The 53,959-nt window shown below is 73.0% G+C and carries 60 protein-coding genes and 1 pseudogene; 38 read left to right on the plus strand and 23 right to left on the minus strand.

What is annotated here, in order from left to right; translation table 11 throughout:
- Nucleotides 1-54 precede the first annotated feature (54 nt).
- Nucleotides 55-840: a class I SAM-dependent methyltransferase gene (locus ACNAW0_RS19145; RefSeq protein WP_416289279.1), complete on the plus strand. Its 786-nt coding sequence runs from the start codon at nt 55-57 to the stop codon at nt 838-840.
- A 124-nt stretch (nt 841-964) separates the two neighbouring features.
- Here ACNAW0_RS19145 and ACNAW0_RS19150 read toward each other — a convergent pair whose 3' ends face one another.
- Nucleotides 965-2,056 (minus strand): UDP-N-acetylmuramate dehydrogenase, encoded by a 1,092-nt coding sequence (locus ACNAW0_RS19150; RefSeq protein ID WP_416289280.1) that lies wholly within the window; start codon nt 2,054-2,056, stop codon nt 965-967.
- 69 nt (nt 2,057-2,125) lie between these two features.
- On the opposite strand from ACNAW0_RS19150, the gene ACNAW0_RS19155 reads away from it, so the two are divergent.
- The 3 genes from ACNAW0_RS19155 (at nt 2,126) to ACNAW0_RS19165 (ending at nt 5,011) form a co-directional block, all read left to right on the plus strand.
- The gene (locus tag ACNAW0_RS19155) at nt 2,126-2,881 is read left to right on the plus strand and encodes a maleylpyruvate isomerase family mycothiol-dependent enzyme (RefSeq protein ID WP_416289281.1); all 756 of its coding nucleotides are present in this window, start codon (nt 2,126-2,128) and stop codon (nt 2,879-2,881) included.
- 115 nt (nt 2,882-2,996) lie between these two features.
- Nucleotides 2,997-4,004, plus strand: coding sequence for a LacI family DNA-binding transcriptional regulator (locus tag ACNAW0_RS19160; protein WP_416289283.1), 1,008 nt, complete (start codon nt 2,997-2,999; stop codon nt 4,002-4,004).
- 95 nt (nt 4,005-4,099) lie between these two features.
- On the plus strand, nt 4,100-5,011 hold the full coding sequence (locus ACNAW0_RS19165) for a GNAT family N-acetyltransferase (protein ID WP_416289285.1): 912 nt from the start codon (nt 4,100-4,102) through the stop codon (nt 5,009-5,011).
- Here the strand turns inward: ACNAW0_RS19165 and ACNAW0_RS19170 are convergent.
- Nucleotides 5,004-5,522: an O-acetyl-ADP-ribose deacetylase gene (locus ACNAW0_RS19170; RefSeq protein ID WP_416289286.1), complete on the minus strand. Its 519-nt coding sequence runs from the start codon at nt 5,520-5,522 to the stop codon at nt 5,004-5,006. The two genes, ACNAW0_RS19165 and ACNAW0_RS19170, sit on opposite strands and share 8 nt — an antisense overlap.
- A 1-nt stretch (nt 5,523) precedes the next feature.
- Nucleotides 5,524-6,315 carry an EI24 domain-containing protein gene (locus tag ACNAW0_RS19175; protein WP_416289287.1) on the minus strand — a complete coding sequence of 264 codons (792 nt, stop codon included), beginning with the start codon at nt 6,313-6,315 and terminating at the stop codon, nt 5,524-5,526.
- 154 nt (nt 6,316-6,469) lie between these two features.
- Between ACNAW0_RS19175 and ACNAW0_RS19180 the strand changes: the two genes are divergently transcribed.
- Genes ACNAW0_RS19180 through ACNAW0_RS19200 form a run of 5 tightly spaced genes read left to right on the plus strand, consistent with a single transcriptional unit; the run spans nt 6,470 to nt 11,090 of the window.
- On the plus strand, nt 6,470-7,378 hold the full coding sequence (locus ACNAW0_RS19180; RefSeq protein WP_416289288.1) for an ABC transporter ATP-binding protein: 909 nt from the start codon (nt 6,470-6,472) through the stop codon (nt 7,376-7,378).
- A gap of 13 nt (nt 7,379-7,391) precedes the next feature.
- Nucleotides 7,392-8,126, plus strand: a complete 735-nt coding sequence (locus ACNAW0_RS19185) for an ABC transporter permease (RefSeq protein WP_416289289.1) — start codon at nt 7,392-7,394, stop codon at nt 8,124-8,126.
- 10 nt (nt 8,127-8,136) lie between these two features.
- Nucleotides 8,137-9,402: a sensor histidine kinase gene (locus ACNAW0_RS19190; RefSeq protein WP_416289290.1), complete on the plus strand. Its 1,266-nt coding sequence runs from the start codon at nt 8,137-8,139 to the stop codon at nt 9,400-9,402.
- Nucleotides 9,399-10,040, plus strand: a complete 642-nt coding sequence (locus tag ACNAW0_RS19195; RefSeq protein WP_416289291.1) for a response regulator — start codon at nt 9,399-9,401, stop codon at nt 10,038-10,040. The genes ACNAW0_RS19190 and ACNAW0_RS19195 overlap by 4 nt, the downstream gene beginning before the upstream one ends.
- Before the next feature lie 24 nt (nt 10,041-10,064).
- Nucleotides 10,065-11,090, plus strand: a complete 1,026-nt coding sequence (locus ACNAW0_RS19200) for a helix-turn-helix transcriptional regulator (protein ID WP_416289292.1) — start codon at nt 10,065-10,067, stop codon at nt 11,088-11,090.
- Here the strand turns inward: ACNAW0_RS19200 and ACNAW0_RS19205 are convergent.
- The gene (locus ACNAW0_RS19205) at nt 11,081-11,995 is read right to left on the minus strand and encodes an SDR family oxidoreductase (protein WP_416289293.1); all 915 of its coding nucleotides are present in this window, start codon (nt 11,993-11,995) and stop codon (nt 11,081-11,083) included. The two genes, ACNAW0_RS19200 and ACNAW0_RS19205, sit on opposite strands and share 10 nt — an antisense overlap.
- A 76-nt stretch (nt 11,996-12,071) precedes the next feature.
- On the opposite strand from ACNAW0_RS19205, the gene ACNAW0_RS19210 reads away from it, so the two are divergent.
- Nucleotides 12,072-12,758 carry a DNA polymerase beta superfamily protein gene (locus tag ACNAW0_RS19210; protein WP_416289294.1) on the plus strand — a complete coding sequence of 229 codons (687 nt, stop codon included), beginning with the start codon at nt 12,072-12,074 and terminating at the stop codon, nt 12,756-12,758.
- A gap of 44 nt (nt 12,759-12,802) precedes the next feature.
- Here the strand turns inward: ACNAW0_RS19210 and ACNAW0_RS19215 are convergent, their stop codons facing one another.
- The 5 genes from ACNAW0_RS19215 to ACNAW0_RS19235 form a co-directional block, all read right to left on the minus strand.
- Nucleotides 12,803-13,540, minus strand: a complete 738-nt coding sequence (locus tag ACNAW0_RS19215) for an alanyl-tRNA editing protein (RefSeq protein WP_416289295.1) — start codon at nt 13,538-13,540, stop codon at nt 12,803-12,805.
- A gap of 11 nt (nt 13,541-13,551) precedes the next feature.
- Entirely contained in the window at nt 13,552-14,439 is an 888-nt protein-coding gene (locus ACNAW0_RS19220; protein WP_416289296.1) for an alpha/beta fold hydrolase, read from the minus strand.
- A complete protein-coding gene (locus ACNAW0_RS19225) occupies nt 14,436-14,762 on the minus strand; it encodes a DUF2516 family protein (RefSeq protein ID WP_416289297.1) in 327 nt (108 codons plus the stop codon). The genes ACNAW0_RS19220 and ACNAW0_RS19225 overlap by 4 nt, the downstream gene beginning before the upstream one ends.
- Before the next feature lie 72 nt (nt 14,763-14,834).
- On the minus strand, nt 14,835-15,686 hold the full coding sequence (locus ACNAW0_RS19230; RefSeq protein ID WP_416289298.1) for a hypothetical protein: 852 nt from the start codon (nt 15,684-15,686) through the stop codon (nt 14,835-14,837).
- Nucleotides 15,683-16,333, minus strand: coding sequence for a helix-turn-helix domain-containing protein (locus ACNAW0_RS19235; protein ID WP_416289299.1), 651 nt, complete (start codon nt 16,331-16,333; stop codon nt 15,683-15,685). The genes ACNAW0_RS19230 and ACNAW0_RS19235 overlap by 4 nt, the downstream gene beginning before the upstream one ends.
- Before the next feature lie 111 nt (nt 16,334-16,444).
- Between ACNAW0_RS19235 and ACNAW0_RS19240 the strand changes: the two genes are divergently transcribed.
- The gene (locus ACNAW0_RS19240; RefSeq protein ID WP_416289300.1) at nt 16,445-17,242 is read left to right on the plus strand and encodes an alpha/beta fold hydrolase; all 798 of its coding nucleotides are present in this window, start codon (nt 16,445-16,447) and stop codon (nt 17,240-17,242) included.
- 80 nt (nt 17,243-17,322) lie between these two features.
- Here the strand turns inward: ACNAW0_RS19240 and ACNAW0_RS19245 are convergent, their stop codons facing one another.
- The 4 genes from ACNAW0_RS19245 to ACNAW0_RS19260 all read right to left on the minus strand — a co-directional run bounded on the left by ACNAW0_RS19245 (nt 17,323) and on the right by ACNAW0_RS19260 (nt 20,888).
- Entirely contained in the window at nt 17,323-18,300 is a 978-nt protein-coding gene (locus ACNAW0_RS19245) for an asparaginase (RefSeq protein WP_416289301.1), read from the minus strand.
- Nucleotides 18,301-18,394: 94 nt separating this feature from the next.
- Nucleotides 18,395-19,222, minus strand: coding sequence for a 3-keto-5-aminohexanoate cleavage protein (locus ACNAW0_RS19250; protein ID WP_416289302.1), 828 nt, complete (start codon nt 19,220-19,222; stop codon nt 18,395-18,397).
- Nucleotides 19,223-19,347: 125 nt separating this feature from the next.
- Entirely contained in the window at nt 19,348-20,460 is a 1,113-nt protein-coding gene (locus ACNAW0_RS19255; protein ID WP_416289304.1) for a YgfZ/GcvT domain-containing protein, read from the minus strand.
- Nucleotides 20,457-20,888 (minus strand): Fur family transcriptional regulator, encoded by a 432-nt coding sequence (locus ACNAW0_RS19260; protein WP_416289306.1) that lies wholly within the window; start codon nt 20,886-20,888, stop codon nt 20,457-20,459. Before ACNAW0_RS19260 ends, ACNAW0_RS19255 begins: the two co-directional genes overlap by 4 nt.
- Before the next feature lie 67 nt (nt 20,889-20,955).
- Between ACNAW0_RS19260 and ACNAW0_RS19265 the strand changes: the two genes are divergently transcribed.
- Complete coding sequence (locus tag ACNAW0_RS19265) at nt 20,956-21,822, plus strand: aminotransferase class IV (protein ID WP_416289307.1); 867 nt, start codon at nt 20,956-20,958, stop codon at nt 21,820-21,822.
- A gap of 5 nt (nt 21,823-21,827) precedes the next feature.
- Here the strand turns inward: ACNAW0_RS19265 and ACNAW0_RS19270 are convergent, their stop codons facing one another.
- Together ACNAW0_RS19270 and mtfM are read right to left on the minus strand one after the other, a co-directional pair.
- Entirely contained in the window at nt 21,828-22,415 is a 588-nt protein-coding gene (locus ACNAW0_RS19270; protein ID WP_416289308.1) for an FABP family protein, read from the minus strand.
- A 115-nt stretch (nt 22,416-22,530) separates the two neighbouring features.
- On the minus strand, nt 22,531-22,635 hold the full coding sequence (gene mtfM, locus ACNAW0_RS19275) for a small membrane protein MtfM (RefSeq protein WP_416289309.1): 105 nt from the start codon (nt 22,633-22,635) through the stop codon (nt 22,531-22,533).
- A 23-nt stretch (nt 22,636-22,658) separates the two neighbouring features.
- On the opposite strand from mtfM, the gene ACNAW0_RS19280 reads away from it, so the two are divergent.
- Nucleotides 22,659-23,021 (plus strand): DsrE family protein, encoded by a 363-nt coding sequence (locus ACNAW0_RS19280; RefSeq protein WP_416289310.1) that lies wholly within the window; start codon nt 22,659-22,661, stop codon nt 23,019-23,021.
- 45 nt (nt 23,022-23,066) lie between these two features.
- Here ACNAW0_RS19280 and ACNAW0_RS19285 read toward each other — a convergent pair whose 3' ends face one another.
- From ACNAW0_RS19285 to ACNAW0_RS19310, 6 genes are all read right to left on the minus strand, one after another.
- Complete coding sequence (locus ACNAW0_RS19285) at nt 23,067-23,933, minus strand: hypothetical protein (RefSeq protein WP_416289311.1); 867 nt, start codon at nt 23,931-23,933, stop codon at nt 23,067-23,069.
- Between the two features lie 131 nt (nt 23,934-24,064).
- Entirely contained in the window at nt 24,065-24,388 is a 324-nt protein-coding gene (locus ACNAW0_RS19290) for a DUF1416 domain-containing protein (protein WP_416289312.1), read from the minus strand.
- Between the two features lie 5 nt (nt 24,389-24,393).
- On the minus strand, nt 24,394-25,242 hold the full coding sequence (locus ACNAW0_RS19295) for a sulfurtransferase (RefSeq protein ID WP_416289313.1): 849 nt from the start codon (nt 25,240-25,242) through the stop codon (nt 24,394-24,396).
- A gap of 206 nt (nt 25,243-25,448) precedes the next feature.
- On the minus strand, nt 25,449-25,526 hold the full coding sequence (locus ACNAW0_RS19300; protein WP_311202345.1) for an Ms5788A family Cys-rich leader peptide: 78 nt from the start codon (nt 25,524-25,526) through the stop codon (nt 25,449-25,451).
- A 149-nt stretch (nt 25,527-25,675) separates the two neighbouring features.
- Nucleotides 25,676-26,461 carry a DUF2993 domain-containing protein gene (locus ACNAW0_RS19305; protein ID WP_416289314.1) on the minus strand — a complete coding sequence of 262 codons (786 nt, stop codon included), beginning with the start codon at nt 26,459-26,461 and terminating at the stop codon, nt 25,676-25,678.
- A gap of 113 nt (nt 26,462-26,574) precedes the next feature.
- Complete coding sequence (locus ACNAW0_RS19310; RefSeq protein WP_416289315.1) at nt 26,575-27,630, minus strand: hypothetical protein; 1,056 nt, start codon at nt 27,628-27,630, stop codon at nt 26,575-26,577.
- 253 nt (nt 27,631-27,883) lie between these two features.
- Here ACNAW0_RS19310 and ACNAW0_RS19315 point away from each other — a divergent pair, with 253 nt between their 5' ends.
- The 8 genes from ACNAW0_RS19315 to ACNAW0_RS19350 all read left to right on the plus strand — a co-directional run bounded on the left by ACNAW0_RS19315 (nt 27,884) and on the right by ACNAW0_RS19350 (nt 36,271).
- Nucleotides 27,884-28,594, plus strand: a complete 711-nt coding sequence (locus ACNAW0_RS19315) for a winged helix-turn-helix transcriptional regulator (RefSeq protein WP_416289316.1) — start codon at nt 27,884-27,886, stop codon at nt 28,592-28,594.
- 162 nt (nt 28,595-28,756) lie between these two features.
- Entirely contained in the window at nt 28,757-29,608 is an 852-nt protein-coding gene (locus ACNAW0_RS19320) for a polysaccharide deacetylase family protein (protein ID WP_416289317.1), read from the plus strand.
- A gap of 146 nt (nt 29,609-29,754) precedes the next feature.
- Nucleotides 29,755-30,681 carry a mycothiol synthase gene (gene mshD / locus ACNAW0_RS19325; protein WP_416289318.1) on the plus strand — a complete coding sequence of 309 codons (927 nt, stop codon included), beginning with the start codon at nt 29,755-29,757 and terminating at the stop codon, nt 30,679-30,681.
- A gap of 259 nt (nt 30,682-30,940) precedes the next feature.
- A complete protein-coding gene (gene pstS, locus ACNAW0_RS19330; RefSeq protein ID WP_416289319.1) occupies nt 30,941-32,044 on the plus strand; it encodes a phosphate ABC transporter substrate-binding protein PstS in 1,104 nt (367 codons plus the stop codon).
- 44 nt (nt 32,045-32,088) lie between these two features.
- Entirely contained in the window at nt 32,089-33,174 is a 1,086-nt protein-coding gene (gene pstC, locus ACNAW0_RS19335) for a phosphate ABC transporter permease subunit PstC (RefSeq protein WP_416289320.1), read from the plus strand.
- A complete protein-coding gene (pstA, locus tag ACNAW0_RS19340; RefSeq protein WP_416289321.1) occupies nt 33,171-34,259 on the plus strand; it encodes a phosphate ABC transporter permease PstA in 1,089 nt (362 codons plus the stop codon). Before pstC ends, pstA begins: the two co-directional genes overlap by 4 nt.
- Nucleotides 34,260-34,279: 20 nt before the next feature.
- Complete coding sequence (gene pstB, locus ACNAW0_RS19345; RefSeq protein ID WP_416289322.1) at nt 34,280-35,056, plus strand: phosphate ABC transporter ATP-binding protein PstB; 777 nt, start codon at nt 34,280-34,282, stop codon at nt 35,054-35,056.
- Between the two features lie 360 nt (nt 35,057-35,416).
- Entirely contained in the window at nt 35,417-36,271 is an 855-nt protein-coding gene (locus ACNAW0_RS19350) for a sulfotransferase family protein (RefSeq protein WP_416289323.1), read from the plus strand.
- Between the two features lie 49 nt (nt 36,272-36,320).
- Here the strand turns inward: ACNAW0_RS19350 and ACNAW0_RS19355 are convergent, their stop codons facing one another.
- On the minus strand, nt 36,321-37,142 hold the full coding sequence (locus ACNAW0_RS19355) for an NUDIX hydrolase (protein ID WP_416289324.1): 822 nt from the start codon (nt 37,140-37,142) through the stop codon (nt 36,321-36,323).
- Between the two features lie 172 nt (nt 37,143-37,314).
- Nucleotides 37,315-37,512: a helix-turn-helix transcriptional regulator gene (locus ACNAW0_RS19360; RefSeq protein WP_416289325.1), complete on the minus strand. Its 198-nt coding sequence runs from the start codon at nt 37,510-37,512 to the stop codon at nt 37,315-37,317.
- A gap of 896 nt (nt 37,513-38,408) precedes the next feature.
- Here ACNAW0_RS19360 and ACNAW0_RS19365 point away from each other — a divergent pair.
- From ACNAW0_RS19365 to ACNAW0_RS19445, 17 genes and pseudogenes are all read left to right on the plus strand, one after another.
- Nucleotides 38,409-39,815 carry an FtsW/RodA/SpoVE family cell cycle protein gene (locus ACNAW0_RS19365; RefSeq protein WP_416289340.1) on the plus strand — a complete coding sequence of 469 codons (1,407 nt, stop codon included), beginning with the start codon at nt 38,409-38,411 and terminating at the stop codon, nt 39,813-39,815.
- The gene (gene murG, locus ACNAW0_RS19370; protein ID WP_416289326.1) at nt 39,815-40,921 is read left to right on the plus strand and encodes an undecaprenyldiphospho-muramoylpentapeptide beta-N-acetylglucosaminyltransferase; all 1,107 of its coding nucleotides are present in this window, start codon (nt 39,815-39,817) and stop codon (nt 40,919-40,921) included. Before ACNAW0_RS19365 ends, murG begins: the two co-directional genes overlap by 1 nt.
- A 31-nt stretch (nt 40,922-40,952) precedes the next feature.
- Nucleotides 40,953-42,446 (plus strand): UDP-N-acetylmuramate--L-alanine ligase, encoded by a 1,494-nt coding sequence (gene murC / locus ACNAW0_RS19375; protein WP_416289327.1) that lies wholly within the window; start codon nt 40,953-40,955, stop codon nt 42,444-42,446.
- Nucleotides 42,443-43,261, plus strand: a complete 819-nt coding sequence (locus ACNAW0_RS19380; RefSeq protein ID WP_416289328.1) for a cell division protein FtsQ/DivIB — start codon at nt 42,443-42,445, stop codon at nt 43,259-43,261. Before murC ends, ACNAW0_RS19380 begins: the two co-directional genes overlap by 4 nt.
- A gap of 238 nt (nt 43,262-43,499) precedes the next feature.
- Nucleotides 43,500-44,615, plus strand: a complete 1,116-nt coding sequence (gene ftsZ, locus ACNAW0_RS19385) for a cell division protein FtsZ (protein WP_416289329.1) — start codon at nt 43,500-43,502, stop codon at nt 44,613-44,615.
- Between the two features lie 9 nt (nt 44,616-44,624).
- The gene (locus ACNAW0_RS19390) at nt 44,625-45,371 is read left to right on the plus strand and encodes a YggS family pyridoxal phosphate-dependent enzyme (protein ID WP_416289330.1); all 747 of its coding nucleotides are present in this window, start codon (nt 44,625-44,627) and stop codon (nt 45,369-45,371) included.
- 191 nt (nt 45,372-45,562) lie between these two features.
- Nucleotides 45,563-46,264 carry a cell division protein SepF gene (locus tag ACNAW0_RS19395; protein WP_416289331.1) on the plus strand — a complete coding sequence of 234 codons (702 nt, stop codon included), beginning with the start codon at nt 45,563-45,565 and terminating at the stop codon, nt 46,262-46,264.
- A gap of 28 nt (nt 46,265-46,292) precedes the next feature.
- Nucleotides 46,293-46,598, plus strand: a complete 306-nt coding sequence (locus ACNAW0_RS19400) for a YggT family protein (RefSeq protein ID WP_416289332.1) — start codon at nt 46,293-46,295, stop codon at nt 46,596-46,598.
- Nucleotides 46,599-46,640: 42 nt separating this feature from the next.
- The gene (locus ACNAW0_RS19405) at nt 46,641-47,450 is read left to right on the plus strand and encodes a DivIVA domain-containing protein (RefSeq protein ID WP_416289333.1); all 810 of its coding nucleotides are present in this window, start codon (nt 46,641-46,643) and stop codon (nt 47,448-47,450) included.
- 65 nt (nt 47,451-47,515) lie between these two features.
- Complete coding sequence (locus tag ACNAW0_RS19410; protein ID WP_416289334.1) at nt 47,516-48,214, plus strand: hypothetical protein; 699 nt, start codon at nt 47,516-47,518, stop codon at nt 48,212-48,214.
- Complete coding sequence (locus tag ACNAW0_RS19415) at nt 48,208-48,513, plus strand: DUF167 domain-containing protein (RefSeq protein ID WP_416289335.1); 306 nt, start codon at nt 48,208-48,210, stop codon at nt 48,511-48,513. The genes ACNAW0_RS19410 and ACNAW0_RS19415 overlap by 7 nt, the downstream gene beginning before the upstream one ends.
- Before the next feature lie 22 nt (nt 48,514-48,535).
- Nucleotides 48,536-50,035, plus strand: coding sequence for a potassium/proton antiporter (locus ACNAW0_RS19420; RefSeq protein ID WP_416289336.1), 1,500 nt, complete (start codon nt 48,536-48,538; stop codon nt 50,033-50,035).
- A 224-nt stretch (nt 50,036-50,259) separates the two neighbouring features.
- Complete coding sequence (locus ACNAW0_RS19425) at nt 50,260-50,679, plus strand: TraR/DksA family transcriptional regulator (RefSeq protein WP_091196111.1); 420 nt, start codon at nt 50,260-50,262, stop codon at nt 50,677-50,679.
- 69 nt (nt 50,680-50,748) lie between these two features.
- Entirely contained in the window at nt 50,749-51,375 is a 627-nt protein-coding gene (lspA, locus tag ACNAW0_RS19430; protein WP_416289337.1) for a signal peptidase II, read from the plus strand.
- Nucleotides 51,372-52,316 carry an RluA family pseudouridine synthase gene (locus tag ACNAW0_RS19435; protein ID WP_416289338.1) on the plus strand — a complete coding sequence of 315 codons (945 nt, stop codon included), beginning with the start codon at nt 51,372-51,374 and terminating at the stop codon, nt 52,314-52,316. Before lspA ends, ACNAW0_RS19435 begins: the two co-directional genes overlap by 4 nt.
- Nucleotides 52,317-52,325: 9 nt before the next feature.
- Complete coding sequence (locus tag ACNAW0_RS19440; protein ID WP_416289339.1) at nt 52,326-53,234, plus strand: hypothetical protein; 909 nt, start codon at nt 52,326-52,328, stop codon at nt 53,232-53,234.
- A gap of 141 nt (nt 53,235-53,375) precedes the next feature.
- Nucleotides 53,376-53,959, plus strand: a pseudogene (locus ACNAW0_RS19445) (ATPase); the annotation flags it as partial.

Raw genomic sequence — 53,959 nt, forward strand, 5'->3', positions numbered from 1 at the left:
TGGTGAAGCGCGAGGAGTGAGCCGGGTCCCCAGTCGCGAACGGAGGTGGCGCTGATGGGGCACCGGCCGCTGGGCGTGGTGACGCGGGGGACGACGAATCCCAACCGGCTCCGGCGGGTGGACAACTGGATCGTCGAGACCTGCGGCGACGCGCTGCGCGCCGCCGCCGACCCGCTGGTCGTCGACCTGGGCTACGGCGCCACCCCGGTGACCGCTGTCGAGCTGCGGGCCCGCCTCGCGGCCGGGGTCCGCGCGGACGTCCGGGTGGTCGGGTTGGAGATCGACCCGCTACGCGTGGCCGCCGCCCAGCCCGCCGCCGCGCCGCCCGGGTTGGTCTTCGCCCGGGGTGGCTTCGAACTGGCCGGGCTCCGGCCCGCCCTGGTCCGGGCGTTCAACGTGCTACGCCAGTACGACGAGAGCGAGGTGGCCGACGCCTGGCGTACGGTTACCGAGCGGCTGGCTCCGGGCGGGCTGCTGGTCGAGGGGACCTGCGACGAGCTGGGCCGGCTCGGCAGCTGGGTGCTGCTGGACGCGACCGGCCCGCGCACCCTGACCCTGGCCGCGAAGCTGACCACCCTGGAGCGGCCGGCCCAGCTCGCCGAGCGGCTGCCGAAGGCGCTGATCCACCGCAACGTGCCGGGCGAGCGGATCCACGACCTGGTCCGCGCCCTGAACGACGCCTGGCAGGCCGCCGCCGGCTACGCCCCCTTCGGTCCCCGCGAGCGCTGGACCCGCACCGTCGCGGCCGTGAAGGACGCCGGCTGGCCCGTCCTGCACCGCCCCCGCCGCTGGCGCCACGGCGAACTAACCGTCCCCTGGCCCGCGGTAACCCCCACCTGACCCACCCACCCCCACTGATCATTTGGAGTTGTGGCACCGGACAACAGGGGTAATCGCCATATTTCGGGCATCGGGGCTCTATGGTCGACGCGGAAGGGGGGGCGGGGCGGGGGGCGGAAAAGGGTCAGATGGTGCAGTTGATGAGGACGGGTTCAGGGTGGAGGGTTACGCCGAAGCGGTCGTGGACGCCGTCACGGATCTCCCGGGCCAGCGCCACCAGCGCCGCCGTGCTGGCGGTGCCGCCGCGGTTGGTGAGGGCGAGGGTGTGCTTGCTGGAGATGGCCACGCCCTCCGGGCCTGGGTGCCCCTTGCCGAAGCCGGCCTTGTCGATCAGCCAGGCGGCGCTGACCTTGGCCACGCCCCCCGCGCCCGGCCAGGACGGCGGCTCACCGAGGTCGGCGGCGCGCTCCCGGAGCAGCTCGTACGCCTCCTGCTCCAGCACCGGGTTGGTGAAGAAGGAACCCACCGACCAGGTGTCCGGATCGTCCGCGTCGAGCACCATTCCCTTCCCGGCGCGCAGCCGCAGCACGGTGGCCCGGGCGTCGGCCAGCGGCACCCGGTCGCCCACCTCGACGTCGAGCGCGCGGGCCAGCTCGGCGTAGCGCACCGGGCCGGAGAGCGGGGAGCGGGTCAGCCGGAAGTCGACCGAGAGCACCACCCAGCGGTCGCTGTACTTGAAGATGCTGCCCCGGTACGCGAACCCGCAGTCAGCCGCCGCGATCCGTACGACCTCGCCGTGGGTGCGGTCGTACGCCTGAACGGCGGTGATCGTCTCGGCCACCTCCTGGCCGTACGCGCCGACGTTCTGGATCGGCGTGGCGCCGGCCGAGCCCGGGACACCGGAAAGGCACTCCAGCCCCGACCAGCCCCGCTCGATCGTGGCGGCGACCAGGTCGTCCCAGGCCTCGCCGGCCTCGACCCGTACGGTGACCGTGTCGGCGTCCTCGGCGATCACCCGGAACCCCCGGGAGCGGATCAGGACGACGGTGCCGGGGAAGCCCTGGTCGCCGATCACCACATTGCTACCACCAGCCAGGACCAGGACCGGCTCGTCCCGCGCTTCCGCTTGCTGAACCTTTTGTACGATTTCCTCGGCGCTGGTGGCCGCGTCCAACCGGGCGGCGGGGCCACCGAGGCGGAGCGTGGTGTAGCGGGCCAGGGTGGCCGGACCGGTCAGGGCGGCTCCGGTCGTCGGTTCGGCGTAGACGTCTGACACGCCTCTCACCCTAGGCTGAGGGTAGCCGCGGCACCCACTGGTGGCCCGGTCGCCCCCGGGAGGATTGCGATGAGCAGACTGCACGGCACGAAGGATTTCTGGATCGGTGAGCTGCGGACGGAGGGCCCGACCTTCGCCGCCGCGGTCGCCGAGGCACCGCCCGAGACCCCGGTGCTCTCCTGCCCCGGCTGGACTGTCACCGACCTCGCCCACCACCTGACCGGGTTCTACATCTGGGCGCGCACCGTGGTGACCGCCGGGACCACCACCAGACCCGTACGCGAGGAGGTGACACCGCCCGCGGACCTCACCCCCGCCGAGTGGTACCGCCAGGAGTACGACCGGCTCATGGCGCTCTTCGAGGGGCTGGATCCGGAGGCACCGGCCTGGAACTTCGCGCCCCGGCCGAAGAAGGCGGGCTTCTGGCCGCGACGGGTGGCGCACGAGACCGCGGTGCACCGCTGGGACGCCCAGCTCGCCATCGGCGCGGGTGAGCCGATCGAGGCCAAGCTCGCGGCCGACGGGGTGAGCGAGGTGTTGGACACCTGGCTGCCGGCGGGGCGGCGGATCCAGCCGGGCCAGTGGCACGGGGTGGTGCAGCTGACCGCGTCCGACGCCGCGCAGGACTGGTATCTGCGGCTGCGCGGCGAAGGGGTGGCCCTGCTGGACACCGCGACCATCCTCGACCACGACGATCACCACGCCCGGGCACAGGTCGTCGGCACGGCGAGCGACCTGTTGCTGGCCCTCATGGGCCGGATCAGCTTCGACACGCTCGGGGTGGCCGGCGACCGCCAGCTGCTCGACGGGATGCGGGTGGGCTGACCCCCGACGGGTCCGAGGCGCCGATCGGGTTGCGCCCGGGGCCGGCGGGAAGCGCCCATCGACAGCGGGAGATGATCCCCAGGAGCGGGCCCGTGACGAGGTGGTGGTGACGCGGATGACGACGGCACAGCGACCGACCCTGGAAGCGGTGGCCCGGCGAGCGGGCGTGTCCCGGGCGACGGTCTCCCGGGTGGTCAACGGGTCCACCACGGTCGCCGAGGCGATCCAGCGGGCCGTCCGCCAGGCGGTCGAGGAGCTCGGATACGTCCCGAACCTCGCCGCCCGCAGCCTGGTCACCCAGCGCACCGACTCGATCGCGCTGGTGCTGCCGGAGGCGGCGATCCGGGTCTTCTCCGACGACCAGGTGTTCCCGGGAATCATCCGCGGGGTGGCTCAGGAGTTGGAGGCCGCGGACAAGCAACTCGTGCTGATGCTGGCCGGTTCGCCGGCCGGGCACGACCGGGTCGAGCGGTACACCACCGGCCGGCACGTGGACGGGGTGCTGTTCGCCTCGCTGCACGGCGAGGACCCGCTGCCCGGCGAGCTGGCCCGGCTCGGCATCCCCGTGGTGTGCAGCGGCCGGCCGCTGGACGGTGCCGAGGTGCCCTACGTCGACGTCGACCACGTCGGCGGCGTCACCCGGGCCGTACGGCACCTGATCGAGAACGGCCGGCGGCGGATCGCCACCATCGCCGGCCCGCAGGACATGGTCGCCGGCATCGAGCGGCTCATCGGTTACCGGGACACCATCGCCGCGGCCGGTCTCCCCGACCTGGTGGTGTACGGCGACTTCACCCGGGAGTCCGGTGCCGCGGCGATGCGGCAACTGCTCGCCACGTACCCGGACCTGGACGCGGTGTTCGCCGCGTCCGACCTGATGGCGCACGCCGCCCTGCGTACGCTGCGCGAGGCGGGGCGGCGGGTGCCGTCGGACGTCGCGGTGGTCGGGTTCGACGACATCGAGACGGCGGCGTACACCGAGCCGCCGCTGACCACGATCCGGCAACCGATCGTGGAACTGGGTCGGGCGATGACCCGGCAACTGCTGCGGATCGCCGCGGGCGAGCCGGTCGAGCAGGCCCTGCTGCTGCCCACCGAACTCGTCGTCCGCGCCTCCGCCTGAGGTGTAAGCAGGGGCCCCCTGTTAACGCCTCGCGTGGTACAGGGGCCCCCTGTTAACACGTCGCGGGTACGGCATTCCGCCGCTACGGTCAGCCGATGATCGATACCGCAGGTCTGGTCCGTCCCGCCCGCCCGGCTGACGCGCCCGGGGTCGTGGCGCTACGCACGGTCGTCCACCCGTACCTGGTACGCGGGGTCGAATCGACCCGTCGCATGATCGCCGAGCCGCCGCCGGAGGAGGACTGGGCCGCCTGGGTGGCCGAGGCGGACGGGCGGGTGGTCGGCTGGGTGTCGGCGTACCGGAACAGCCAGACCTCGGAGCCGGACGTGGGAGAGATCGCCAACCTGCACGTACACCCGGCGCACCGGGGCCACGGCGTCGGCACCGCACTCCTGGAGGCGGCGCTCGACCACCTGCGCACCCTCGGCGCGCGGCGGGTGCGCACCTGGGCCCAGCCCGGGTCCCTACCGTTCGCCCGCCGGCACGGCTTCACGCCCAGCCGGCAGGCGCGCTACTCCGCACTCGACCTCCGGCCCGCCCCGCCGATGCCCGAGCCCCCGCCGGGCGTACGGCTGCTCCCGGCCGCGGAGGTGGACCCGCGCCGGATCCACCGGGTGGACGCCGAGTCGTCGCTGGACGAACCGGGCGACGTCCCGACGGACGCCATGGGCTACGACATCTGGCACCACGAGGTCTGGGACAACCTGGGGCTGGACCGGGACGCCAGCACGGTGGCCGAGGTGGACGGCATGTTGACCGCGATCAGCCTGGTCATCCGGGACGGCGACCGGATGTGGTCGGGATTCACCGGCACGGTGCCCGGCCACCGGGGGCGCGGCCTGGCCCGCCTGGCGAAGCAGGCCGCGCTGCACCGGGCCGCCGAGTCGGGGGTGCGGATCGCGTACACCTCCAACGACGAGTCGAACGCGCCGATGCTGGCGGTCAACGCCCGGCTCGGCTACCGGCCGGTGGCCACCCAGTGGTCCTGCCTGCGCGAACTCACCTGAGCCCGGCGGCGACCCGCTCGGCGACCGCGTACGTGTCCGCGCCGAAAAGGACCAGGCGGGCCTCGGTGACGTGCTTTGGGGTGGCCGCGTGCAGCACGCTCAGCGCCTGGCGGACCGCGTCCTCGACCGGCCAGCCGTAGATGCCGGCCGAGATCAGCGGGAAGGCGACCGTCTGTGCGTCCAGCGCGTCGGCGACCGTGAGGCTGCTGGCGTAGCAGTCACGCAGCAGCACCGACCGGTCCTCGCGCGGGGAGAAGACAGGCCCGACGGTGTGGATCACCCAGCGGGCCGGCAGGTTGCCGCCGGTGGTGGCGACCGCCTGGCCGGTGGGTAGGCCGCGGCCGTACCGGGAGGCGCGCAGCGCGCGGCACTCCTCGAGGATGGCCGGGCCGCCCTTGCGGTGGATCGCACCGTCCACGCCACCGCCGCCGAGCAGGGAGGAGTTGGCGGCGTTGACGATCGCGTCGACGCGTTGGCCGGTGATGTCCCCCTCGACCAGGGTGATCTCCATGTCAGACCTCCTCGACGGACTGACCGAGCGACCGACGGGCGAGCAGGGTGGCCCCGGCGACGGCGGCCGGCATGATCAGCACCGCGCCGAGCGGAATCAGGAAGCAGACGAAGACGGCCACTCCGAAGCCGAGGGTAGTCGGCCGGTCGGCCTTGAGCAGCGTCCGGCGCTCCCGCAGGCCCATGCCCCGCCGGTAGAAGGGCGCGCCGACCAGCTCCAGGGCGAGGATCCAGCCGCCCACCGCCGCGCCGATCACGGGTACGACGGTCTGCCCGACCACCGGGATGAAGCCGGCCGCGAAGAGGGGTACGCCGACCAGCGCGGAGACGGCCACCAGCCGTAGCGAGTCGATGATGCTCCGCCGCAGCGAGGCCCAGAACGGCACCTCCACGGCGCCGGGGGTGCCGCCGAGCCGGTCCTCGACCTGCTCGGAGATCTTCTCGTAGAACGGGTCGCCGATGATCAGGGTGACCGCGGTGAAGGTGAGCACCCCGAGCAGGCCGCCCAGCCCCAGGAGGGCCAGCCCGGCAACCGCCCGGACCAGGCCCCGCCAGGTCGTCGGCCAGTCGTCGGCGAACGGGGTGACCAGCGCGGCAAGGTCGTCCACGAAGTACACCAGGGCGGCGAAGGCGGCGACGAAGAGGGCGCCGGAGATCAGCGCCGGCACGACGCCGAGCAGCATCAGGCCAGGGCTGCGCACGTACAGACCGATGCCGCGCAGCAGCAGCCCGACGCCGGAGAGGAATCGGCCGACCGCCCCGGTCACCGGACGCGCGATGTTGGTCACGTCCACGACCAATCAGCGTAGTCACCTCGGGCACATCAACCGGTTGGTGGATCGCCGGGTCAGCCCACGCCGGTCCCGATCATCTCCGGCCGGTCGATGTCCCGCCGGGCCGCCGCCGCGAACCTGGACAGGTACGAACGCGACAGCGAAGGGCGGCGCGATGCCGGTCATCGAGGTGACGAACCTGCACAAGCGGTACGGCGATCTGGTGGCCGTGGACGACGTGTCGTTCACGGTGGAGGCGGGGGAGATCTTCGGCGTGCTCGGCCCGAACGGCGCCGGCAAGACCACCACGGTGGAGTGCCTGGCCGGGCTGCGCGTCCCTGACGGGGGCGGGGTGTCGGTCCTCGGGCTCGACCCCCGCCGGGACGCGGCCCTGCTGCGGCAGCGGCTCGGCGTGCAGTTGCAGGAGAGCCAACTGCCGGACCGGCTCCGGGTGGCCGAGGCGCTGGAGCTCTACGCCTCGTTCTACCGGGAGCCGGCCGACCCGGCCCGGCTGCTCGACGAGCTGGGTCTCGGCGACAAGCGGAACACCCCGTACAAGAAGCTCTCCGGCGGCCAGAAGCAGCGACTGTCGATCGCGCTGGCGCTGGTCGGCAACCCGGAGATCGCCGTCCTGGACGAGCTCACCACCGGGCTCGACCCGCAGGCCCGCCGGGACGCGTGGGGGCTCATCGAACGAATCCGGGATCGCGGGGTGACGATTGTCCTGGTCACCCACTTCATGGAGGAGGCCGAACGGCTCTGCGACCGGCTGGCGGTGATCGACCAGGGTCGTATCGTGGCCCTGGACACCCCGGCCGGCCTGGTCTCACGGGTGGCACCCACGCAGCGGATCCGGTTCCGGCCCTCCGCGCCGGTGGACGACCGGCTCTTCACCGACCTGCCCGAGGTGACGGCGGTGACCCGCACTGGCAACCAGGTGGTGGTGACCGGCACCGGCGAGGTGCTGCTCGCGGTCACCGCGGTGCTCGCCCGCAACCAGATCGTCGCCGCCGACCTGCGACTGGAGCAGTCCACCCTCGACGACGCCTTCGTCGAGCTGACCGGGCACCGGCCCGCCGACTGAGGGAGGAAGACGGATGCACGCCTTCGGGCAGATCCTCAAGATCGAGGCGAGGCTGTACCTGCGGGACCTGCCGACCCTGCTGTCCACCATCGGGCTGCCGACCCTGATCCTGGTGGTGCTCGGGCTGATTCCCGCGCTGCGGAAGCCGGACCCGCACTTCGACGGGCAGTCCTTCGTCGCCTACTTCGCCCCGTCGCTGCTGGTGATCACGCTGGCGATGGCGGGGATGAACGCCCTGCCCACGGTGCTGGCCACCTACCGGGAGCGCGGGGTGCTGCGGCGGCTGGCCACCACCCCGGCCAGCCCGGCGGCGCTGCTCGCCGCCCAACTTGTCATCACCCTCAGCGCGATCCTGGCCAGCGCGGTGCTGCTCGTCCTGGTCGCCCGGCTCGCGTTCGGGGTGGCACTCCCCCGGCACCCGTTCGGCTTCGCGGCGGCTCTCCTCCTGGGCACGGCGGCGCTGCTCGCGCTGGGGCTGCTGGTGGCGGCGGTCGCCCGGACGACCAAAGCGGCGCAGGCCGTGGCCGTACCGATCTTCCTGCTGACCATGTTCTTCGGCGGGGTCTATCTGCCCCGGTTCCTGCTGCCGGACTTCCTGGTCCGGGTCGGGGACTACACGCCACCCGGCGTGCAGGCGCTGCTCGATGCCTGGACCGGCACCGCGCCGCAGCCGCTGCACCTGCTGGCGATGGTGGTGGTCGCCGTCGTCGCGGGTACCGTGGCAGCCAGACTGTTCCGTTGGGAGTAAGCCGACACCGATGAGCAGCATCTCCGAGCAGGTCGACCGACTGTCCGCCTGGGAGGCCCGCGAGGTGACCCTCCACCGGGTGCTGCCGTACTTCGGGCTGGCCGTCGGGACGTTGCTGGCCACGTTCGCGCCGGCACCCGGCGCCCCTCCCATCGCGCCCACCCTGGCCGTCACCGCCGCCGCCGGCTTCTGGGTCGCCTGGTTCATCAATCTGCACCCCGGCTGGATACGCCGCCGGCCGTTGATGGCGGTCTACTACGTCGGGCTGCTCGCATTCGCCGCCGTGCTGGTGCTCGCCAGCCCGTGGTACGCCTTCTTCGCCTGGGTCGGTTTCCTGCACGCGTTCCTCGTGCTGCACGGCGGGTGGCGGCTCGTCGGGGTGGCCGCCACCGCCCTGCTGGTCGCCACCGCGCAGGGCGGTGGCCCGCCCTCCTCGCCGGCGCACTGGCTGCTCTGGTCCGTGCTGGTGCTGTTCAACACGGGCCTGGCCAGCGGGGTGGGCTGGTTCAGCGAACGGCAGACCGCCAACCGCAAACAGCTCATCGCGGCACTCGCCGAGGCCAACCGCCGGCTGGCCGAGACGGCGCGGGAGAACAAGGGCCTGCACGCCCAACTGCTCACCCAGGCCCGGGAGGCCGGGACGCTGGACGAGCGGCAGCGGATGGCTCGGGAGATCCACGACACGCTCGCCCAGGGGCTGACCGGCATCATCACCCAACTGGAGGCGGCCGAGCAGAGCCGGGACCGGTCGGCCGACTGGCGACGGCACGTGGACAACGCGCTCGCCCTGGCCCGGGGGAGCCTCACCGAGGCCCGGCGCTCGGTGCGGGCGCTACGCCCAGAGCCGCTGGAGACGGCCCGGCTGCCCGACGCGCTCGCCGAGCTGACCGAACGGTGGTCGACGATCAACGGCGTACGGGGTGAGATGAGCACCACGGGCGACCCGCGCCCGCTGCACCCGGAGATCGAGGTGACCCTGCTGCGCGCGGCCCAGGAGGCGCTGGCCAACGTGGCCCGGCACGCCGGAGCGGCCCGGGTCGGACTGACCCTGTCGTACATGGCGGACGTGGTCACCCTCGACGTACGCGACGACGGGGTGGGCTTCGACGTCGTCGAGCAGTCCGGGACGCCGCGGCGGCCGGACGGAGGGTACGGGCTGACCGCGATGCGGCAGCGGATGGCCCGGGTCGGCGGCAAGGTGGCCGTAGAGTCCGAACCGGGCGGCGGCACCGCCCTGTCAGCGACCGTTCCCGCGCTCTACGGCGGTGCCGGTTGAGCACCCCGGTCCGGTTGCTGATCGTCGACGACCACCCGGTGGTCCGGGACGGGCTGCGCGGCATGTTCACCGGCGACCCCGGGTTCGAGGTGGTCGGCGAGGCCGCGGACGGGGCCGAGGCACTGGCCCAGGCCGCGACGCTGCACCCGGACGTGGTGCTGATGGACCTGCGGATGCCCGGCATGGACGGGGTGACCGCGATCGGCCGGCTGGCCCGCTCCGGCAGCACCTCCCGGGTGCTGGTGCTGACCACGTACGACACGGACGCGGACGTGTTGCCGGCGATCGAGGCCGGCGCCACCGGCTACCTGCTCAAGGACGCGCCCCGGGAGGAGCTGGTCCGGGCGGTGCGGGCAGCCGCCCGAGGTGAGGCCGTGCTCTCGCCCAGCGTCGCCGGCCGGCTGATGGGGCGGCTGCGCGCCCCCGCCGAGGAGCCGCTGAGCCAGCGGGAGCTGGAGGTGCTGACCCTGGTGGCGCGGGGGGCGTCCAACCGGGAGGCGGCCGCTCGGCTGTTCATCAGCGAGGCCACGGTCAAGACCCATCTGCTGCACGTCTACGCCAAGCTCGGCGTGAACGACCGGGCGGCCGCGGTCGCCGCCGCGTACGACCGGGGCCTGCTCACCCCCGGCGGGCGGTGACCGGGCCCGGGGCAGGATGGACGGGTGCGGGCGTCCCGGTTGATCTCGGTGGTGTTGCTGCTCCAGTCGCGGGGCACGATGACCGCGGCCGAGCTGGCCCGCGAGCTGGAGGTCTCCGAGCGGACCGTCTACCGGGATGTGTTGGCGCTCTCCGCCGCCGGGGTGCCGGTGTACGCCGACCGGGGCCGGGCCGGCGGCTACCGCCTGCTCGGCGGCTACCGGACCCGGCTGACCGGGCTGACCCGGGACGAGGCGGAGGCGCTCTTCCTGGCCGGGCTGCCCGGACCGGCCGGCGACATGGGACTCGCCGACGCGGTGGCCGCCGCCGAGCTGAAGGTGCTCGCCGCGCTCCCGCCGAGCCTGCGGGACGCGCCGGCCCGGACCGGGCAGCGGTTTCACCTCGACGTGCCGGGCTGGTTCGGCGAGTCCGCCCCGCCACCGTGGCTGGCCGAGCTGGCCCGCGCGGTCTGGCGGGACCGGATGATCGAGCTGCGCTACCGGCGGGGCGAGCGGGAGGTGACCCGCACGGTCCAGCCGTACGGGCTGGTGTTGAAGAGGGGTGTCTGGTATCTGGTCGGCCGGGTCGGCGACGGGTACCGCACCTACCGGGTGGACCGGGTGGTCGGCGTCGAGGTGGGCGAGGAGGTCTTCGACCGGGACGAGGGCTTCGACCTGGGCGCGTACTGGCGCCAGCAGGCCGAGGCGTTCCTGCGGGAGATGCTGCGGGCCGAGGTCACCATCCGGCTCAGCCCCGCCGGCCTGCGCGCCCTCCGGCACGCGGCGGAGACCCCCTTCGCGTACGAGCAGGCGGTGGCCGGGGCCGGCGAACCCGACGGGCAGGGGTGGGTGGTCACCCGCCTGCCCGTCGAGTCCGTGCCGGTGGCGTACGACGTGCTGCTCCGGCTGGGTCCGGAGGTGGAGGTGCTCGACCCTCCGGAGCTGCGGGCCCGCTTCGTCGAGGCGGCCCGCCGCTCGGCCGCCCTCTACGCCGGGCGGCCTGCGGTGGCGCCAGACGGACCCGACACCGCCGGGCCGGCGGGTCAGCGGTAGCCGGTGTCGTCCGCCGGCTTGCCCGGCCTGATCACCTCCTTCTCGTAACGCAGGAAGTGCGGGCGGGTGCCGTCGAGGTCGGTGAAGCCGTACACCTGGGCGAGCCCGCCGGCGTCGAGGGACTGGCCGTTCCAGCGGGCCCGGTCCGGGTCGGCGGCCAGGGCGGCCACCGCGCGCCCGACGAAGGCCGGCGTCTCCGACATGACGAAGTGCGGCTCCTTCGCCGCGCCGTCCCGCCAGTTGGCCTCGGTGACGCCGAAGTGCTCCAGCATCGCCTCGGACCGCAGCCAGCCGGGGGTGAGCGCCACCGCCGTGCAACCGTGCGGCTCCAGCTCGTGCGCCTGGCTGAAGCCGAGCCGGTTCACCGACACCTTGGCCAGGTCGTAGAAGACCGAGAGCCGGTACGTCGTGTCGTTGTAATCCTTGGTGCCGTCGCCGACCTCCACGACCAGGCCGCCCGGGTTCCGGATCAGCAGCGGCAGGGCGAAGTGGCTGGTGATGATATGCGTGTCCACGGCCAGCCGGAGGGTACGGAAGCCGGCGTCGAGGGGTTGCTGCCAGACCGGCTTCTCCCAGGTGACCAGCGGGTCGGCGCCCCAGATGTCGTTCACCAGCACGTCCAGCCGCCCCTGCTCGGCGTCGATCCGCTCGACCAGGCGGCGTACCTGGTCCGGGTCGAGGTGGTCGACCGGCACGGCGATGCCCGTACCGCCGGCCGCGGTGACCAGCTCGGCGGTCTCCTCGATGGTCTCCGGCCGGTCCATCTCGGACCGGCGCTCGCGGGTGGTTCGGCCGGTGGCGTAGACGGTGGCCCCGGCGGCACCGAGCTGGACGGCGATCTGCCGGCCGGCGCCCCGGGTCGCCCCGGCGACGAGCGCGATCTTCCCTGTCAGCGGTTGCGTCATACGGACGACGATGGCAGCGATACCTGACAGCGGAAGTCCGGTTTTCCGGCCGATCGGGATCCGCCATCATGGCCGCATGCACCTGCTGCTCTCCGGGATCGTCGGCTCGGTCGCGTACGGGCTGGCCGGCCCCGGCTCGGACGTGGACCGGATCGGCGTGTTCGCCGCGCAGACGATCGCCTTCCACGGCCTGCACCCGCCGCGGGAGTCGGTGGTCACCACCGACCCGGACGTGACTTTCCACGAGGCCGGGAAATACTGCCGCCTCGCGCTGAGCGGCAACCCGACCGCCACCGAGCTGATGTGGCTGCCGGACGACTGCTACGAGACCCGGACGGAGTTCGGGGAGCGGCTGATCGCCACCCGGTCGGCGTTCCTCAGCGCGCCCCGGGTCCGGGACGCCTACCTCGGGTACGCCACCCGGCAGTTCCGGAAGCTGACCACCCGGGATTCCAGCGTCGGCGGCCGGAGGCGCTCGGCCAAGCACGCACGGCACCTGGCCCGGCTGCTGCATCAGGGCCGGTTGCTCTACGCGACCGGGGTGCTGGAGATCCGGCTGGCCGATCCGGAGTGGTTCCGGGCCTTCGGCGAGCGGGTTGCGGGCGGCGCGCTGAATGAGGCAGAGGCATTGGTCGCCGACGCCGAGCGGGCCTTCGACCGGATCCGTACCCCGCTGCCGGACCAGCCCGACGAGGAGTCCGTGGAGCGCTGGCTGATCGACGTCCGCGCCGCCCACCTGCCGCCGGCGTGGTACCGGGACTGAGCCCGGCGCCCGGTCGAGCTCAGCCCGCCGGGCACGTCTGCCGCCTAGTCCGCCAGGCGGACGCGGACGCGGCGGTTGGCCCGGCCCTTGCTCTCCACCTTGACCACCTGGATCTTGCCGATCTGGGCGGTGGAGGCGACGTGGGTACCCCCGTCGGCCTGCACGTCCAGCCCGACGATGTCGACGATCCGGACCTCCTGCTCGTCCGGCGGGATCAGGTTGGACTGGGTACGGATGATGTCCGGCAGGGCCAGCGCCTCCGCCCGGGGCAGGACCCGGACGGCCACCGAGCGGTCGACGGCCACCTCGGCGTTGACCAGTTCCTCGATCCGGGACTTGAAGTCCGGCGGCACCTCGGGAAGGTTGAAGTCCATCCGGGCCTCGCCGGGTTCCATGTTGCCCCCGGTCACCAGCGCGCCGAAGTCGCGGAACACCACCCCGCAGAGCACGTGGAGGCCGGAGTGGGTCCGCATCAGCATGGTCCGGCGGGCGTCCTCGACCGCGCCGGTGACGGCGGTGCCGACCGGCGGCAGCGGGTCGTTCTCGGCCGGGATCAGCCAGAGGTCGTCGCCCTTGCGGGTGCCCACGATGCGGGTCTGCACCCCCTGCCAGAGCAGCACCCCGTGGTCCGGCGGCTGGCCACCGCCGCCCGGGTAGAAGGCCGACCGGTCCAGCACGATGCCCTGCTCGGGATCGGCCGCCAGCACCGTGCACGCCCACTCCCGCAGGGTGGGGTCGGCGAGGTCGAGGCGATGCGTACGGCCGTGATGTGTGACGCCCATGACAGGGGACGTTACCCGTTCAGGAACGTGGAGATCCGCTCCCGCAGGTCGGCGCGTTCCGTCCAGAGCACGCCCGGCCGGTCGTACACGTGCAGCGCGGCGTGCGGGAGCGCGGCGGCCAACTGCTCGGCGACCGCCACCGGGTGCAGGTCGTCACCGGCGCAGCCGATCACCAGCGCCGGCGCGGTGACCGCGGCCAGCGAGCCGGCGGTCCGCAGCGGGGCCTGCTCGGGCAGGCTGGCCAGCCCCGGCGCGAGCCCGTCCCGCAGCAACTGGTCCAGCCGCTGCCGCAGGTACGCCCACCCGGCCGGGGTGTTGCGTACGGCCGGCGGCAGCTCCAGCGACACGGCGTCGGCCAGGGCGGAGGCGTCCCCGTCCGCCACCGCGTCGAGCAGCTCGGTCAGCCGGGCCCGGGCCACCTCGCCGCGCGGGGTGTCCAGCACGGCGGGAAGGAAGAAGACAAGCTTCTCGAAGCGCTCCGGGCTCTCGGCGAGCAGCCGGCACAGCGCCCCGGCGCCGAGGCTCGCCCCGAAGGCCCGGGTGGCACCGCCGAGGTCGGCGATCGCCCGCAGGTCGCGGGCCAGGTCCAGATAGCTCCACGGCCCGGGCGGCGAGTCGGAGCGGCCGTGCCCGCGGAACTGGAAGAAGATCTTGCGACCGGTGACCGCGCTGCCGAACGGCCGGGTGGTGGCGATGCCGTTACCGAGCCCGTGGGCGAACACCGTCACCGGGTCACCGGTGCCGGTGACCAGCCGCTCCAGCCGTACGCCATGCGGGGTGGTGACCAGCTCGGTCTCCGGCTCGGGCAGCGCGGGCCGGCCGGTGCGGGGCGCGCCGGGGCCCGGCCCCCAGGTGCGCGGACCACCGTCCGGCGGCGGGGGCCAGCGGAAACCTCTCACCAGGAGCCTCGGCCGTCGTGCAGGTCGCGCAGCCCGACCCGGACGTCCAGCAGGTAGACCAGTGCCGCCGCGATGCCGACCAGACCGAAGATGCTCAGCGCGCTGCCGCCGATGCCGAAGAACGGCAGGGTGAACAACATGCAGATCGCCAGGATGGCGATCCAGCCGCCCTTGGGCAGGGTGCCGATCGCGGGGAACCCGTCGGAGCGCTGGGTGATCGCGTGCACCAGCGCCACTCCCTCGATCACCAGGGCGAAGACGAGCAGGATCAGCTCGATCACGATGCGGACTTCGAACACGAAGATCGGCGCGGCGTAGGCCATGTCGGCAAGCTTATGCCGAGATCCCGGAAACGTCCGAAGGGACGCCGTCCGGGGCCTCGGTCCAGGCTCGACCTACTCGGCAGCCGGGCGGGTCCGCTTGGTGGTCTTCGGCAGCTTCGCCGACGGGGTCGCCGGCTTCGCGCTGGCGGCCTTCGCGCTGGCGGCCTTGGTGCTGGCGGCCTTGGTGGTGGCGGCCTTGGTGGTGGTGGCCTTGGTGGCCCGGGTCCGCTTCACCGCGGCGGGCTTGGCCTCGACCTCGACCACCTCGACCGCCTCGACCACCTCGGCCACCTCGGCCGGGCTGGGCACCTCGGCCGGCAGCGCGGCCTCCGCAACCGGCTGGGCGGCCCCCGCGACCGGCGTGTGGTCGGCCTCGGTCGCCTCGATGTCGGCGTTCACCGTGTCGGCGGCCTGCAGTACGCCGGCGCCGACGACCCGCTCACCCCGGGCCACCAGCTCGGCGTACGCGGCCAGGGCACGCTCCTGGGCGTCGACCACGGCGCGCTCGGCCCGGGCCTGCGCGGCCTGGGCGCCGGTTAGAGCACGCTCCTGGGCGGACTGCGCGCCGGCCAGCATGGCGGCGGCATTACGGCCGGCGGCCGCGCGGAACTTGTCCAGGGTGGCCGCCTCGCGGAGCTTGTCCAGGGCGGCCGCCTCGCGGAGCTTGTCCAGGTCGAAGTCGGCGGCGGAGGCCCGCTCCCGCAGGCCGGTCGCGGTCAGGTTGGCGGTCTTCAGCGTCTCGGTCGCCTTATGGCGCAGCTCGACGCCGGTGAGCACGGCCTTGCCGCCGAGGTCGGCGACGACCCGGGTGCCCAGTGCACCGACCACGGCGGGGAGCTTGCGCAGCTGCCGCAGGGCGAGTTCGCCGGCACCGGCGGCGGCGTAGAACGGGGCCGGAACGCGGTTGGTCTTCGGCTGGGTCATGACTGCTCCTCCTCGGCCGCACCCGCGGCCTTCCGGACCGCCTCGCGGGCGGCCTCCTCGTCTTGGACGGCGGTGGTCGGGGCAGGAGTCGCCCCCGCCTCGGTGACGGCGACCGACTCGAGGACCGCCTCGGTCGGGCTGCCGCCCGGCGTCGTGGGGCCGGTCGCGGCCGGCATGACGGTGGCCGGGGCCTGCGGTGCCTCGCCCGGCGCGCCGGGCCTCGGAGTCGGCTCGGTGGCCGCCTGCCCGGTCGTACTCCCGGCCGGCTCGGTGGCCGCCTGCGCCGCGGCGGTCGCCTCGGCGAGCCGGGCGTTCTCCCGGCGGAACGTCTCGTAGATCTGGGTGAGCGACTGCTTCTGGGCCATGGTCAGCTCGGGGTCGACGGCGATCGCCGCGAGCACGCCCTGCCCCTCCTTGGCGTCCAGCAGCCCGGCCCGCAGGTACATCGCCGGAGTGGAGACCCGCAGCGCGCTGGCGAGCTGCTGAAGCACCTCGGCGCTCGGCTTGCGCAGGCCGCGCTCGATCTGGCTGAGGTACGGGTTGCTGACGCCGGCCTGCTCGGCGAGCTGGCGCAGCGAGATCTTGGCATTGCGGCGCAGGTCGCGAATGAACCCGCCGACGTCGGGAAGGTCCTTGCTGGTGGCCATGACTCCACACTAACGGCCCCTGCTAGCTATTGCAAGCGAAACGCTAGCCAAAGTTAGCAGCCGCTCGTCCAGCCGGTTGCGCGCCCGGTGTCCGGTCCGTACCGTTCCCCCGTGGCCAAGATCGAAGTCAACGGCGCTGTGCTCGCGTACGACGAGGCCGGCAGCGGCAGCCCGGTGGTGCTGGTGCACGCCGGGATCGCCGACCGGCGAATGTGGCAGGGTCAGGTGGACGCGCTCGCCGCCCGGCATCGGGTGATCACCGTCGACCTGCGTGGATACGGCGACTCAGAACTGCCGCCCGAGCCGTTCGCGCACCACGACGACGTGATCGGGCTGCTGGACGCTCTCGGCATCGCGCAGGCCGCCCTGGTGGGCTGCTCGTTCGGCGGCAAGGTCGCGGTGGACACCACGCTGGCGTACCCGGAGCGGGTCTCCGCGCTGGCCCTCTTCGGCGCCCCGGTCTCCGGCAGCGAGTGGTCCGAGGGGACCGAGCAGCTCTGGGACGAACTGGTCGGCGAGGTGAACCCGGAGGATTTCGCGGCGACCGCGGCCGGTGAGGTGCGGTTCTGGGTGGTCGGGCCGACCCGCCGCCCGGAGGACGTCGACCCCGAGCTGATCCGGTTCGCCGAGGAGATGGACCGGCGGGCGCTCGCCGCCGAGCGGGCGCTCAGCGCCGTCGAGGTGGGCGAACTCGACCCGCCGGCGATCGACCGGCTGGCCGAGCTGCGGATTCCGGTGCTGGTCGGCACCGGCGCGGACGATCTCGCCGACCTGCGTCGGCTGGCCGACCGGATCGCCGCCGAGGCCCCGCAGGGCGTACGCCTGCCGGACGTCCCGGACGCCGCCCACCTGCTCCCGCTCGAGCGCCCCGAGCCGGTCAACGCCGCCCTGCTCGGCTTCCTGCCCTGACTGTCCCGCCCCGACGCACACGTGAAAGGAGGGGCCCCTTATTAACAGACGTCTGTTAATAAGGGGCCCCTCCTTTCACCTCAGACGGAGCCTGCGCCTTTCCAGACGGGGCGGACCGCGCCGACCGGGAGGCCGCCGCCGAGCAGCGGGAACTCGGCGTACTCGGCCAGCACCGGGGCCTCGACGCCGAGCTGGCGCAACGCCGACACCAGCACCGGCATCCGGGCCCGTCCGGCACCGTCGTCGATCTTGAGGGCGACCGCGCCGACCCCCGGGACCGCCGCCGCGATCACGCCCTCCGCGCCGACCTTGGCCAGCAGCCCGGGTACGCCGCGCATCAGCCGGGTGTCGTCCGCCTGGGTGCCGCCCACCAGCTCCGGGTACGCCCGCATCGCGTCGGCCACGGTCCGCTCGACGGTGCCGGGCTCGGCCGAGACCAGCCGCAGGTACGCCCGCGCCAGGCCGGTCAGCGAGACGGCGAGCACGGGCGCGCCGCAGCCGTCCACCCCGACGGCCGCCACCGACTCCCCGGTGAACTCCTCGATCGCGGCGGTCAGCCGCCGCTGGAGCGGGTGCTCGGGCCGCCAGTAGCCGTTCACCGGCCAGCCGGCGGCAAGGCAGGTCAGCAGCATTCCGGTGTGCTTGCCGGAGCAGTTCATCTGGATCCGTCTCGGACCGCCGCCGGCCCGCAGCACCGCCTCCCGGGCCGCCTCGCCGATCGGCAGATCCGGCGGGCAGTGCAGCGCCTCCTCGATCAGGCCGGCGCCGCGCAGCAGGGCGCTGACCCGCTCCACGTGGAACTCCTCACCGGCGTGGCTGGCCGAGATCAGCGCCACGTCGGCCCGGTCGGTCAGCGGCAGCCCGGCCCGGAGCATCCCGATCGCCTGCATCGGCTTGTTGGACGACCGGGGGAAGATCGGCGAGGTCGCGTCCCCCGCCTCCGCCACCGGCGCACCGGCGGCGTCGAGCACCACCACGGACCCGCGGTGGACGCCCTCCACGAACCCGGACCGGACCACCTCAGCGAGCGGCACGCCGCCCTCGTACGTCTTTCCCACAACGTGGAAGGTACCGACGGCTCTGGGGGGCCCGACACCGGGGTGACCAGCGACGTCAGCCGTGGACGTACAGGGTCGCTGGGCGGGGTGTGGCTTACAGGCCGAGCAGCTGCCGGGCTTCGGCGGTGGTCAGCGGCAGACGCTGGGCGAGCTGGGCGAAGCCGACCGCGCGGGCGACCAGCTGCATGTTCGACTCGACCGGCTGCCGCTTGGCGTAGGTGATGGTGTCCTCCATGCCGACCCGGAGGTGCCCGCCGGCCGAGAGCGACGCCAGCATCACCGGGATGGTGCTGCGGCCGATCCCGGTTGCCGAGAAGGTGGTGCCCTCCGGCAGGTCGCGCAGCATCTGCTCGGCGGCGACCAGGGTCGCGGTGGTGCCCGGCATGCCGCCCGGCACGCCCATCACGAAGTCGACGTGCACATGCCCGCCGTGCGGCAGCCCGTACTTGCCGAGCAGGCGCTGGAGGGCGGTGAGGTGGCCGAGGTCGAAGATCTCGTACTCGGGGACGACGTCCTTCTCCTGCATCCGGGTGTGCAGGTCGACGATGAACTCCCAGCGGTTCATGAAGACGTCGTCGCCGAAGTTGACCGTGCCCATGGTGCAGGAGGCCATGTCCGGGCCGGCGTCCAGCACGGCCAGCCGGTCGGCCTCCGGGTCGGTCACCGCACCGCCGGAGGAGAGCTGCACGATCAGGTCCGTGCTATCCCGCAGCGCCGCCACGGTCTCCCGCAGCCGGCCCTGGTCGAGGGTGGGCTTCGCCTCGTCGTCCCGGATGTGGACGTGGATCACGGCCGCGCCGAGCGCCTCGCACTCCTTGGCGGTCAGCAGGAGCTCGTCGAGGGTCACCGGCAGCGCCGGCACCTCCGCCTTCGTCGACTCCGCGCCGGTGGGGGCAACCGTGATCAGCGTCCCTGTCGTCATGCCGGCGATCCTAGACCGCCGGCCCGCCTCCGGTCGATGGCCGGAGCGCGTCGCGACGGAAGATTGCCCGTGTTCGCTCGCGAAAGCGGAAAAACTTCCGCCTCACGGGCGTCAGCCCGGCACCCTTACGCCGGCTCGATGGCGGCGGCGGTCTCGCCGACCAGCAGGCGGGCATCGTCGGGGACGTTGCGCTTCACCACGGCGAGGGCGATCTGGCCCAGCTCGTGGTGGTGCACCGCGGTGCCGACGAACCCGACCGCCCGGCCGTCGAGGGTCACCGGGGTGCCGGCGGCCGGCGGCTGGTCGGTGGTCACCCCGTCCAGGTGCAGGAGTACGAGGCGACGAGGCGGCTTGCCAAGGTTGTGCACCCGGGCCACCGTCTCCTGCCCCCGGTAGCAGCCCTTGTCCAGGTGTACGGCCGGCGCGATCAGGTCCACCTCGGCGGGGATCGTGCGGTGGTCCGTGTCCACCCCGGCCCGGGCCCGCCGGGCGGCCACCCGGATCGCCTCGTACGCCCACAGCCCGGCCACCGGGACGCCCGCGCCGCGCAGTTCGGCCACCACCTGGGCCATCGCCTCCCTGGGCACCAGCAGGTCCACGCCGAGCGCCACCCGCCGGGCCCACCCGCCGATCGGCAGCGGCTTCACGTCGTACACCACGGTGGCCCGCGGTGGCAGCTCGCCGGAGCGGAACTTCGGACCGGGCACCGCGACCTGGTCCGGCGCGGCCAGCCCGGTGACGCCGAGAGTGTCGAGCGCGCCGGTGGCCTCGGGTCCGACCAGCGAGAGCAACGCGTGGTCGGCGGTGGCGTCGCGCGGATCGACCTTGCTGAAGAACCGCATCTTCTCCAGGTACGACAGGAGGCCGTCGGTCATCCCGGGCTCGGTGTCCAACCAGGTGGTCTCGCCGTCATCGGCCACCATGGCGTGCTGCTCGACGTGCCCGTGCGGGGAGAGCACGAGCAGTTCCGTGCCCTGCCACGGCCGCAGCGCGGCGAGGTGCTGGCTGGTCAGCGTGTGCAGCCAGCCGATCCGTTCCGCGCCGGGCACCGCGACGACGCCCCGGTGCGACCGGTCGACCAGACCGACTCCGGTGGCGAGGGTGCGCTGCTCGCGCATCGGGTCGCCGTAGTGGGCGGCCACCGGCTCGACGCCGGCCGCCCGGTGGGCCGGCTCGGGCTGGTCCCGGGTCTCCTCGTCGATTGCCTCGGCGGCCACCGCTCCCGCGATGTCGATCATTTACCTTCCCCGTTCTCGCACTGGGCGCAGACGCCGAAGAGCGCCACGTGCCCGATGTCGACCTGGAATCCCCGCTGCGCGGCCAACTGGTCGGCGAGCGGACGGAGCAACTCGCGCTCGATCTCGTCGATCGCACCGCACTCCCGGCAGACCAGGTGGACGTGCTGGTGCTCGCCGGCCGCGTGATAGGTCGGCGAGCCGTGCGACAGGTGGGTGTGCGTCACCAGACCGAGCCGCTCCAGCAGCTCCAACGTCCGGTAGATGGTGGTGATGTTGACCCCGGCGGCCACCTCCCGGACCGCCGTGTGCACCTGCTCCGGCGTGGCGTGCCCCAGGTCCAGCACCGCCTGCAGGACCAGCTGCCGCTGCGCCGTCAGCCGCAGCCCACGGGAGCGGAGTAGTTCCGCGAGGGAGGAGTCGGACACCATCCGATCATAGTTCGGCCGCCGCGCCGGTCCGGCCACCGCCGTCGTACGCGGACTACCCTCGGCGCTCGTGGAGGCGTCGCGGGTGGCCGTGCTCGGCCGAGGGGTGGTGCCGGCCGAGGAGGCGGTGCTGCGCGGCGACGACCGGGGCGTGCTGCACGGGGACGGCCTCTTCGAGACCATGCACCTGCGCGACGGGCAACCCTGGCTACGCGACGCCCACCTGGCCCGGCTGCGGTCCGGAGCGGCGGCGATCGCGCTGGACCTGCCACCCACCGGCGCGCTGGTACGACTGATCGACGAGATCCGGGCCGGCTGGCCGGCCGAGGTGGAGGGAGCGCTGCGGCTGGTCTGCACCCGTGGGCCGGAGGGCGGCGGGCCGCCGACCGTCTACGCCGCGCTGGCGGAGGTGCCGGCGACCGCGAAGCGGGCCCGGCGGGCCGGGCTGGCCGTGGCCACCCTGCCGCTCGGGGTGGCCGCCCGGTCCCGCCCCGAGCTGGACTGGCTCCCGGCCGGCATCAAGTCCACCTCGTACGCGGTGAGCACCGCGGCCCGCCGCTGGGCGGCCCGCGCCGGATTCGACGACGTGCTCTGGGTCTCCAACGACGGGTACGTGTTGGAGGGGCCGAGCGCGAACGTGGTCTGGCAGGTTGGGACGACGCTGTGCACGGTGCCGGCGGCGGCCACCGGAGTGCTGCCCGGCGTGACCGCCCGCTGGCTCCTGGAGCACGCCATCGAGCTGGGGTTCGACGCCGAGGAACGCCTGTCCACCCCCGCCGAGCTGAAGGGCGCGGACGGCGTCTGGCTCACCTCGTCCCTACGCGGCCTGGCGGAGGTCAGATCCCTCGACGGAACCCCCCTACGCCGGTCCCCCCAAACCCCCGCCCTCCGATCCCTCCTCGCCTTCCCCCTCCCCGGCGCCGATCCACCTCGTTGACGGGGTCAGCCGGCGACGCGGGTGAGGCGGGCGGAGAGGTGGGGGCTCAGGGGGTGGCCCATGGCGGCCATCTCCTGGGCGTAGAGCAGGGCGCCTTCGACGATGCCGAAGAGGCGGGCGCCGGCGGTGACCTCCTTGGCGGTGGCCGTACGGACAACCGCGTCGGTGGCGAACTCGATCTGGGTGCCCGTGCGCTTGCCGATGTACAGCTCCATCACGCCGGTGGGCGTGGTCATCAGGGCTTCCAGCTCGTCGGTCACCCGGTCGCCATCCATCACCGGGCGCCACCAGCCGACCTCACGACCGGCCGGGCGGACCGGGCGGCTCTGCTCGTCGAGGATCCAGGCGCGGGATTCGTAGGACAGGAACGGCCGGCCGTCATGGCTGATCCGGATCTCCTGCGCGTAGTCGAAGTCCTCGACGGTCGGGAACCCGCCCCGGCCGCGCCCGCGCCACACCCCGATGTACGGCAGCAGGCCGTCCAGGCTCCGGTGCAGCTTCGGGCCGACGCGCAGGTCGTGGCTCTCCTCGTACGGGTACGGGTCGACCGGCGGCGCGTTCAGCCACGGCGGCTGCAGCGGATTCTCGCTCACCGGGTCGTCTCCGTTCGCGGCTGCGGGGCTCGCAAACCCGGCTCACTCCTCGCGCTCACCGGGCCAGTCTTCGTTCGCGACTGCGGGGCTCGCAAACCCGGCTCACTCCTCGCGCTCACCATTTTCCTCTCGAAATTTTCACAGCCAGGTAACCCAGGCCACCGGCGAGCGCGCCCAGGCCGGCGACCAGCAGGCTGACGAACCCGATCTCGGTAACCATCCCGGCCATCCTATGCTGGCGCCATGGCTCGCTCTCTCGTCGTCAAGGCCACCGCCGGCGCGGACGCTCCCGAGCGCTGCGCGCAGGCCTTCACCGTCGCCGCCACGGCGGCGGCCGCCGGAGTCGACGTGTCGCTCTGGCTGACCGGGGAGTCGACCTGGTTCGCGCTACCCGGGCGCGCGCAGGAGTTCGAGCTGCCGCACTCCCCGCCGCTGGCCGAGCTGCTGCACGTGATCCTGGCCACCGGAAAGGTAACCGCCTGCACGCAGTGCGCGGCCCGCCGGGACATCGGCCAAGGCGACGTCATTCCCGGCGTACGCATCGCCGGCGCGGCGGTCTTCGTCGAGGAGGCGATGGCCGAGGGCGCCCAGGCCCTCGTCTACTGACCCCCCGCACGACAACCGCCGCCACCCGAGTTCTCGGCGGCGGGGTCAGGCTGGGCAGGAGGTGGTGACGGCGACGCGGACTCGGTCGTCGACGCGCTCGGCCAGCACCGCGGGGTTGGATCGCAGGGCGTAGAGGTCGGCGGAGTCGCGTACCGCGAGGGCGCCGTCGGCCGCGGCGCGGAACGCACCGGCCAGCGGCTCGCCGGCCGGCCCGCCGGCGGTCTCGGCGTGAGCGGTCCGAGCCGTGCCACCCGCCGGGCAGGGTGCGGCGAGCACCTCGACCGGTCCGGCCGCTCCACCCCAGCGGATCAGGGACCGGGTCACCTCGGCCGACTCGCGCCCGGCACCGGCGTTGCCCGGCGCACGGTAGCCCGTACCGGCCGGCCGGCAGCCGGTGGTGGCGGTGACCAATACCCGGCCCGGCCCGGTGGACCGGCCCTCGACCGCGACGAACTCGCCCGCGTCCGCCCGGAGCACCGGACCGTCGCCGAACGTCCGGACGCCCGCCCGCCACTCCGGCGGCAGTCGATCGGCCATCTGCCGGAGCAGGCCACCCGCGTCGTCGCCCGCGACGACCACCTCCACGCCGCGGGTCAGCTCGACGCCGTCCTCCATCGGGGTGACCCGGCAGCCCCGGTCGAGCCGGTCGGGCACGATCGCCGGGACGCCGTCCCGGCCGACGGCGGCCAGCAGCTCGCCGACGGCCCGGTCGACCACCGGCCCGGCCTGGTCCAGCGAGCGCTGCTCCCGCACCGTCGGCGGGTCGTGCCGCACCGACCACCAGGCCAGCCCGGCGAGCAGCATCCCCCACGCCACCGTCGCGGCCACCAGCCAGCGCAGCCCCCGACGCCCGGGCGTCGGCCGATCGGGACGAACCGGCGGGACGTACCCCGTCTGAACAGCACCACTCACGCGCCCATCGTGTCACGCGGCGGCGGCCCAGGGTGCCCCCCGACCCTCCGGGCGGGGCCGGGGGAACGGGTGGGAAATGGGGGTGGCCCGTCGCCCCGAGGTGGGGCGACGGGCCACGGTCAGAGCGTGGGTCAGGCGGCGACCTTGACGGTCACCTCGTTGATCCCGCGGGCGGCGCTGACGGCGGTGTCGCCGTTGCCGTGCCGGGAGAGCGCCCGCAGGGTCCAGTCGCCCGGCGCGGCGAAGAACCGGAACTGGCCGGCCGGTGAGGTCACCACCTCGGCGGTGAACTCACCGGTCGAGTCGAGCAGCCGGACGTAGGCGCCCGGCACGGTCTCACCGGAGTCGGCCTTGACCAGACCGGTGATGACGGTTTCCTTCTCCAGGTCCAGGCTGGCCGGCAGCGGGGCGGCCTGGTCCGGGGCGGCGCAACCGGCGGCGGTGGGAGCAGTCATCGGGATCACGCCTTCCCTGGCTCATCACCGAGCGCGACCGGCACGCCGACCAGCGAGCCGTACTCGGTCCAGGAGCCGTCGTAGTTCTTCACGTTCGCGTGGCCGAGCAGCTCCTGCAGCACGAACCAGGTGTGCGAGGACCGCTCGCCGATCCGGCAGTAGGCGATGGTCTCCTTGCTGTCGTCCAGCCCGGCGGCGGCGTAGATCTTGCGCAGCTCGTCGTCGGACTTGAAGGTGCCGTCCTCGTTGGCCGCCTTGGACCACGGGACGCTGAGCGCGGTCGGCACGTGACCGGCCCGCTGGGCCTGCTCCTGCGGCAGGTGGGCGGGGGCGAGCAGCCGGCCCGCGTACTCGTCGGGGCTGCGCACGTCGACCAGGTTCTTGGCGCCGATCGCGGCGACCACCTCGTCGCGGAAGGCCCGGATCGAGGTGTCCGGCTCCTGCGCGACGTACTGCGTCGCCGGGCGGGTCACCGCGTCCTTGACCAGCGGGCGGGCGTCGAGTTCCCACTTCTTGCGGCCGCCGTCGAGGAGCTTGACGTCGCGGTGGCCGTAGAGCTTGAAGTACCAGTACGCGTACGCGGCGAACCAGTTGTTGTTGCCGCCGTAGAGGATCACCGTGTCGTCGTTGGCGATGCCACGCTCGGAGAGCAGCGCCTCGAACTGGGCCTTGTTGACGAAGTCCCGGCGCACCGGGTCCTGGAGGTCGGTCTTCCAGTCGAGCTTGATCGCTCCGGCGAGGTGGCCGGTGTCGTAGGCCGAGGTGTCCTCGTCGACCTCGACGAAGACGACGCCCGGGGCGTCGATGTTCTTCTCGGCCCACTCGGCCGAGACGAGTGCGGTGTCGCGACTCATCAGATCACTCCCTGGTGAGGATTGGATGGTGAGCCTGCGCGCGGAGGATCAAAGCTGATGATGTCGCACCACGCGCGGGACCCAGAGCTAGGAACGGATCACGGGTACGTGCGACGGCGCCGCTGCCGGGCGATCAGGGGGAAAACCGGAGGGTACGCGGACCCTGCTTGCCGGTGGCCGCTAGGCGGCCGAGGACAGCCCCGCCGTCAGATGACGGGGCGACACAGGCAGGTGGCCACGCGGCACAGGTCGACCGCGCGCCGTTTGGTGAGGAGGGTCCCCATGGGGAGGGAGCCTACCAGCCACCCCGGCCGATGCCACCGATCCGACCAGCATCCGGGACGCGGTACGGGACCGGAGAACACCGACGGCCCGACCGACGGTCGGGCCGTGGATCGGGCTTTCGCCAGCGACCCGGGTGCTTCCGGGCCGGTCACCCGGCGGCGTTGATCGGCACGTCCTTCGCGTCGGCGGTGAACAGCAGCCCGCCCGGCTTCGGTTCCGCCTTGCGCACGGTCAGCTGGAACGGCAGCTCCGGCAGGGGCACGTTGACCGAAATGCTGTTGGCGTAGTTGGCCAGCATCCTCCGGGCCAGCGGCAGGTTCGGCAGACCCTCGGCGGTGAGGTCGTTGAACCGCAACCCCACCTTGCCCTTGGCGACGGCCACATCCGCGGTGCCGGTGACGGTGAGCTTGGTGCCGAGGATGTCCGCGGGCGCGGTGACGAGGAGTTTCCCGTCCCGCTCGCCGAGCGTGAGCCCCGGCCGGTTGAGAAGTTTCGCGAGGCTGTCGTAGGAGACGGTGGCGCGGCCGTCGACGCTCTCGGCGACCACGTCGCCCCGTCCGGAGCGAAGAGTGTCCAGCGACGCCCGCACGTTGTGGGCGTCCACGTCGAGCCGCGGCACGCTGACGGCGTCGCCCTGCACGGAGCCCTTGACGTCGGTCAACACGATCGAGATGCGATCGTACTTTCCGGCCAGCACCTGCGTGAGGAAGGGGAAGCCGCCCACGTCGACCTGGGGCGGCGCGGACTGCATGTCCTGCTTGGCGACCTCCTGCCGCACCTGGTCGGCGATGGCCCGCTCGGCCACCCCGGCCGCCACCCGGTCGGCGACCACCAGCAGCCCGGCCAGGACCAGCAGCAGGACGACGAAGCCGGTCAGCACCTTCCGGCCCCGTCGCCGGGGCCGGCCCTCGTACGCCGGATATGCCTCTGCCACGCCGCCTCCTCATCGCCGGGTAGTCGCCTGGCGGCGCACGGTCCTCCTCGCGTACGCCGCCGTCTCGCGGCGCAACGGTACTTACCCGAGGCGGGAAATCCCCAACCGTGCGCTCAGAGGAAGAGCACGCACATGACGTACGCGGCCGGCGCGGCGAGCGCGAAGCCGCCCAGTGGCCCCTGCATGTGCCGGGCGATCCACATGGTCGGCGGCTCGCCGGCCATCAACCGGCCCGCCTCGGCGTATCCGACGGCGAGGTCGGCCAGCACGGCGGTGGCGGCGGTGACCAGCCCGACCAATGCGGCGCTGGTCGGGGTGAAGCCGACCAGGTAGCTGCCGAGCACCGCGCTGGTCAGGGTGCCGAGCATGGCGCCCACGACCACGCCGGCGGCGCCTCGCGGCACCTGCGGGGCAAGCCGGGGCCAGGGTGCCACCGCGTCGGTCAGCCGGGCCATGAGCAGCGCGACGCCGGTGGCGGTGAGACAGACGGTCATCGCCTGGGTGCCCTTCGGGACCCGGCTGAGCACGATCAGGCTGGCGAACGCGACCACGCCCACCACGATCAGCAGGGTGCTGCCGAGCGAATCGGTCACCCGGACCCGGTCGACCCGGCGGACGAGCTGGCCGAGCACGCCGAACACGAAGCCGGCGGCCGCGGCGTACCCGAGCGGGGCCAGACCGGCGATCTCGGACTGCACCGCCGCGGCGTCGGCGATGGCGGCCGCCGCGGCGCTGACCAGCGCGACCACCAGCAACGCCGGCGGGCGCATGGCCATCGTCCAGGCGAGCACGAAGAGCAGCTGCACCCCGAGGACGATGAACGCGAAGGGCAGCCGGTGCCCCGGGCCGGCGGTCTGCGCGCCGAGCACCAGGCCGACGCCGAGCAGCGCGGCGAAGCCCGCGATGGTCAGCGCCAGCGGCCGGCGTACCGGGACGGGAGGCACCTCCTCCTCGGGCGCGTCGGCGGATTCGTCGTCCGGGAGCCGCGCCGAGCCGCCCTTGCGCAGCCGACGCGGCCCCTTCCGCTCCGGCCGGCCCCCGCCGTCGTCGGCCGGACCGGTACGCGGGCCCGGCGGGTAGCCACGGGAGGGGCTGGCCGGCCCCGGACGCGCGTGCGCGTCGTCGGCCCGCGGGTCACGGCCCGGGTGAGGCGAGGTCGAGGGAAACACGCCCCGATCGTGCCAGACCGGGCCGCGCCGGCGGAGGTCACGGTTTCGGCAACGTTAAAACCTGAGCCGCGAACAGGGCTAGAACGGGCAAAACGGAAAGGACGCGGAGGGGCTGGGCAGGGAATCCGTTACGCTCAACCCGCTACCCGCACCCGCCAGCGACGCCGGGACCACGCCAGTTCCCAGCGCCACGCCCGCCAGGAGTGCCGCTGGTCACGCGCGGCCGGAGAGCCGCCGGGACGGAGGTGATCGTGTGGAGATCCTGCTGCTGACCGCGCGCGCAGGTGAACCATCGGCGGTGCTGCCGGCGCTCGATCTGCTCCCGCACTCGGTCCGCACCGCGCCGCGCGACGTCCGCACGCTGGTCTCCGGCCCGACCCCGGACGCCGTCCTGGTGGACGCCCGCTCCGAGCTGAGCGAGGCCCGGGCGACCTGTCGGATGCTGCACGCCACCGGGCTGGGCGTGCCGCTGGTCGCGGTGGTCACCGAGGCGGGGCTGATCGCGCTGAACGCCGACTGGGGCGTGGACGACGTCATCCTGGCCGGGGCGGGGCCGGCCGAGGTGGAGGCCCGGCTGCGGCTCGCGGTGGGCCGGCGGAGCACGGCGACGGCCGGGGCCGGCGGCTCGATCCGGGCCGGCGAGCTGACCATCGACCCGGACACCTACGCGGCCAAGCTCAAGGGCCGCCCGCTCGACCTGACCTACAAGGAGTTCGAGCTGCTGAAGTTCCTGGCCCAGCACCCGGGCCGGGTGTTCACCCGGGACCAGTTGCTCCGCGAGGTCTGGGGGTACGACTACTTCGGCGGCACCCGCACCGTCGACGTGCACGTCCGGCGGCTGCGCGCCAAGCTCGGCTCGGAGTACGAGTCGATGATCGGCACGGTGCGTCAGGTCGGCTACAAGTTCGTCGTGCCGCCGTCGCGTTCGCTGCCGGAGTCGGAGCCCGCCCCGCTGCCCGTCTGACCGGAAAACTCCTCTCGTTCCCCCTTCCGTGAGACTTACTTCCCTTTGACCCTTTTGTCCCCTAACCCGGCCTACTCTTGGGCAAAATGGGACAAAGGGGGCGACGATGGATACGGAAAAGATGACGGGCCGGCACCACGAACCGAACGGGCGGTGCCGCTGATGTCGACCACGACGATCCGCGGGGCCGGGATCGTGACCCTGGTGCTGGCCGCGCTGCTCGGCTCGGCGTTCGCGCTCGGCCGCGGCCTCATGGCCGAGATGGGGGCCACGCCCAGCGGTGCGACCGCCAACGCCAACAACACGCACTACGCCGACCAGCCACCCGCCACCGACCTCTCCCCCACGCCGTCCGACAGCCCGAGCCCGAGCACGAGCCCGTCCCCACGGGACGGCGAGCCCGCCAGCGACGGGCCGTACGGCAGCATCACCAGCACCGGGTCGTCGCGGGTCGCGCTGACCTTCGACGACGGACCCGACCCGCAGTACACCCCGCAGGTGCTCGCCCTGCTCAAGCACTACCGGGTGAAGGCGACCTTCTGCGTGGTGGGCGAGAACGCGGCGAGCCACCCGGGCCTGATCCAGGCGATCGTGTCCGAGGGGCACACCCTCTGCAACCACTCCTGGGACCACGACGAGAACATGGGCCAGCGGTCGCGGGACGCGATCCGGAACGACCTGCTCCGCACCAACGAGGCGATCCGGGCGGCGGCACCGAAGGCCCGGATCGTGTACTACCGGCAGCCCGGCGGCAACTGGACGGCTCCGATCGTGTCGATCGCGGAGGACATGGGCATGACCTCGCTGCACTGGGCGGTCGACCCGGCGGACTGGCAGATGCCTGGCGCGAAGCAGATCTACACGACGGTGCTGACCGAGACCCAACCCGGGGCGATCGTGCTGATGCACGACGCCGGCGGCGACCGGGCGGGCACGGTCGAGGCGTTGCAGCACCTGCTGCCCGAGCTGCTGAGCCAGTTCCAGCTGGAGGCCCTGCCCACCGGAACCACGTGACCACCACCACGGGCCGCTGCCCATGTCCGGCATGATCGGCGGCCCGCCGGCCGCTACCGTGACGGGATGAGCGAGCGTCAGCGAGCGAATCATCAGCTCGGTGCGAAGGTGCCTCATGCCGGCACGAAGCGAAGCGGAGTGCCGGCATGAGCAGCACGGAGCCGACCGCCGACCGAGTCGTCCGCGCCGACCGGCTGGCACCGGTCGAGGTGGCCGAGGTGCTGGCGCTGGCCCGCGTCGCCGGCGACGTGGACGGCGCGGACCCGCTCGACGAACACGTGCTGCTGCGGCTGCGCGACCCGGAGGCACCGGCCGTGCACCTCACCGCCCGGGCCACCGACAACACCCTCACCGGCTACGCCCACCTCGACACCACCGACCCGGCGAGCGGCATCGGCGTGGAGCTGGTGGTGCATCCGACGTACCGGCGGCGCGGCACCGGGCGGGCGCTGGCCCGGGGTGTGCTGGCCGCGGCGTCCGGACCGCTGCGCGCCTGGGCACACGGCGACCACCCCTCCGCCGCCGCGCTCGCCGTGGACCTGGGCTTCGCCCGCGCCCGGGTGCTCTGGCAGCTGCGCCGCCCGCTGGCCGCGGCACTTACCGAGCCCGCCCTGCCCGACGGCGTCCAACTGCGCGCGTTCCGCCCCGGCGAGGACGACGAGGCGTGGCTGGCGCTCAACAACGCCGCCTTCGCCGAGCACCCGGAGCAGGGCCGGTGGGCCCGGACGGACCTGCGGGTACGCCTCGCCGAGCCGTGGTTCGACCCGGCCGGCTTCCTGCTCGCGGTGGATTCGGCCACCGGCCGGCTGCTCGGCTTCCACTGGACCAAGGTCCACGAGCGACCCGGGTCGGCCCGGATCGGTGAGGTGTACGTGCTCGGGGTGGACCCGTCCGCGCACCGGGGCGGGCTCGGCCGGGCGCTCACCACCGCCGGGCTTGCCTACCTGCGGGACCAGCGGGGGCTGGACCGGGTGATGCTCTACGTCGACGAGTCCAACGCCCGCGCGGTCGCCCTCTACGAGGGGATCGGCTTCGCCCGCTGGTCCGCGCACGTCAACTACCAGCTCGGCTGAGCGGCGAGCGGCGGCCGGGGCACTGCCGTCGCGCTAGCCCGTCATGAAGGGATAAAAGGGACACCTCCCCGCCAGTTCATGTAATGGACAACACATCCTCAGCGAGCCGTCGCTCCACCGAGCGAGCCTGTTCATCTTCCGTTCACTTCTGACCGGCGAGCCGTCTACCTGGCACTTCTAGCTTCATCTCAGCCGGTCAGCGCCGGCACCCGGCTTCGTCCGGGCGACCTGACCAAAAACGTGAAGGGAAACCTTTCAGGTGAAGCTCCAGCGCAACGGCGCCATCGCCTGCCTCGCACTTACCGCGGTGCTCGGCCTCAGCGCCTGCGGCTCGGACAACAACACGCCGAGCGACACCTCCGCCTCCGCCTCCGGCTCGGCCGCCGACTGCGGCACGGGCACGCTGAACGCGCAGGGCTCCTCCGCGCAGAAGAACGCGATGGCCGAGTGGATCAAGGCGTACCAGCAGAAGTGCGCGGGCACCACGATCAACTACGAGCCCACCGGTTCCGGCGCGGGTATCGAGGCTTTCATCGCCGGCACCGCCGACTTCGCCGGTTCCGACTCCGCCCTGAAGCCGGAGGAGCAGCCGAACGCGGACGCCAAGTGCGCCGGCGGCCAGGCCCTCAACCTGCCGATGGTGATCGGCCCGGTGGCGGTCGTCTACAACGTCAGCGGCGTGGACAACCTCCAGGTCACCCCGACCACCCTGGCGAAGATCTTCGCCGGCAAGGTGACCAAGTGGGACGACCCGGCGATCAAGGCCGACAACCCGGACGCCAAGCTGCCGTCGACCGCGATCCAGGCGGTGCACCGCTCCGACGAGTCGGGCACCACCGACAACTTCACCAAGTACCTGTCGAAGACCGCTGAGGCGGACTGGACCTTCGACCACGCCAAGGCGTGGAAGGCCCCGGGCGGCGTCGGCGCGGCCAAGTCCGACGGCGTGGCCAGCAAGGTCAAGAGCACCGACGGCACCATCAGCTACGTCGAGTGGTCGTACGCCGAGAACGCCGGCCTGAGCAAGGCCAAGGTCAAGAACGGCGCGGGCGAGTTCACCGAGCTGACCGCTGAGTCGGCCGGCAAGACCATCGCCGGGGCCAAGATCGAGGGCCAGGGCAACGACCTCAAGATGTCGATCGACTACAACACCACGGAGGCCGGGGCGTACCCGATCGTCCTGGTCACCTACGAGATCGTCTGCAGCAAGGGCCTCGCGGCCGACAAGCTGCCGCTGGTCAAGGGCCTGCTGAGCCACGCGGCCAGCACCGAGGGCCAGAGCGCGCTGACGGAGCTGGGCTACGCGCCGCTGCCCGACTCGGTCCGCACCAAGGTCGAGACCGCGGTCAAGAGCCTCGCCTGACGCTCTGACCGACACCACCTTCTCCATACGAAGCGAGCGAGTAGATGGGTGATACCCCTCAGCGCTCGGCGCACGCCGGCACCGGCGGGACTCGCGTGGCCACGAGCCACGAGCGGCCCGCCGGTGCCTCGGCGCGTGTGGCCGAGACCTCCGGTAACCCTGGTACGACCGACAACGGCCTGGGCGGCGGTGGAGCGCTGCCCCGGGCCCGGGCCTTCGGCGCGGAACGGGCGTTCCGTGGCCTGACCCTGGCCGCCGGCACCGCGGTGCTGGTCATCATCGCGGCGATCGCGATCTTCCTGATCGCCAGGGCGGTCCCGGCGCTGCGGGCGAACACCGAGTCCTTCTGGACCTACGAGGGCTGGTTCCCGAACGAGAACCCACCGAAGTTCGGCATCGGCGCGCTCGCCTTCGGCACCGTGCTCAGTTCGGCGCTGGCGCTGCTCATGGCGGTGCCGGTCGCGCTGGGCATCGCCCTCTACCTATCGCACTACGCCCCCCGCCGGCTGGGTAACGGCCTCGGCTTCCTGATCGACCTGCTGGCCGCCGTGCCCAGCGTGGTCTTCGGGCTCTGGGGCCGGGACTACTTCGCCAAGCCGGTTGCCGACCTGTCGGCCTGGTTGCACGAGTACTTCGGCTGGATCCCGATCTTCGGCGAAGGCCCGTACGGCAGCTCCATCCTGCTCGGCTCGGTGGTACTGGCGATCATGGTGCTGCCGATCGTCACCTCGCTCTCCCGCGAGGTGTTCCGGCAGACCCCGACCGCGAACGAGGAGGCCGCCCTCGCGCTGGGCGCCACCCGCTGGGAGATGGTCCGTACCGCCGTCCTCCCGTACGGCCGGCCGGGCGTGATCGCCGCGGTGATGCTCGGCCTGGGCCGCGCGCTCGGCGAGACCATCGCCCTGGCGCTGACCCTCGGCTCGACGTACGCCATCTCGTTCAACATCCTGCAGAGCGGCGGCAACAGCATCGCCGCGAACATCGCGAACCGGTTCGCCGAGGCGAACGACACCGGGCGCGGCGCGCTGATCGCCTCCGGCCTGGTGCTCTTCGCGATCACGCTGATCGTCAACATCACCGCCCGGGCGATCATCTACCGCCGCCGCGAGTTCACGGAGTCGGCCGCATGAGCGCGACAGTCACCAGCAACCGCCCGCAGCCCCCGGCACAGCCGGCCACGCTGCGGGCCAAGCGGCTTCCGGCGTACGCCGCGCCCGCCATCGCGGTCGTGGCCCTGCTGGTCTCCGCCGGCATCGTGTACGGCGCCGGCATCGGCGGCCCGGTCCTGGTCGTGGTCGTCGGCGCGCTGCTCTACCTGGCCGGGCTCTTCTTCACCGCGAACGCGGTGGAGGGGCGCCGGTCCGCCCGCAACCGGACCTGGAGCGCGCTGATCCACTCCGCCTTCGCGCTGGCGGTGCTGCCGCTGGCCTCGGTGGTCTGGACCCTGGTCAGCAAGGGTGCCGAGCGGCTGGACCAGAACTTCTTCCTCACCTCGATGAACAACATCGGGGCCCGGGACGCGAACGGCGGCGCCTACCACGCCATCGTGGGCACGTTGGAGCAGGTCGGCATCGCCACGCTGATCACCGTCCCGCTCGGCGTGCTCTGCGCGATCTACGTGGTCGAGTACGGCCGGGGCCGGTTCGCCTTCACCATCCGCTTCTTCGTGGACGTGATGACCGGCATCCCGTCGATCGTCACCGGCCTGTTCGTACTGGCCTTCTGGGTGCTGATCGTCTCGCCGTGGTTCAACGACGGCCGGCCGGGCTTCTCCGGCTTCGCCGCCGCGCTGGCGCTGAGCGTGCTCATGCTGCCGACCGTGGTCCGCTCCACCGAGGAGATGCTCCGCCTCGTCCCGGCTCCGCTGCGCGAGGGCGCGTACGCCCTCGGCGTGCCGAAGTGGAAGACCATCCTGCGGGTTGTTTTGCCGACGGCCCTGCCGGGCATCGTCACCGGCGTCATGCTCTCCGTCGCGCGGGCCGCCGGCGAGACCGCCCCGGTGCTGCTCGTCGCCGGTGGCGGCGCGGCGATCAACTTCAACCCGTTCGAGAACAACCAGTCATCGCTGGCTCTCTTCGTCTACCAGCAGGCCGGCGAGGCCTCGAAGTACTCGCCGGCGCGGGCGTGGACCGCAGCGCTGACCCTGGTCGCCCTCGTCCTCATCCTGACCGTCGCGGCGAAGTTGCTGGCCCGCCGCAACCGGCTCGGCCGATGAATCCCGGAGGTACCACCACCATGGCCAAGCGCATCGAAGCCACCAACGTCACCGCCTACTACGGCGCGTTCAAGGCGATCGAGAACATCAACCTGACCGTCGAGCCGAAGACGGTCACCGCCCTGATCGGCCCGTCGGGCTGCGGCAAGTCCACCTTCCTGCGGTCGATCAACCGGATGCACGAGGTGCTGCCCGGCGCCCGGGTCGAGGGCAGCCTGACCATCGACGACCAGGACATCTACGACCGGGACGTGGACGTCACCGCGGTCCGCCGGACGATCGGCATGGTGTTCCAGCGGCCCAACCCGTTCCCCACCATGAGCATCTTCGAGAACGTGGTGGCCGGCCTGCGGCTCAACGGCGTACGCAAGAAGTCGATCCTGGAGGAGGCGGCCGAGAAGGCGCTGCGCTCGGCGAACCTCTGGAACGAGGTGAAGGACCGGCTCGGCAAGCCGGGCGCCGGCCTCTCCGGCGGTCAGCAGCAGCGGCTCTGCATCGCCCGGACCATCGCGGTCGAGCCGCAGGTGGTGCTGATGGACGAGCCCTGCTCGGCGCTGGACCCGATCTCCACGCTGGCCATCGAGGACCTGATGTTCCAGCTCAAGGACAAGTTCACCATCATCATCGTCACGCACAACATGCAGCAGGCCGCCCGAGTGTCGGACCGCACCGCCTTCTTCTCGATCGAGAAGACCGGCGACCCGGGCCGGCTGATCGAGTACGACAACACCCAGAAGATCTTCAGCAACCCGAGCGTGAAGAAGACCGAGGACTACATCACCGGCCGCTTCGGCTGAGGCGTCAACGGGACAGGCGACGAGTACACGGCCCATGGTCCGTTCGGCCGCGTCGTAGGCGTCAGCCAGTTCGGCGGCGACACGGTCGAGGAAGACCAGCACGTTGTCGGGGTCAAGGCCCCGCCGACCAAGGCGGGTGCGGCGGAACCGGCCGTCCGGCACGCACTCGGCGCTGCGGGTGCGGGTCCGGCCCGTGGCAGCGGGTGAAGGGGATAAATGGCTTGCACAGGCGCCGGGCTGAGACTTTGACTGCTCGCCATGCCTTTCCCCTCACCGATCTTCGTTGCGGGTACGGGTCGTTCGGGAACGTCACGGATCGCCGACATCATCGGCGAACATCCGCTGATCCATCGGATTCCCATGGAGACCCGGTTTCTCATCGACCCGGGTGGCCTGCGGGACCTGGCCGACGCGCTCACCGATCGATACGACCCCACCGTCGGTGAGGACGCCCTGCACCGGCTGAGCGACTTCCTCACCGTACGAGTGCCCGGCCGGCGCGACGATCGCGGCAAAACCGTTCCCGAGCTGGTCGGCGAGCGGCGCTACCGGGACGCGGTGCACCAGCTCTGGCCGCAGTTGATCGCGAACACATACGACGAACCTGCGCCCGCGGAAGGCTTCGGGAACGCCGACCGGCCTGCCGGGCCGTTCGAGCCGCTGAGCCGCCGGCGGGTACTTCCCAGGTATTTCAGCGACCGGGGCGAACTGCTCGGAATCTTGCGGGGCCTGATCGACACCATGTTCGGCGGAGCAGCCGCCGACGCGGGCAAGCCGACCTGGTGCGAGAAGACACCGTTCAACCTGCTGTCCATGGAGTTCCTCTGGGAACTGGTCCCCGAAGCGGCCATCGTGCACATCAAGCGTCACCCGGTCTCAGTGCTCGCATCCCACCTGGCCCAGCCATGGGCACCGCCCACCGTTGACGGCGCGCTCGCCTACCTCAAGCCGGTCTACCACCGATGGCTCACCTGGAAGAACACGGTCGACCTGACGGGCAGGCGATACATCGAGGTGAAAGCAGAAGATCTCGCAGCCGACTGGCCCGGGCAGCGCCGCGCCCTGTTCGAACGGCTCGACGTCGACGACTTCGCCACCCCTTCAACGTTTCAGTCGCACAAGCTGACGAACCGCAACGACCAATTCGACGACGAAACCCGCGAGTTCATCGAAGAAGCACTCGGCAAGGTCATCCCGGCCATGGGATATGAGTGACGGCTCTGGCTCTCCACCTTGACGACGCACCGTCAACGCACGGGCTCGGTCAGTCCAGCACGAACCGGGGTTCGCCGTTGAGGTCGAGGCGCGGGGTGATCGGGGTGGCGGCATCGCGTACCACGGCGTCGCGGGCCACCCCGGCCAGGTCGCCGGCGGCGGCCACCTGGGCCAGGGTGACCAGGGTGGGCGGGAGCATGCTCAGCTCGCCGGCCTCCGCCCGGGCCAGGGCGTCCGTCGGGCGGATCCACATCGTGTGGTCGGCCTCGCCGGAGACGTCCCTGGTCCGCTGCCCCGCCGGCAGCAAAGCCACGAAGAAGTACGTGTCGAAGCGGCGCGGCTCGAACTCCGGGGTGATCCACCGGCTCCACGGCAGCAGCAGGTCGGAGCGGAGGGTGAGCCGTCGGCCGGCCAGCAGGTCGGCGAAGCCGGTCCGGCGGGCCTCCAGGTCCTGTCGGGCCGCCTCCCAGTCGTCTCCGCTCACGTCGCCCACCACCGTCGCGGCGTCCGGGCCGGCCAGCAGCACGCCGGCCTCCTCGAAGACCTCCCGGGCGGCGGCGCAGACCACCGCCTGCGCGGCGTCCGGGGCGAGGCCGAGGCGGTCACCCCACTCGGCCGGCTCCGGGCCGGCCCAGTCCAGGTGGGTCTGCGAGTCGGAGCGGTCCACCCCGCCGCCGGGGAACGCGTACACCCCGCCGAAGGCCATCGCGGCGACGCGGCGGATGACGTACACCTCGAAGTCGGCGCCGGCCGGGCGGAGCAGCAGCACGGTGGCCGCGACCCGGGGCACGGCCGGGACGCCGCCCTCGGCGCGGAACCGGCGGGCGTGCTCGACCAGGGTGGGGGATGCGGCGAAACCGTAGGTGGTCATCCTGCGAGCCTAGTTCCCGGCCAGTGGATCAATTGTCCGGCGACCCGGCGGGCCGGGATGGCGCGCGTCTTCCGTCCAGCATTACGTGACGGCCGTTGACCTGCGAAAACGCGGGAGAAACGGCTACGGGTCGGACATGAGGCCCAGCCGAGACCGTGGCCGGGGAGACGTCCTAGCCTGCGTCGTCGACGAGGTGCGGGCGATGCTCGCGAATCCACGCCTCGACGTCTTCGATGCGCCAGACCGCGCCCATGCCGAGTACGTCGTACGGCTCGGGAAAGTCAGGACGCGCCATGATCTCCGCTGCGCGCTGCCTGCTCACGCCGAGCCGTCGGGCGATCTCGCCCCGCCCGTACAGGTGCCTCGGCATGGGCGCAGGTTAGCCACGCCCAGCCCCGTCAAACCGCAGCCTGTCTAACTGCACCCTGCATCTTGACAAGGGTTGCGCGAGTCGCGAGCATCTGACTATGCGCCTACGCCGAGCGACAGAGCCGACACGGTCCGATCTCGTCCACCGTCGCCGACGCTGGTCGCGGCGGTGCGTCTGCGGCCTGTGCTGGCGGGCCTGCCCGGATCGCTTCCGGACGCCACCGCCGGCCGAGCCTGCGCCGACGCGGCCGGCATGGGTGGACGCGCCAACCGCCGCCTACCCGCAGCCCGGCCGCGCGGGGTGGTTGACGCCCGCCCAGGCGTACCGGGCCAACGGCGGGCGGCACTGGGCATGAGCGTCCATCGGCCGCTACGCCCAGCGTGGAACTGCGAGGCGTGCAAACAGCCCTACCCGTGCCCGAACGCGCGGGCGACTCTCGCGGCGGGTGACCCGTGGTCGTCGGCGACGTACCTCGCGGGCCTGTTCGTGACCGCCGTAAACGATCTGCCGAACGTGCCGGTGGTTGACCTGTACGCGCGGTTCTTGCTCGCTGTACCCGTGCGTCGGCCGAGAGGCGACCGCGACGCACCCAGGCGGCACGACCGTAGGTAGCGGAGGGCGCTCAAGAAATCGAGCCACCAGCCGAAGGGCGCCAGATGTGAGCCGGGGCCCCTTGTTAACAGACGTCTGTTAACATGGGGCCCCGCCTTACACCGGCCCGACACGCCGACCGGACGGTTGGGCCACGGGCGGGCGGGTCGAGCCGCGATGATGAGCGGGTGGGGGAGGGACGAGACACCGAGGGCACCACCGACACGCCGGCCCGCCGGCCGCCCGCCGCGACCCGTACGGCGGATCCGCCGGCCCCGCTGCTCGGCTGGGACGCCGCCGGCGGGCTGGCCGCGCTGCGCGGGCTGCTGGCCCGTCCGCTGGCCTCCTACTACCTGCTGCTCTCCAGCGCCGGCCTGCTGCTGCTGATCGGCCTGACCATGGTCTTCTCGGTGACCAGCGTGCGGGACTACGCCAAGGTCGGCGACGCCTCGACGTCGCTGGTCCGGCAGACGATCTTCGCGGTGATCGGCGTCGGGGCGTTCTGGGCCTGCCAGCGGCTGCCCGCCCGCAGCTTCCGGGCGCTCGGCCGGCCGGCGCTCGGCGTGGCGGTGGTGCTGCTGCTGATCCTCAACCTGCTGGTCGCCCTGGAGGCGCTGTTCCGGGTGAAGTCGATCGGCCCGCTCAAGGCCAACCTGCTCTGGCTCTTCCTCGGCCCGATCACGATCCAGCCGGTCGAGGTGGCCAAGTTCGCGCTGGTGCTCTGGGGCGCGCACGTGCTGGCCCGCAAGGGGGCCGCGCTGGGCTGGTGGAAGGAACTGGCCACCCCGCTCTTCCCGGTGGTCGGGCTGCTCTTCGTGCTGGTCGGCTACAACGACCTGGGCAGCGTGCTCTGCCTGCTCGCCCTGGTGGTCGGCATGCTCTGGGCGGCCGGGGTCCGGCTCCAGGTCTTCGCCGCCCTCACCGCGGTGGGCCTGCTCGGCATCGGTCTGCTGGTCGCCGCGGCGTCCCTCGGCGCCGGTTCCGGCTCGCGGGACGCCGAGAACTACCGGCTGGCCCGGCTCACCAACTTCGTCAGCCCGCCCGACCCGCAGAAGTGCTTCGAGGACTGGTGCTACCAGACCATCCAGGCCCGCAACGCCATCGACCACGGCGGCTGGTTCGGGGTCGGGCTGGGCAAGAGCACCTTCAAGTGGGACTGGCTGCCCGAGGCGCACAACGACTTCATCTTCGCGATCATCGCCGAGGAGTTGGGCGTGGTCGGCTGCACGGTGGTGCTGGTGCTCTTCGCCGTGCTGGCGTACACCGGGCTGCGGATCGCCCGGCGGGTGGAGGACCTGTTCCGCCGGCTCGCCGCCGCCGGGGTGACCGCCTGGCTGGCGGGCCAGGCCGTGATCAACATCGGTGGGGTCACCGGGCTGCTGCCGCTGACCGGCGTACCGCTGCCGTTCATCTCCGACGGCGGCAGCGCCCTGGTGGTCACCCTCGCGGCGGTCGGGCTCCTCGCCAGTTTCGCCCGCGCCGAGCCGGACGCGGCCCGAGCCCTGCATGCCCGTCCGCCCGCCCGGTGGGTCCGACTAGTCTGGGCCCCGTTGCCGCCGCTTCCCGGCCGGCGCCGCCGATCGGCGGCGCCACCGGCGGACCGTGGGTCCGTACCCCGGTCCCGGACGCGGCGGACCGAGGACCAGGCCGCAGCCCGCGGCCCCCGGCCCGGCCGGACGCGCGCCGGCACGGCGAGCGAGAGGAGACGCTGATGGGCCCGCTGCGTTCGGTGGTGCTCTGCGGAGGAGGTACGGGTGGACACATCTACCCGTTGCTCGCCTTCGCCGACTGCCTGCGCCGACACGACCCGAGCGTCCGGATCACCTGCCTCGGCACCCCCAAGGGCCTGGAGAACGAGCTGATCCCGCCGGCCGGCTACGATCTGCGCCAGATCCCGGCCTACCAGCTGCCCCGCTCGATCAACATGAGCCTGGTCCGCACCCCGGACCGGATGTGGAAGGCGGCCCGCGCGGCGGGCAAGGTGATCGACGAGGTGCGGGCCGACGTCGTGGTCGGCTTCGGGGGGTACGTCTCGGTGCCCGGCTACCTGGCCGCGTGGCGGCGCGAACTGCCCATCGTGATCCACGAGGTGAACGTGCCGCCGGGCGTGGCCAACCGGCTCGGGATGAAGTTCACCAAGAATGTCGCGGTCGGGTTCCCGCACCAGCCGGCGCAGGCGGAGTCGCTGCGGGACGCCCGGGTGGTCGGGGTGCCGCTGCGCCGGGGCATTGCCGGCCTGGACCGGGTCGCCATGCGCAACGCCGCCCGGGCCCACTTCGGGCTCCGCCCCGACCTGCCGGTGCTCTTCGTCGCCGGCGGCTCGCAGGGCGCCCGCTCGATCAACCTGGCGGTCTCCGGGGCGGCCAAGGAGCTGGCCCGCAACGGCGTGCAGGTGCTGCACGTCATCGGCGCGCGTAACGAGCCGGTCCCCGTCCCCACCGACCTGCCGGTGCCGTACGTGACACTGCCCTACCTGTCCGAGATGGAGCTGGGCTACGCCGCCGCCGACCTCATGCTGGGCCGGGGCGGCGCGATGACGTGCGCCGAGGTGGCCGCCATCGGCCTGCCCGCCATCTACGTGCCGTACCCGCACAGCAACCAGGAGCAGAAGCGCAACGCGCTGCCCGTGGTGGAGGCCGGTGGCGGGCTGCTCGTCGACGACGGCGAGCTGACCCCGGCCTGGCTGGAACGTACGGTGATCCCGCTGGTCCGGGACCCGCAGCGGCTCGCCGCGATGGGTGCCGCCGCGGCCGCGTACGGCCGGCGTGACGGCGACGTGGCCCTGCTGAACTTCGTCTACGAGGCGGTGGCCCGATGACGGTCACCAGCGCGATGGGAAGGTGCCGCTCATGAACACCGCGCAGTTCACCCCCGCCGGCACGATGACGGCGGAGGACCTGGGCCGGATCCACCTGATCGGGGTGGGCGGGGTCGGCATGAGCGGCCTGGCCCGGCTCTTCCTCACCCGGGGCCTGCCGGTCTCCGGCAGCGAGCTGCGGGAGTGGCCGTCCCTGGCCGGCCTGCGGGCGCTCGGTGGCACTGTGCACATGAGTCACGAGGCGGCCAACCTGGACGGTGTGGACACGGTGGTCTACTCCTCGGCCATCCCGCAGGACCATCTGGAGATGGTCGAGGCGCGCCGGCGCGGCCTGCGGGTGCTGCACCGCTCCGAGGCGCTGGCCGCCGCGATGACCGGCCGCCGGACGGTGGCGGTCGCCGGTACGCACGGCAAGACCACCACCACCTCGATGGTGACCATGGTGCTGCAGCAGGCAGGCACCGATCCGTCCTTCGTGATCGGCGGGGAGATCTCCGAGGTGGGCTCCGGCGCGCACCACGGCACGGGTGAACACTTCGTGGTCGAGGCGGACGAGAGCGACCGCTCGTTCCTCATCTACCGCCCGTACGTCTCGATCATCACGAACATCGAGGCGGACCACCTCAACACCTACGGCGACCTGGCCACCCTGGAGGCGGCGTTCGCCGATTTCGCCCGGCTCACCGACCCGGCGGGGTTCATCATCACCTGCGCCGACGACCCGGGGAGCCGGCGGCTGGCCGAGACGCTGCGCGCCGAGGGCCGCCGGGTCTGGACGTACGGCGAGTCGCCCGACGCCGACCTGCGGCTGAGCGGGATGGCCTCGTCCGCACAGGGCGTGCGCTACCTGGCTGAGATCGACGGCCGGTCGCTGGGCGAGATCCGGATGCCGGTGCCGGGGCGGCACATGGGACTGAACAGCGCCTCGGCGGTGCTGGCCGCGTACCTGCTGGAGCTGCCGATCGAGGCGGCCGAGGCGGCGCTGGGCGCGTTCCCCGGTGTGCGGCGGCGCTTCGAGCGCAAGGGTGTCGCGGACGGCGTGCTGGTCTACGACGAATACGCGTACCACCCGACCGCCATGACGCTGGCCTTGCAGACGCTGCGTGAGGTGGCCGGTGAGGGCCGGCTGGTCGTGGTCTTCCAGCCGTATCGGCTCTACCGCACCCGCGACCTCCAGGCGGAGATCGCCGCCGCCCTCGGCATCGCCGACGAGCTGGTGCTGCTGGAGGTCTTCGGGCCGGGCGAGCTGCGCCAACCGGGCGAGGGCTCGGTCGCGCTGGTCGAGGCGGTGTCGCTGCCGGCCGACCGGAAGGTCTTCGTCGAGGCGTGGGACGACGTGCCGGCCGAGGTGGCCCGCCGGGCCCGGCCGGGCGACGTCGTGGTGACCATGGGCGCGCCGCCGATCTCGCTGATGGGCGACCAGTTGCTCGACGCCCTGCTGGCCCGCACCGCCGCCGGGGCGGGCGACGCGGCGGCGGTCGGCACCGGTGCCGATCCGGACGGCGCGGCGGCCACCGCCGGATGAGCCCTGGCCCGGCCCGCGGCCGGACACCGGGTCAGGACGGCGGGGCCGGCCGGCGCAACCCGGTGCGGCGGTGGCAGCTGGTCCGGGCCGGCGCGGACGCGGTGCCGCCGTCGACCCGGCGGTTCATGGCGCGGGCCCGACGACGCCGGATGCGCGCGGCGATGCCCTGGGCGGTCACCGCCGCCGTGCTCGCCATCGCCGGGCTGGTCGCCTGGACCGTGCTCGGCACCGGCCTGTTCGGCGTCCGTCAGGTACGGGTGGTCGGCGCGCAGCTGGTCACCCCGGTCGAGGTACGCGAGGCCGCGGCCGTCCCGGACGACGCGCCGCTGGCCCGGGTGGACCTGACGGCGACCGCGCGGCGGGTCGGCACCCTCGCGCCCGTGGAACGGGCCACGGTGGAGCGGGACTGGCCGGGCACCCTGGTGATCCGGGTGGTGGAGCGGACCCCGGCGGCGGCGGTCCCGCAGGGCGACGGGTACGCGGTGGTCGACCGGACCGGCGTGGTCTTCCAGACCGTGCCCCGGCTCCCAGACGGCCTGGCGGTGATGAAGGTGGGCCGGCCGGCCCCGGACGACCTGGACACCCGGGCCGGGCTGGAGGTGCTCGCCGTGCTCAGCCCGCAGCTGCGTGCCGAGCTGGTGTCCGTGGAGGTGGCCGGGCTGGCCCGGATCAGCCTGCGGTTGCGCAACGACCGGATGGTCGTCTGGGGGGACGCCACCCGGGGCGAGGACAAGTCCAAGGTGGTCACCGCGCTGCTCGGTCGGAAGGCCGACACGATCGACGTCAGCGCGCCGGACGTGGTCACCTTCCGGTGATCCGCCGGTCAGGAGAGTGAGCCGTCCCGCTCCGGCCGGCGACACGCCGAAAAGGTCCTTGGCTCATCGCGCGGCGGCGCATACGTTGCCCCGAAGAGATCAGTGGTTGACATTGCTCTAAGCCTCTAGTAGAGGGTGAGGGTTTCGGTCGACGGCCCCGTTTTGGGGCGATGCTCCACCGCTGGTCCGGCCAAGCCGTGGGGTCGGCCATGCCAATCTCGAGGGGAAAGGACCGGAGATGACACCTCCGCACAACTACCTGGCGGTCATCAAGGTCGTCGGCATCGGGGGTGGCGGCGTCAACGCCGTCAACCGGATGATCGAGGTTGGGCTCAAGGGCGTCGAGTTCATCGCGATCAACACCGACGCGCAGGCGCTGCTGATGAGCGACGCCGACGTAAAGCTCGACGTCGGCCGGGAGTTGACCCGGGGGTTGGGCGCCGGCGCGAACCCGGACGTCGGCAAGAACGCCGCCGAGGACCATCGCGACGAGATCGAGGAGGTGCTCAAGGGCGCCGACATGGTCTTCGTGACCTGCGGCGAGGGCGGCGGCACCGGCACCGGCGGCGCGCCGGTGGTGGCGAACATCGCCCGCAAGCTCGGCGCGCTCACCATCGGTGTGGTCACCCGGCCGTTCTCGTTCGAGGGCAAGCGCCGTCAGGTGCAGGCCGAGGCGGGCATAGAGGAGCTGCGCAACCAGTGCGACACGCTCATCGTCATCCCGAACGACCGGCTGCTCGCGCTCGGCGACCGCAACATCTCCATGATGGACGCCTTCCGCACCGCCGACCAGGTGCTCCTCTCCGGTGTCCAGGGCATCACCGACCTGATCACCACGCCGGGTCTGATCAACCTGGACTTCGCCGACGTCAAGAGCGTGATGAGCGGCGCCGGCAGCGCGCTGATGGGCATCGGCAGCGCCCGGGGCGAGAACCGTGCGGTGGAGGCGGCCGAGGCGGCCATCTCCAGCCCGCTGCTGGAGCAGAGCATGGACGGCGCGCGCGGCGTGCTGCTCTCCATCGCCGGCGGCTCCGACCTGGGCCTGTTCGAGATCAACGACGCCGCGCAGCTGGTCACCGACGCGGCGCACCCGGAGGCCAACATCATCTTCGGTGCGGTCATCGACGACGCGCTCGGCGACGAGGTGCGGGTGACCGTGATCGCGGCGGGCTTCGACGGGGGTACGCCCGCGTACAAGGCGGTCGAGCCGACCCGCAAGCCCAACCAGAACCAGCCGACCCAGCCGAACGCGCCGGTCGCGCCGCCGGCCACCATGCCGGCCCCGCAGCAGTCGCCGCGCCGGGTGCTCTTCGACGACGTCGACGTGCCCGACTTCCTCAAGAACGGGTCCTGAGCCGCACCGATGACCGACACACCTGCCCCGGTGCGGCCCGACCGTCGCGCCGAGCTCGCGGCCGGGCTTGCCCGGGTACGCACCCGCATCGCGGACGCCTGCGCGGACGCCGGCCGGGACCGTGGTGAGGTCACCCTGGTCGCGGTGACCAAGACGTACCCGGCCGGCGACGTGGTGGCCCTCGCCGGGCTCGGGGTGACCGACGTGGGGGAGAACCGTGACCAGGAGGCGGCACCGAAGGCCGCCGAGGTGGCCGCGGCCGGGGTGACCCCCCGCTGGCACTTCGTCGGCCAGTTGCAGCGCAACAAGTGCCGCTCGGTGGTCCGGTACGCCGACGTCGTCCAGTCGGTCGACAGCGTGCGGCTCGCCACCGCCCTCGACGCCGCCGCGGCGGCCGGCCGGGACCGGCCGTTGGAGGTGCTGGTGCAGGTCAGCATCGACGGCGACGCGGCCCGGGGTGGCGCGTTGCCCGACTCGGCGGATCCCGACCGGGGGCTCGACCCGGTGGCGGAGGCGGTGGCCGGCGCCGGGGCGCTGCGACTGGGCGGGCTGATGGCGGTGGCTCCGCTGGGCTGGGAGCCGGAGCGCGCGTTCGCCCGGCTGGCCGAGGTGGCGCAGCGGTTCCGCGTACGGCATCCGGAGGCGACCGCGCTGTCGGCCGGGATGAGCGGCGATCTGGAAATTGCGGTCAGGTACGGCGCGACACATGTCCGCGTCGGCAGCGCGTTGCTCGGAATGCGCCCCACGCTGGGGTAGCCTGGCCGCGAAGAAGCAAATTACATCAGTGTGGTTAGGAACGGCGTTCCCACAGCCGGGGGCCATGGTGGGCGGATCGCGAACCGCTCGCCGGGGGATCGCCGATCCGGTCCGGTGGGCATCTGGTGTCCACTCGTGATCAAGCGACACGGCACGGGGGCGTGCCGCACGGCGGACGGAAGGGCGCGGGGATGGGCGCACTGCGCAAGGCGGGGGTCTGGCTCGGGCTCGTCGAGGAGGACGACGAGCGGGCGTACGAGGACGGTGGCTACGACAAGGGTGGCTACCGGGACTCGCGCTACCGGTCGAGCAGGTACGCGGAGGAGTTCGCCGATGACGAGGACGAGGAGTCCGAGGAGCTGCCGGCGAGCCGTAGCCGGCTCGGCGACCGCGGCCGGATCTCCGAGCGCGCCTCGAGCCGCATGGACCCTGACCGGGTCGAGGTCGAGCGCCAGGAGCGCCCGGAGCGGACCGAGCGGTCCAGCGTCCGGTCGATCACCCGTTCCGGCGCCGGCGAGACCTCCAGCGCGCTGACCTACCACACCCGGGACAACCTCGCCCTCGCGCCGCAGGTGCAGTCTCGGGAGCGGGCGGTGGTGGCCGAGGAGGAGCAGCGCTACCAGATCACCACCCTGCACCCCACCACCTACCGCGAGGCCCGCACCATCGGCGAGCACTTCCGGGACGGCGTACCGGTGATCATAAACCTCACCGAGATGGACGAGGCGGATGCCCGCCGACTGGTGGACTTCGCCGCCGGGCTGGCATTCGGACTGCGCGGTACGATCGAGCGCGTGACCAACCGGGTGTTTCTGCTCTCACCGGCCAACGTCCAGGTCACCGCGGAGGACAAGGCCAAGATCGCTGAGGGCGGCTTCTTCAGCCTGAGCTAGCCCGCACGACCGAGGGACGTCGTCTGCTGTGTTGTCGATCCTGTTCCAGGTGCTCTACCTGATCGTTTACCTGTTCCTCCTTGTGCTTTTGGCCCGATTTGTTCTCAGTGCCGTGCTGGCGTACGGTCGCCGGTGGCAACCCGGACGGGGAGCGTCGGCGGGACTTGAGTCGGTGTGGAGCGTCACTGATCCGCCCCTGCGAGCGTTGAGGCGTGTGATCCCACCACTGCGAATTGGTACCGTGAGCATCGACCTGGCCTCGCTTGTGCTCCTGGTTATCCTGTTCGTGCTGATGAGGTTTGTGTTAACGCCGCTGATCATCCGATTTGCCTGACCAGCGCGCTTTTCGCGGCCGCAACTGACCCGAGGAGTTTCGATGCCGCTGACCCCGGCCGACGTCCACAACGTCGCCTTCAAAAAGCCGCCGATCGGCAAGCGGGGGTACGACGAGGAGGAGGTCGACGCCTTCCTGGACGAGGTCGAGCGTGAGCTCGCCCGTCTGATCGAGGAGAACAACGAGCTGCGCGCCCAGGTGGAGCGCGGCGGTCGGGGTGGCGCTCCCGCCGGCCCCGGCGGCGACGCCCGGCTCGCGGCGGAGCTCAACGAGGTCAAGGCCCAGCTCGACCGGGTGCAGCGCGACAAGGCGGCCGCCGAGCAGGCGGCCCGGGCGATGCAGTCCGAGCTGGAGCAGGTCCGTGCCCAGGGCAGCCCGGCCGCCACCGCCGCCGACGGCGAGCAGCAGGCCCTGCGGGTGCTGATGATGGCCCAGCGCACCGCCGACGACCACGTCACGGACGCCCGCCGCGAGGCCGACCAGCTGCTCACCGAGGCCCGTTCCAAGGCCGAGGAGGTCACCCGCGAGGCGCGCGCCAAGGCCGACGCCCTCGAGCGGGACGCCCGCCAGCGGCACCAGGAGGCCATGGGCGGCCTGGACGCCAAGCGCACCGCGCTGCAGAAGCACATCGAGGAGCTCAAGCAGTTCGAGCGCGAGTACCGCACCCGCCTCAAGGCGTACCTGGAGAGCCAGTTGCGTGACCTCGACGGCCGCGGCCAGGGTCTCGAGGCCGAGATCAACCGCGCCGACGGCAACCGTGCCGCCGGGGGCGGCAGCAACGGCCTCGCCACCGCAGGCCTCGCCAGCTCCTATGGCGGCGGTCGCGCAGGCTCGCTCGAGTCCGGCCGCTGATCCCGCGGTCGTCGGTCGACGATCGCCGGCCGCGCAGAACCGACACGACGCGGCGGGGGTGAGCCGTGATAGTCGCCAGCATCCTGCTCATCCTCGTCGCGGTCGTGCTCCTGGTGGCCGGGCTGGCCAGTGGGTCCAGTCCGCTGCTGATCGCCTCCATTGCGGCCAGTCTGCTGGCCGCCGTGGCCCTCGTCGCGGGCGCCCGCCAGGTGGCCGCCAACCGGACCGCGGCGGACCGCATGACCGGCCCGCGCATCCGCACCGGGCCCTCCGGCCCCCTCGACGAGCCCTGGCTCGGGGAGCCGGAGATACCGGACCAGCACAACCCGTCGACGGTCGGCACCGGCGGATCCGGATGGCGGCAACCATCCGGGCCGCCGGTGGCCGACCCGTACGCTCCACCGCCGGAGGCGCACACGCCGTTCGTCCCGCCCGGCCCGCGGGAGCCCGCCGGGGACGGCGCCGGTTCCGTTCCGGACGCCCCGGTGCCCACCTCGCCGGCCGCCGGGGACGCGTTCGGTTTCGAGCCGCCCGCGCAGCCCCTGTCGCCGGCGCAGACCGATCGGCTGGCCGGGATCTTCGCTGACGTCCGGGTGGTCGACGGCCACCCGCGGTTCCACCTGCCCGACTGCCCCCACCTGATGGGCTGGGACGACGAGCCGCTGCCGGTCGGCGAGGCGGTCCAGATGGGCTTCACCCCGTGCGCGGACTGCGCGCCGGTCACCGCCCTGCTCCCCGACCTGCCACCGGACCGATCGTGGTGACCGGGGAGTCCCTCACCGTCGCCGTACGGGTGAAGCCCGGTTCCTCCCGGGCACGGGTCGGCGGGCGGTTCGACGGCCCGCACGGGCCGGCCCTGGTCGTCGCCGTGACCGCCCCCGCCGTGGACGGCCGCGCCACCGAGGCGGCCCGGCGGGCCCTCGCCAAGGCTCTCGGCGTCCGGCCGGCGGTGGTCTCCCTGCGCGCCGGCGCGGCCAGCCGGGACAAGCTCTTCCTGGTCGAGCGGCCGGCTCCCGGCGTGCCCGACGTGCTGCGTCGGCTGCGGGACGGATCGGTCGAGTGAGGACCGCCCGGGCCGGCCGCGGATGACCCCCGGGCTCGATCTCGGGCTGCTGCTCGGTGCGGCCGTCCTGCTGGTCGCGGTGGGCGCGGTGCGCTTCTCCACCCGGCTCGGCGTGCCGAGTCTGCTCGTCTACCTCGCGCTCGGGGTCGCGGTCGACGAGGTCCTGAACCACCGGTTCCACGACGTGGAGCTGACCCGGGTGCTCGGGTTCTGCGCCCTCATCGTGATCATCGCCGAGGGTGGGCTCACGGCGCGGTGGAGCACCCTGCGCCCGGTGCTCGGGATGGCCACCGCGCTCTCCACGGTCGGCGTGCTGGTCAGCATCCTGGTGGTCGGCGTCGTGGTGCACCTGCTGCTCGGGCTGGACTGGCGGCTGGCGCTGCTCTACGGCGCGGTGCTCTCCTCCACCGACGCGGCGGCCGTCTTCGCCACCCTGCGCCGGCTGCGCCTGCCGCCCCGGCTGGTGGCCACGCTGGAAGCCGAGTCGGGCATGAACGACGCCCCCGCGGTGATCGTGGTGCTGCTGCTGTCCCGGGACGTTGCGGCCGCCCACCCCTGGTGGTACGAGGTCCTGCTGGTCGGGTACGAGCTGGGCGTCGGCACCATCGTCGGGGTGGCCGCCGGGATCACCGGCCGGTACGCGCTGCGCCGGGCGGCGCTCCCGTCCGCCGGCCTGTACCCGATCGCGGTGGTCGGCTTCACGGTGCTGGCGTACGCGGCCGGCTCGGTGCTGCACGCCTCGGGGTTCCTCGCCGTCTACGTCGCGGGGGTGCTGCTCGGCAACGCCCGGCTGCCGCACCGGCAGGCCATTCTCGGGTTCGCCGACGGGCTGGCCTGGCTGGCCCAGATCGGCCTGTTCGTGCTGCTGGGGCTGCTGGTCGTGCCGGGCCGGCTGGGCGCGGCGGTGCTGCCGGCGGTGGTCACCGGGCTGGCCCTGGTGCTCCTCGCCCGGCCGCTGTCGGTGGCGGTCTCCGCGCTGCCCTTCCGGTTCCGCCCACGTGAGCAGCTCTTCCTGTCCTGGGCAGGGCTGCGCGGCGCGGTGCCCATCGTGCTGACCACCATTCCGCTCTCGCTCCGGGTGCCCGGCGCGGATCGCCTCTTCGACGCGGTCTTCGTACTGGTGGTGATCTTCACCCTGCTCCAGGCCGGGACCCTGGCCCGGGCGGCCCGCCGGCTCGGGGTGACCGCCCCCGCGGAGGCGGCCGAGGTGCTGGTCGAGACGGCCCCGCTGGAACGGATGCGGGCCGACCTGCTTCAGGTGGCGGTACCGCCCGGCTCCCGGCTGGGTGGGGTGCACGTGGACGAGCTGCGGCTGCCGGTGGGCGCCTCGGTGACCCTGGTGCTGCGTGACGGGGCGGGTTTCGTGCCCGGCCCGGGCACCCGGCTCAAGGTCGGCGACAGCCTGCTCATCGTGGCCACCGCGGAGGTCCGGGACGAGGTGGAGCGGCGGCTGCGCGCGGTGAGCCGCCGGGGCCGGTTGGCCCGCTGGTTTGGCGAGTACGGCGAGGACCGGGACGAATGATCTGCTAGCGTTCCCTTTGCCCCGATTAGTGGCTGTTCGGGGCTGAATCGCGGTGCGACGGTGCGGCACGTTGTCGGACGCCTGTACGTTCCGTATTCTTGCCAACCTCCGGAGTGCACGGCCCGAGTGGCCGTGCGTCCGTTTTATGCACGGGGGACACCGGTGCCGGTTTCTCTTGCCCAGGCACCGCCGACCGCCGCAGTACGCGGCCGAGGGAGCTGACGATGGCGAAGCCAGTCGACACCAGGACCGCCGGCCGCAAGCCGGTGGCGAAGGCCACCCGCAGCGCGGCCGAGACCGAGAAGATCCGGGCCGCGTTGGCGGCACGGCGGGATGAGCTCAGCGCCGAGTACGATCAGACGCTGAGCGAGATTACCGAGCTGCAGCGCGACCGGCTGACCGACTCGGCCGGGGACGACCAGGCCGACACCGGCACCAAGACGTTCGAGCGGGAGCAGGAGATCTCCCTCGCCAACAGCATCAAGGAACGGATCACGCAGGTCGAGCGGGCCCTGGAGCGCCTCGACGAGGGTGGGTACGGCTGGTGCGAGCGGTGCGGCAACCCGATCCCGGTGGAGCGGCTCGCCGCCTTCCCGTCGGCCACCCTCTGCGTGACCTGCAAGCAGCTGGAGGAGCGCCGCTGAGGCACGCCCCCCCGGCGGCTTGACCGCAAGACGGTGAGGGTCACCGTCGCGAGCGTCGATGGGGAGCAGATGACCGCAGCACCGCCCGCCAGGTCCGGCACGGCTGAGTCGCGCCCCGGCACGCCCCGATCCAGGACGGTCGGGATCCTCCTCGGCGTCGCCCTGCTCTCGCTCGTCGCCGACCTGGTCACCAAGCAGCTCGCGCTCTCGTCGCTCACCGGCCGGGGCCCGGTCTCGCTGCTCGGCGGCACCGTCTATCTCACCCTGACCCGCAACAGCGGCGCGGCCTGGAGCATCGGCGCCGACCACACCTGGGTCTTCCCGCTGATCACCTTCGGCGTCATCGCCTGGATCGGCTGGATGGCGCTGCGGCTGCGCTCGCTGCCATGGGCCGTCTCGCTCGGGTTGGTGCTGGGCGGGGCGTTGGGCAACCTCACCGATCGGATCTTCCGGGCGCCCGGGCACTTCGTCGGCCACGTGGTCGACATGATCAGCCTCTTCGACCCGTACGGCCAGGTGTGGCCGGTGTTCAACCTGGCCGACAGCTCCCTGGTCTGCGGGGTGGTCCTCGCCGTGCTGCTGGAGCTGACCGGCCGGCAGCGCGACGGCGGCCGGGCCGGCGTCGAGCCGGCGGAGACCGCCGAGCCCATGACCACCGAGGCAGCCCACGGCGGCGAGCCGCGGGGGCGGGCGTGACCTCCGTCTTCGCCGCCGGTGGCGACCACCGGTCCCTGCCGGTCCCGGACGGCCTCGACGGGATGCGGCTCGACCAGGCCGTCGCAAGGCTCTTCGGGCTCTCGCGGACCGCCGCGGCCGCCCTCGTCGACGCCGGGGACGCGCTGGTCGACGGCGTCGTACGAGCCAACTCGCACAAGGTCAAGGCCGGCTCCTGGCTGGAGGTGACGCTGCCGGCGCCGGCAGCGCCGCCGACCGTGGTGCCGCAGGCCGTGTCGGGCCTGACCGTGGTCCACGCCGACGACGACATCGTGGTGGTGGACAAGCCGGTCGGCGTGGCCGCCCACCCGAGTCCCGGCTGGACCGGCCCGACCGTCATCGGCGGGCTGGCCGCGATCGGCCACCGGATCTCCACCAGCGGCGCCGCGGAGCGGCAGGGCGTGGTGCACCGGCTCGACGTCGGCACCACCGGGATCATGGTGGTGGCCAAGAGCGAGCAGGCGTACACCGCGCTGAAGCGGGCCTTCAAGTACCGCGAGGTGGAGAAGCGCTACCACGCCGTGGTGCAGGGCCACCCGGACCCGCTGCGCGGCACCATCGACGCCCCGATCGACCGGCATCCGCACCACGACTACCGCTGGGCGGTGGTCTCCGGCGGCAAGCCGAGCGTCACCCACTACGACACCCTGGAGGCGTTCCCGGCGGCCAGCCTGCTCGACGTCAAGCTGGAGACCGGGCGTACCCACCAGATCCGGGTGCACTTCTCCACCCTGCGGCACCCCTGCGTGGGCGACCTCACCTACGGCGCGGACCCGACGCTTTCCGCCCGGCTCGGGCTGACCCGGCAGTGGCTGCACGCCCGCTCGCTGAGCTTTCTGCACCCGCGTACGGGTGAGGAGGTCACCTTCGTCAGCGACTACCCGGACGACCTGGCCCGGGCGCTGGAGATCCTCCACGACTGACCGCCGCCCATGGACCGCCCGACGAGCACCGTGCCCGCCGACGTGCCGCCGCGCCCGCCCCGGCGCCGGCCGTCGCGCTCGGGCCTGCTCACCTGGATCGCGTTGGCCTGCGCGCTGGCGGTGCTGGCCGCCGCGCTGTGGGACCGCCGGCGCGAGCCGGTGGTCGACCGCACGGTCGGCGAGGTCACCCGGGTCGGCGTGGCGGACGGCGACTCGATCCCGGACTACCAGCGGGCCGCCGCCGCCGAGCTGGCCGCCCTGGCCGCACCGGCCACCCCGGGCACGGGCGACCATGCCCTGGTCTCGTTCGCGGGGTACCTGACGCCGGCCCGGCTGGCCGACACGCTGGGCGGCACCCCGGTCTCCGCGGTGGTCGCCCGGGTGCCGCTGCCCGGCCGGCAGACCGAGATCGTCCGGATCGCCGCGATGCGCCTGCCCGACGACGTGGTCGCCGGGATGGCCGAGGTGGCCGCCCGCAAGGACCGGGAGGCCGCCGACTACCGGGTCCGCGCCGCCGCCCCGTCGGCTGCCGCCGACGCCGAGCTGCGCCGGGTGTACGACACGGGCGCGTCGGTCTCGGCCCGGGAGGCGGCCGCGTACCGCTCGGGCTGCGCCTGCGTGTACGCCGCCGTGGTCCGGGACACCCCCGACGCCCTGCGGGCCCTGGCCGCCCGTCCCGGCGTACGGGTGGTCGACGCCGCGCCGGAGGTGCGCCGGCTGGACCGTACGGTGTTCACCCCGCCGCTGCCCGAGCAGCGGGACGTGGTCCGGCCGCCGGCCGACACCGGACTGGCCGACCCGGCCGCCCCCGGGGTGGGCGATTCGTCGGAAGCCGCACCGACGGTGAGCGGGTCCTCACCCTCCCCCGGCCGTTCGGCGACGGGCGCGGGACCCCCGAACCCCGTCCCCACCTCCTGAGACAGGCTCGTCGACAGGCGACCGGCCGGACCGGTGGCACGTAGGGGCACTGGGTGGTGTGCGAAGCAAGGTGTGGTCCGAATAGGGTTTCGTTCGTAGCCTGTCAGGCAATGATCGATGGGGCTGGGGAGGAGCGGAGCCGTGGACGGCAGCGAGACCGGCTGGGGTCGGCAGGCTGAGCCGGCACCGCGTTGGCGGGCGCTGCTCGACCGGGCCCGGCTCGCCCGCGGCGCGGAGCACACCGAGGCGGACCGCGTCGAGGAGCACCCGCCGCCGCCCGAGCCGCTGCCCCGGCGCACCGCCGGCGCCGGCTGGACCGGTCGGGCGCAGCCCGTCGGGCCGCCCGCCGAGCCGACATACCGGGCCGAGGCCACCTACCGCGGGGAGCCGGCCTACCGGGCCGCCCCCGGGTACGGTGCCGAGCCGCCGTACCGCGGGGAGCCGGCGTACCACACCGAGCCGGGACACCCCGCCGAGCCGTCCTGGCGGGCCGAGCCGGCCTACCGGACCGACCCGGAGCCGGCGCCGCCGCGCGGCCGGGGCAGCGCCCCCGTCGAGTCCCGGTACGCGCTGCTCGACGGCGGCTACCGGCCCGATCCGGCGCCGCCGGAGTCCCGGTACGCCCTGCTGGACCAGGGCCGCTACCGCCCCGAGGACCAGCAGACCGCGGAGCCGTCCCCGCCCGCCCCGACCTACCCGGCTCCGCCGGCCGTGGCCGCTCCGAC

It is taken from the genome of Micromonospora sp. SL1-18, assembly GCF_047921505.1.
Taxonomy (GTDB): Bacteria; Actinomycetota; Actinomycetes; order Mycobacteriales; family Micromonosporaceae; genus Micromonospora.

Coding starts and splice junctions, on each gene's coding strand:
- ACNAW0_RS19145 (WP_416289279.1), top strand. CDS start 55: ATGGGGCACCGGCCGCTGGGCGTGGTGACGCGGGGGACGACGAATCCC.
- ACNAW0_RS19155 (WP_416289281.1), top strand. CDS start 2,126: ATGAGCAGACTGCACGGCACGAAGGATTTCTGGATCGGTGAGCTGCGG.
- ACNAW0_RS19160 (WP_416289283.1), top strand. CDS start 2,997: ATGACGACGGCACAGCGACCGACCCTGGAAGCGGTGGCCCGGCGAGCG.
- ACNAW0_RS19165 (WP_416289285.1), top strand. CDS start 4,100: ATGATCGATACCGCAGGTCTGGTCCGTCCCGCCCGCCCGGCTGACGCG.
- ACNAW0_RS19170 (WP_416289286.1), bottom strand. CDS start 5,522: ATGGAGATCACCCTGGTCGAGGGGGACATCACCGGCCAACGCGTCGAC.
- ACNAW0_RS19180 (WP_416289288.1), top strand. CDS start 6,470: ATGCCGGTCATCGAGGTGACGAACCTGCACAAGCGGTACGGCGATCTG.
- ACNAW0_RS19185 (WP_416289289.1), top strand. CDS start 7,392: ATGCACGCCTTCGGGCAGATCCTCAAGATCGAGGCGAGGCTGTACCTG.
- ACNAW0_RS19190 (WP_416289290.1), top strand. CDS start 8,137: ATGAGCAGCATCTCCGAGCAGGTCGACCGACTGTCCGCCTGGGAGGCC.
- ACNAW0_RS19205 (WP_416289293.1), bottom strand. CDS start 11,995: ATGACGCAACCGCTGACAGGGAAGATCGCGCTCGTCGCCGGGGCGACC.
- ACNAW0_RS19210 (WP_416289294.1), top strand. CDS start 12,072: ATGCACCTGCTGCTCTCCGGGATCGTCGGCTCGGTCGCGTACGGGCTG.
- ACNAW0_RS19215 (WP_416289295.1), bottom strand. CDS start 13,540: ATGGGCGTCACACATCACGGCCGTACGCATCGCCTCGACCTCGCCGAC.
- ACNAW0_RS19225 (WP_416289297.1), bottom strand. CDS start 14,762: ATGGCCTACGCCGCGCCGATCTTCGTGTTCGAAGTCCGCATCGTGATC.
- ACNAW0_RS19230 (WP_416289298.1), bottom strand. CDS start 15,686: ATGACCCAGCCGAAGACCAACCGCGTTCCGGCCCCGTTCTACGCCGCC.
- ACNAW0_RS19235 (WP_416289299.1), bottom strand. CDS start 16,333: ATGGCCACCAGCAAGGACCTTCCCGACGTCGGCGGGTTCATTCGCGAC.
- ACNAW0_RS19250 (WP_416289302.1), bottom strand. CDS start 19,222: ATGACGACAGGGACGCTGATCACGGTTGCCCCCACCGGCGCGGAGTCG.
- ACNAW0_RS19255 (WP_416289304.1), bottom strand. CDS start 20,460: ATGATCGACATCGCGGGAGCGGTGGCCGCCGAGGCAATCGACGAGGAG.
- ACNAW0_RS19260 (WP_416289306.1), bottom strand. CDS start 20,888: ATGGTGTCCGACTCCTCCCTCGCGGAACTACTCCGCTCCCGTGGGCTG.
- mtfM (WP_416289309.1), bottom strand. CDS start 22,635: ATGGTTACCGAGATCGGGTTCGTCAGCCTGCTGGTCGCCGGCCTGGGC.
- ACNAW0_RS19280 (WP_416289310.1), top strand. CDS start 22,659: ATGGCTCGCTCTCTCGTCGTCAAGGCCACCGCCGGCGCGGACGCTCCC.
- ACNAW0_RS19290 (WP_416289312.1), bottom strand. CDS start 24,388: ATGACTGCTCCCACCGCCGCCGGTTGCGCCGCCCCGGACCAGGCCGCC.
- ACNAW0_RS19295 (WP_416289313.1), bottom strand. CDS start 25,242: ATGAGTCGCGACACCGCACTCGTCTCGGCCGAGTGGGCCGAGAAGAAC.
- ACNAW0_RS19300 (WP_311202345.1), bottom strand. CDS start 25,526: ATGGGGACCCTCCTCACCAAACGGCGCGCGGTCGACCTGTGCCGCGTG.
- ACNAW0_RS19320 (WP_416289317.1), top strand. CDS start 28,757: ATGTCGACCACGACGATCCGCGGGGCCGGGATCGTGACCCTGGTGCTG.
- mshD (WP_416289318.1), top strand. CDS start 29,755: ATGAGCAGCACGGAGCCGACCGCCGACCGAGTCGTCCGCGCCGACCGG.
- pstC (WP_416289320.1), top strand. CDS start 32,089: ATGGGTGATACCCCTCAGCGCTCGGCGCACGCCGGCACCGGCGGGACT.
- pstA (WP_416289321.1), top strand. CDS start 33,171: ATGAGCGCGACAGTCACCAGCAACCGCCCGCAGCCCCCGGCACAGCCG.
- pstB (WP_416289322.1), top strand. CDS start 34,280: ATGGCCAAGCGCATCGAAGCCACCAACGTCACCGCCTACTACGGCGCG.
- ACNAW0_RS19350 (WP_416289323.1), top strand. CDS start 35,417: ATGGAGACCCGGTTTCTCATCGACCCGGGTGGCCTGCGGGACCTGGCC.
- ACNAW0_RS19355 (WP_416289324.1), bottom strand. CDS start 37,142: ATGACCACCTACGGTTTCGCCGCATCCCCCACCCTGGTCGAGCACGCC.
- ACNAW0_RS19360 (WP_416289325.1), bottom strand. CDS start 37,512: ATGCCGAGGCACCTGTACGGGCGGGGCGAGATCGCCCGACGGCTCGGC.
- murG (WP_416289326.1), top strand. CDS start 39,815: ATGGGCCCGCTGCGTTCGGTGGTGCTCTGCGGAGGAGGTACGGGTGGA.
- murC (WP_416289327.1), top strand. CDS start 40,953: ATGAACACCGCGCAGTTCACCCCCGCCGGCACGATGACGGCGGAGGAC.
- ACNAW0_RS19380 (WP_416289328.1), top strand. CDS start 42,443: ATGAGCCCTGGCCCGGCCCGCGGCCGGACACCGGGTCAGGACGGCGGG.
- ftsZ (WP_416289329.1), top strand. CDS start 43,500: ATGACACCTCCGCACAACTACCTGGCGGTCATCAAGGTCGTCGGCATC.
- ACNAW0_RS19390 (WP_416289330.1), top strand. CDS start 44,625: ATGACCGACACACCTGCCCCGGTGCGGCCCGACCGTCGCGCCGAGCTC.
- ACNAW0_RS19395 (WP_416289331.1), top strand. CDS start 45,563: ATGGGCGCACTGCGCAAGGCGGGGGTCTGGCTCGGGCTCGTCGAGGAG.
- ACNAW0_RS19405 (WP_416289333.1), top strand. CDS start 46,641: ATGCCGCTGACCCCGGCCGACGTCCACAACGTCGCCTTCAAAAAGCCG.
- ACNAW0_RS19420 (WP_416289336.1), top strand. CDS start 48,536: ATGACCCCCGGGCTCGATCTCGGGCTGCTGCTCGGTGCGGCCGTCCTG.
- ACNAW0_RS19425 (WP_091196111.1), top strand. CDS start 50,260: ATGGCGAAGCCAGTCGACACCAGGACCGCCGGCCGCAAGCCGGTGGCG.
- lspA (WP_416289337.1), top strand. CDS start 50,749: ATGACCGCAGCACCGCCCGCCAGGTCCGGCACGGCTGAGTCGCGCCCC.
- ACNAW0_RS19440 (WP_416289339.1), top strand. CDS start 52,326: ATGGACCGCCCGACGAGCACCGTGCCCGCCGACGTGCCGCCGCGCCCG.